The organism is Bartonella sp. CL25QHWL (assembly GCF_042195335.1).
Lineage (GTDB): Bacteria > Pseudomonadota > Alphaproteobacteria > Rhizobiales > Rhizobiaceae > Bartonella.
In genome coordinates, this window is record NZ_JBHIOE010000011.1 from 1 (window position 1) to 57,671 (window position 57,671).

The 57,671-nt window shown below is 37.6% G+C and carries 39 protein-coding genes, 1 rRNA gene and 1 pseudogene (1 of these 41 running past the window's edge); 28 read left to right on the top strand and 13 right to left on the bottom strand.

The window, feature by feature from the left end; genetic code table 11:
• On the top strand, positions 1 to 632 hold a 632-nt coding region (locus tag ACFILY_RS07025), incomplete at its 5' end, for an autotransporter domain-containing protein (protein ID WP_375637733.1).
• Positions 633 to 743: 111 nt separating this feature from the next.
• Here ACFILY_RS07025 and ACFILY_RS07030 read toward each other — a convergent pair.
• Positions 744 to 1,333 (bottom strand): annotated as a pseudogene (locus tag ACFILY_RS07030) (integrase arm-type DNA-binding domain-containing protein); the annotation flags it as partial.
• Between the two features lie 2,290 nt (positions 1,334 to 3,623).
• Between ACFILY_RS07030 and ACFILY_RS07035 the strand changes: the two are divergent.
• The 5 genes from ACFILY_RS07035 to rrf all read left to right on the top strand — a co-directional run bounded on the left by ACFILY_RS07035 (position 3,624) and on the right by rrf (position 15,819).
• Positions 3,624 to 6,095, top strand: a complete 2,472-nt coding sequence (locus tag ACFILY_RS07035) for an autotransporter outer membrane beta-barrel domain-containing protein (RefSeq protein WP_375637734.1) — start codon at positions 3,624 to 3,626, stop codon at positions 6,093 to 6,095.
• 518 nt (positions 6,096 to 6,613) lie between these two features.
• Complete coding sequence (locus tag ACFILY_RS07040; RefSeq protein ID WP_375637735.1) at positions 6,614 to 9,031, top strand: autotransporter outer membrane beta-barrel domain-containing protein; 2,418 nt, start codon at positions 6,614 to 6,616, stop codon at positions 9,029 to 9,031.
• Positions 9,032 to 9,178: 147 nt separating this feature from the next.
• Entirely contained in the window at positions 9,179 to 11,257 is a 2,079-nt protein-coding gene (locus ACFILY_RS07045) for an autotransporter outer membrane beta-barrel domain-containing protein (RefSeq protein ID WP_375637736.1), read from the top strand.
• A gap of 133 nt (positions 11,258 to 11,390) precedes the next feature.
• Complete coding sequence (locus ACFILY_RS07055) at positions 11,391 to 14,375, top strand: autotransporter outer membrane beta-barrel domain-containing protein (RefSeq protein WP_404977386.1); 2,985 nt, start codon at positions 11,391 to 11,393, stop codon at positions 14,373 to 14,375.
• A gap of 1,328 nt (positions 14,376 to 15,703) precedes the next feature.
• Positions 15,704 to 15,819, top strand: a 5S ribosomal RNA gene (gene rrf, locus ACFILY_RS07060).
• 406 nt (positions 15,820 to 16,225) lie between these two features.
• Here the strand turns inward: rrf and ACFILY_RS07065 are convergent.
• The 7 genes from ACFILY_RS07065 to parA form a co-directional block, all read right to left on the bottom strand.
• Positions 16,226 to 16,630, bottom strand: a complete 405-nt coding sequence (locus tag ACFILY_RS07065; RefSeq protein WP_273790974.1) for a flagellar protein FlgN — start codon at positions 16,628 to 16,630, stop codon at positions 16,226 to 16,228.
• Positions 16,631 to 19,457: 2,827 nt separating this feature from the next.
• Positions 19,458 to 19,604, bottom strand: coding sequence for a hypothetical protein (locus ACFILY_RS07070; RefSeq protein ID WP_273790973.1), 147 nt, complete (start codon positions 19,602 to 19,604; stop codon positions 19,458 to 19,460).
• An 883-nt stretch (positions 19,605 to 20,487) separates the two neighbouring features.
• Positions 20,488 to 20,706 carry an EexN family lipoprotein gene (locus ACFILY_RS07075; protein ID WP_273790972.1) on the bottom strand — a complete coding sequence of 73 codons (219 nt, stop codon included), beginning with the start codon at positions 20,704 to 20,706 and terminating at the stop codon, positions 20,488 to 20,490.
• 3 nt (positions 20,707 to 20,709) lie between these two features.
• Entirely contained in the window at positions 20,710 to 20,979 is a 270-nt protein-coding gene (locus tag ACFILY_RS07080; RefSeq protein ID WP_375637738.1) for an EexN family lipoprotein, read from the bottom strand.
• Positions 20,980 to 21,168: 189 nt separating this feature from the next.
• Complete coding sequence (locus ACFILY_RS07085) at positions 21,169 to 21,456, bottom strand: EexN family lipoprotein (protein WP_273790970.1); 288 nt, start codon at positions 21,454 to 21,456, stop codon at positions 21,169 to 21,171.
• A gap of 1,092 nt (positions 21,457 to 22,548) precedes the next feature.
• On the bottom strand, positions 22,549 to 22,779 hold the full coding sequence (locus tag ACFILY_RS07090) for a plasmid partition protein ParG (protein WP_273790969.1): 231 nt from the start codon (positions 22,777 to 22,779) through the stop codon (positions 22,549 to 22,551).
• Positions 22,776 to 23,405, bottom strand: a complete 630-nt coding sequence (parA, locus tag ACFILY_RS07095; RefSeq protein ID WP_273790968.1) for a ParA family partition ATPase — start codon at positions 23,403 to 23,405, stop codon at positions 22,776 to 22,778. The genes ACFILY_RS07090 and parA overlap by 4 nt, the downstream gene beginning before the upstream one ends.
• Before the next feature lie 994 nt (positions 23,406 to 24,399).
• On the opposite strand from parA, the gene ACFILY_RS07100 reads away from it, so the two are divergent.
• Positions 24,400 to 24,729, top strand: coding sequence for a TIGR01244 family sulfur transferase (locus tag ACFILY_RS07100; RefSeq protein ID WP_273790967.1), 330 nt, complete (start codon positions 24,400 to 24,402; stop codon positions 24,727 to 24,729).
• Positions 24,730 to 25,384: 655 nt separating this feature from the next.
• Here ACFILY_RS07100 and ACFILY_RS07105 read toward each other — a convergent pair.
• The 3 genes from ACFILY_RS07105 to ACFILY_RS07115 all read right to left on the bottom strand — a co-directional run bounded on the left by ACFILY_RS07105 (position 25,385) and on the right by ACFILY_RS07115 (position 28,690).
• The gene (locus ACFILY_RS07105) at positions 25,385 to 25,525 is read right to left on the bottom strand and encodes a hypothetical protein (protein ID WP_375637739.1); all 141 of its coding nucleotides are present in this window, start codon (positions 25,523 to 25,525) and stop codon (positions 25,385 to 25,387) included.
• A gap of 1,318 nt (positions 25,526 to 26,843) precedes the next feature.
• Positions 26,844 to 27,845: a bifunctional riboflavin kinase/FAD synthetase gene (locus ACFILY_RS07110; protein ID WP_273790966.1), complete on the bottom strand. Its 1,002-nt coding sequence runs from the start codon at positions 27,843 to 27,845 to the stop codon at positions 26,844 to 26,846.
• Positions 27,845 to 28,690, bottom strand: a complete 846-nt coding sequence (locus ACFILY_RS07115) for a TIGR01459 family HAD-type hydrolase (protein ID WP_273790965.1) — start codon at positions 28,688 to 28,690, stop codon at positions 27,845 to 27,847. Before ACFILY_RS07115 ends, ACFILY_RS07110 begins: the two co-directional genes overlap by 1 nt.
• A 1,178-nt stretch (positions 28,691 to 29,868) precedes the next feature.
• Here ACFILY_RS07115 and ACFILY_RS07120 point away from each other — a divergent pair.
• Complete coding sequence (locus tag ACFILY_RS07120; RefSeq protein ID WP_375637740.1) at positions 29,869 to 30,228, top strand: helix-turn-helix domain-containing protein; 360 nt, start codon at positions 29,869 to 29,871, stop codon at positions 30,226 to 30,228.
• Between the two features lie 1,016 nt (positions 30,229 to 31,244).
• On the opposite strand, the gene ACFILY_RS07125 is transcribed toward ACFILY_RS07120, so the two are convergent.
• Both ACFILY_RS07125 and ACFILY_RS07130 read right to left on the bottom strand, forming a co-directional pair.
• Positions 31,245 to 31,478: an EexN family lipoprotein gene (locus tag ACFILY_RS07125; RefSeq protein WP_375637759.1), complete on the bottom strand. Its 234-nt coding sequence runs from the start codon at positions 31,476 to 31,478 to the stop codon at positions 31,245 to 31,247.
• Positions 31,479 to 32,525: 1,047 nt separating this feature from the next.
• On the bottom strand, positions 32,526 to 33,251 hold the full coding sequence (locus tag ACFILY_RS07130) for a hypothetical protein (RefSeq protein WP_273790963.1): 726 nt from the start codon (positions 33,249 to 33,251) through the stop codon (positions 32,526 to 32,528).
• 398 nt (positions 33,252 to 33,649) lie between these two features.
• Here ACFILY_RS07130 and ACFILY_RS07135 point away from each other — a divergent pair, with 398 nt between their 5' ends.
• From ACFILY_RS07135 to ACFILY_RS07230, 20 genes are all read left to right on the top strand, one after another.
• Complete coding sequence (locus tag ACFILY_RS07135) at positions 33,650 to 33,964, top strand: TrbC/VirB2 family protein (RefSeq protein ID WP_375631336.1); 315 nt, start codon at positions 33,650 to 33,652, stop codon at positions 33,962 to 33,964.
• Positions 33,965 to 34,273 carry a type IV secretion system protein VirB3 gene (locus ACFILY_RS07140; protein WP_212112790.1) on the top strand — a complete coding sequence of 103 codons (309 nt, stop codon included), beginning with the start codon at positions 33,965 to 33,967 and terminating at the stop codon, positions 34,271 to 34,273.
• Between the two features lie 22 nt (positions 34,274 to 34,295).
• Complete coding sequence (locus ACFILY_RS07145) at positions 34,296 to 36,650, top strand: VirB4 family type IV secretion/conjugal transfer ATPase (protein WP_375637760.1); 2,355 nt, start codon at positions 34,296 to 34,298, stop codon at positions 36,648 to 36,650.
• On the top strand, positions 36,647 to 37,132 hold the full coding sequence (locus ACFILY_RS07150; protein ID WP_375637741.1) for a type IV secretion system protein VirB5: 486 nt from the start codon (positions 36,647 to 36,649) through the stop codon (positions 37,130 to 37,132). The genes ACFILY_RS07145 and ACFILY_RS07150 overlap by 4 nt, the downstream gene beginning before the upstream one ends.
• On the top strand, positions 37,119 to 38,096 hold the full coding sequence (locus ACFILY_RS07155) for a type IV secretion system protein (protein ID WP_273790982.1): 978 nt from the start codon (positions 37,119 to 37,121) through the stop codon (positions 38,094 to 38,096). The genes ACFILY_RS07150 and ACFILY_RS07155 overlap by 14 nt, the downstream gene beginning before the upstream one ends.
• Positions 38,097 to 38,306: 210 nt before the next feature.
• Positions 38,307 to 38,621 (top strand): type IV secretion system protein VirB7, encoded by a 315-nt coding sequence (locus ACFILY_RS07160; RefSeq protein WP_273790959.1) that lies wholly within the window; start codon positions 38,307 to 38,309, stop codon positions 38,619 to 38,621.
• Positions 38,575 to 39,279: a virB8 family protein gene (locus ACFILY_RS07165; RefSeq protein ID WP_273790958.1), complete on the top strand. Its 705-nt coding sequence runs from the start codon at positions 38,575 to 38,577 to the stop codon at positions 39,277 to 39,279. Before ACFILY_RS07160 ends, ACFILY_RS07165 begins: the two co-directional genes overlap by 47 nt.
• The gene (gene virB9, locus ACFILY_RS07170; RefSeq protein WP_375637742.1) at positions 39,276 to 40,142 is read left to right on the top strand and encodes a P-type conjugative transfer protein VirB9; all 867 of its coding nucleotides are present in this window, start codon (positions 39,276 to 39,278) and stop codon (positions 40,140 to 40,142) included. Before ACFILY_RS07165 ends, virB9 begins: the two co-directional genes overlap by 4 nt.
• On the top strand, positions 40,135 to 41,295 hold the full coding sequence (gene virB10 / locus ACFILY_RS07175) for a type IV secretion system protein VirB10 (protein WP_273790956.1): 1,161 nt from the start codon (positions 40,135 to 40,137) through the stop codon (positions 41,293 to 41,295). Before virB9 ends, virB10 begins: the two co-directional genes overlap by 8 nt.
• Positions 41,292 to 42,362, top strand: coding sequence for a P-type DNA transfer ATPase VirB11 (gene virB11 / locus ACFILY_RS07180; protein ID WP_273790955.1), 1,071 nt, complete (start codon positions 41,292 to 41,294; stop codon positions 42,360 to 42,362). Before virB10 ends, virB11 begins: the two co-directional genes overlap by 4 nt.
• 107 nt (positions 42,363 to 42,469) lie before the next feature.
• Positions 42,470 to 42,643: an antitoxin VbhA family protein gene (locus ACFILY_RS07185; RefSeq protein ID WP_275065231.1), complete on the top strand. Its 174-nt coding sequence runs from the start codon at positions 42,470 to 42,472 to the stop codon at positions 42,641 to 42,643.
• 10 nt (positions 42,644 to 42,653) lie between these two features.
• The gene (locus ACFILY_RS07190) at positions 42,654 to 44,285 is read left to right on the top strand and encodes a BID domain-containing T4SS effector (RefSeq protein WP_375637743.1); all 1,632 of its coding nucleotides are present in this window, start codon (positions 42,654 to 42,656) and stop codon (positions 44,283 to 44,285) included.
• A gap of 155 nt (positions 44,286 to 44,440) precedes the next feature.
• A complete protein-coding gene (traG, locus tag ACFILY_RS07195) occupies positions 44,441 to 46,357 on the top strand; it encodes a Ti-type conjugative transfer system protein TraG (RefSeq protein ID WP_375631331.1) in 1,917 nt (638 codons plus the stop codon).
• 1,065 nt (positions 46,358 to 47,422) lie between these two features.
• On the top strand, positions 47,423 to 47,644 hold the full coding sequence (locus tag ACFILY_RS07200) for a hypothetical protein (RefSeq protein ID WP_375631330.1): 222 nt from the start codon (positions 47,423 to 47,425) through the stop codon (positions 47,642 to 47,644).
• Positions 47,638 to 49,236, top strand: coding sequence for a BID domain-containing T4SS effector (locus ACFILY_RS07205; protein WP_375637744.1), 1,599 nt, complete (start codon positions 47,638 to 47,640; stop codon positions 49,234 to 49,236). Before ACFILY_RS07200 ends, ACFILY_RS07205 begins: the two co-directional genes overlap by 7 nt.
• A gap of 310 nt (positions 49,237 to 49,546) precedes the next feature.
• Positions 49,547 to 50,824: a BID domain-containing T4SS effector gene (locus ACFILY_RS07210; protein ID WP_375637745.1), complete on the top strand. Its 1,278-nt coding sequence runs from the start codon at positions 49,547 to 49,549 to the stop codon at positions 50,822 to 50,824.
• Positions 50,825 to 51,167: 343 nt separating this feature from the next.
• Positions 51,168 to 52,010 (top strand): BID domain-containing T4SS effector, encoded by an 843-nt coding sequence (locus tag ACFILY_RS07215; protein WP_375637746.1) that lies wholly within the window; start codon positions 51,168 to 51,170, stop codon positions 52,008 to 52,010.
• Positions 52,011 to 52,363: 353 nt separating this feature from the next.
• Positions 52,364 to 53,644 carry a BID domain-containing T4SS effector gene (locus ACFILY_RS07220; protein ID WP_375637747.1) on the top strand — a complete coding sequence of 427 codons (1,281 nt, stop codon included), beginning with the start codon at positions 52,364 to 52,366 and terminating at the stop codon, positions 53,642 to 53,644.
• 211 nt (positions 53,645 to 53,855) lie between these two features.
• Positions 53,856 to 55,736, top strand: coding sequence for a BID domain-containing T4SS effector (locus ACFILY_RS07225; RefSeq protein ID WP_375637748.1), 1,881 nt, complete (start codon positions 53,856 to 53,858; stop codon positions 55,734 to 55,736).
• Between the two features lie 332 nt (positions 55,737 to 56,068).
• On the top strand, positions 56,069 to 57,671 hold the beginning of the coding sequence (locus ACFILY_RS07230; RefSeq protein ID WP_375637749.1) for a BID domain-containing T4SS effector. The gene runs 1,616 nt beyond the window's last position; the window shows 1,603 of its 3,219 coding nt (coding positions 1-1,603); the start codon lies at positions 56,069 to 56,071; its stop codon lies beyond the right edge, outside the window.

The window sequence follows — 57,671 nt, forward strand, 5'->3', positions numbered from 1 at the left end:
CTCCAAAGGATATGGATGATGTAAGTAAGAGCACATTGGATAAATGGTCACTAACAGCTTATGGCAGCGTGCAGCATAACAATGGTTTCTATATGGATACACTGTTATCCTATGGAATTCTAAAAGGAGATATCGGCAATGCTATCATTGGCAAAACCGCAAAATTGCAAAATGCCAAAATGTTGAGTATCTCCACCACCGTTGGAAAAGAATTTGCAACCGGAATGGAAGGTTTAACCTTCAAGCCGCAAGCACAAATTGCCTATCAACATTTAATGTTTAATACCATTGAAGATGCTGATAATTTTACCGTTGATATGAACAATCCTTCTCAATGGTTGATCCGTGTTGGTGGACGTTTGACAAAAACCATTTCCACTGAAAACAACCGTCCTATGTCTTTCTATGGAAAAGTAAACTTGATCAAAACCTTTGGTGATAATGGTACCATCCAGATTGGCAGAGATTTTGACCTTGATCCTATGGGACCTGCAATTGAAGGCGGCGTTGGCATTAATGCGCAACTGTCTCACAATTTCTCCCTTCATGGTGATGTCAGCTATCAACAAAAGCTTCAAAAAACTGGTATAAGTGGTGCAAACTTTTCAGGCGGCATACGCTATCAGTTTTAAAACAAAACTGTCAAAACAGCGTATTTCTTTTCTATGCATTAACAAAAAAGGCAGCCACAATATGCTGCCTTTTCGCTTTATAAATACTAATAACACTACACTATCCCTCCTTAAGAGAGCCCTTGCTTTTTCTACTGCCTGTAAAATCAACATCCACGCGCAACGCCCATGTTTAAACCAAAGCTTTAGACGCATCAGTGCTGTATTAGCAGCTCCAGCTTTTGTATGACAGATGGGAGCGAGGATATTGCGTATTTCTGTTTGTGTAATCTCTGAAATAGGCAAACAGCCTAATTTGAGGAGAATATGGAGTTTTAAAGGTGAAAACCCGTTTCCATCTTTACCATCATTTTTAATTCAGCTTTACAACTTTCAAAAGCATCTAAGGCAATGTCTTTTAAGTAATGGAGATTACGCATTGCCTCACGTTTTCGTTTCTCACGTTCTTTAATGGGGGCACGCCCCTCACGTAAAACAGCACGCCACCCAGTTGCCAATTCACGAGCTTGTTTTAAAGAAACATCTCTCAAGGCACCCAAGTCCATTTAGCAACAGCGCCCCCCGTGAAAGATATAACGGTAAAGCCATTGAGTACCACCATCTTTACGTTTGTGAAGGAGCAATCCGGCACCATCATTATATTTTCCAGCTCGTGGGTGTTGCTAAAGCCCTTGGCTCTTGAGACGATTCATAAGAGCCATTTTTAGTCCTTTCTTATACATTTTTTACCCACACGCCAGCCCCGCTTGTGGTGTGCAAGAGAATGGTTTTTCTTGATTTAAGACAAACAGGTTTAAAATGATAAAATCTTACGTTATTCAGAACTCTAATTCAATGAAAGTACCGATAAATTATCTTTATAAATCATTACATTATACCATTTTTATCAAGATAAAAGATAAGGTATTTTTATCTAGAATATGTCACAAAGTATGCAGCCTTTTCGAACATGAAATCCATTTTTTCCTGAAGTGTTTTCTTTTCTACTTAAATACAATTTTCCTCCTCTTCACATGGGTTGCGCAGCTATTCATCATCGAATTTGCCCATAAAGCTAAAAAAGTGTATTTTTAGATAATATAAAGATAACAGCATTAAGAATAAATCTTAAAAAATAGAAGATTTCTTGCTTTTTCACTTATGGAAGTACAACAACTTTACCGTTCAATTATGCTCCTCTTTGAAGGTAGATATGGTGCTAATATGCGCCATAGAGCTGTCCAAGCAAAGATGATATTAGAAAAATGAAAAAAAGCACACTGGATAAATCATCAATCATAGCTTACAATATAACAGAGCATAATGGTGTTTTCATATGGCTACACTCTTCCCTTGTGATATCTGTACAGCAGATATCTCTAAAACTTCTATAAAAAATACTATTAAAGTTATGCTGTAAAAATGTTAATTGCCTCAACAATCATTTGTCAAAAATTTGCAAAGAATAATCAGAGAACTAACCTTTTGAACCACGAACATAATTTGTGTGCTAAGGATTTGATTTTTACCAACTTTTAACATATTGATGATCTTAAAATTAAATCAGACAGCCTCCCCAGTTAGTCCGGATAGGTAGGTATCTAACAAAAACTATTGTTAGGACCGTAGAAGATCGTACCCCATCCTTGTATGAGAAAGTGAACTTCCTTAAAAAACTTTGATATTGATGATACTAAACAGATTGGTATTCATTTTTACCTTAATCCGATAGATCCTGCCATTAAAGGTGCGTTTAGCACAATACACAGTTATCTCACAATTTAACCTTCTATATTGATGTAAACTATCAGAAAAAATTTTAAAAGACGTATAGCCGAGACAAGTTTTTCTGATAGAATACACTACCAATTTTAATATAAAATTATAAAAAAATAAGCATATTGATCCGTTTACTATTAACAAAAAAACGGAGTGTATTTTTTTGTTATTTACAATCTATTATAGCAATAAAATAAATTCTTTCTTTACGATGTGTTGTCGCTATCTATAAAGATTTATTTACACTTCCATTGCTAGTTCTTCTAAACAAACAGTTTTGAGAAAATTAATGCATGAAAAGAAAATCTAACAACAAGCGCTTTATCTTTCACATACAAAACGCTCAAAAAAGCTAATTTTTTCATTTATAAAATGAAATAACTCAATAAAGTTCTTTTTGTATCAATAAAAGATGTTTTAAATGAAATATTCAAAATATTGATTTATAATGATAATTTAGCGTTACTTTCATTGAGTTAGAGTTCTGAATATCGTAAATTTCTCTCATTTAAAATCTGTTCCATGTTGAACTAATCAAAATCATTCACTTACACATTACAAGCGGGACTGGCGTGTGAAGCAAAGTTATATAAGAAAAGCCTAAGAATTCCTCTCATGCACCGCCTCAAGTGCCAAAGGCTATCCACACAACATTGGGAGCTAGCAAAGTATGTAATGGGGTTGCTCTTTTATTAAGCCGTAAAGGTATCGGCTTGCTCCTTCGTAAGCATAAAGATGATGGGACTCTATAGCTTTAGCGTTATAGCATTCATGAAAACCATCGTGAAATGGGCTGTGCGACCTTAGAAAAATGGACTTTGCTACCCTTAAGGAAAAGCTTCTTTAAAGAAAGCCTGTGAATAGCCCCCTCATCACTTCTTCTAGCAGAGAAAATTTTCTGATCGTTTTGGTGAGTACATCAAATAATACATCTCAATGCGATAGAGCTTTTATAGCGATTATCTTTAATAGACAGTTTTTAAATATCATACTTCATAGTGCTTTTAGCATAAGCTTAACCAAGCTAGGTTTTATGAAATCCACTTTTCTCGACTTTTTATGATCATGAACAAATTTTTCTGAAGCAAAACTTCAAATCATAGAGAACACCATAAATATAATTCGTTTTGTTATTTACAATAAAAACGTAATGATATAAAAACTGATCGGGTACTTGCGCCATCAGGGGAATGAAGTAAGCATCAAAGCATACCAAATACTAAAGGCATATCTATGTGTAAGAAATATATTTATAAGAAAAATTTTTTGTTATGTACAATTGCTGGAACTTTCATTTTTTCTCATTTTGCTCCAACTTATGCAAATAGACAACCTCCTGAAATTATTAGTGAGTTTAAGCTGGAGAAAGGAGAAGAAAAAACTCTTAATAATGTTTTTATCCGCAATGGACCGAGCGCAGTGTATGCCAAAGAAAAAGCAATTGCCACAATTACAAACTCAACAATACATTCAGCTTCGTTTGCTTTTGCTGCATCACAAGGTGGACGTATTAATGCTAAAGAAGTGAAAGTCAATGCCTTGGATACTGGTCTATCAATTGAAAACGGTATCATTAACATTGAAGATTCATTCATAGAAACCAAAAGAAAATCCGGTATTGTTTTTCATAGCATAAATTATCTGAAAGATGGTGAAGAAGTTATCAATAAGGCAATTCTTAACAATACAAAACTTCTTGTGAGAAATGGTGTCGGTATTTTAGGACCGTCATCTTCAAAGTCTGTTGCCGAAGTTCAACTTAGAAATTCAGAAATTCGTTCTGATGTATTATTACAAAACAATGTAAAAAAGAAAACAGATTCAGATCCTCATCCTGTGACTTTCGTATTAACTGCCGATAATTCGATTATAGAAGGAAGAGCAAGAACCTTAGCAGTAAATACGACTGTTTTTAATTTAAACAACAATAGCAAATGGTATTTAAATGTAAGTCAATACGACATAAATCGTGATTTTAGTTCATTTAATTATGCACTCCATGACATTAAGCAACGAGCGCTGTCTACCGTTTCAGTACTGAACTTCAATAATAGCTCTATTGTGTTTAATGCGCCACATAGGCTGGCAAAGAGTCAATATCAAACCTTGAGTGTAGGACGAACAATTGAGTTCCCTAATCCACGCGAAAACAGGGAATCCGCTATAGAAACCGTTTATAATGCAGTAGGCAATGCAAGGATTTATTTCAATACAGAATGGAGTGATGGTTTAGAAAGAGAACAACAAAAAACGGACCGCCTTCTTATCCATGGAGATGTATCAGGCACCACAACAATTAGTTTCAATAGCCTTTCAAAAGGTGTGTCATCAAAAGAAGAAGCTTCTATTCCCGCGAATATGCGTGGACTGTCGCTCATTCAAGTATCTGGAAAAACAGATAAAAATGCCTTCAAACTAGCAAATGGCTATGTCACAATGGGCGGCTTGCCTTATAAATATGTCTTAAATGCCTATGGACCGACATCACGTCTTGGAAAAGCAGAGAGCACACAAAGCCATTTAGGAGAAGTAAGTCAACAATCACAAGAAAAGGACTCAAAAACCGACACGACCTTCGCTGCATTTGGCGGAATAGCTTTAAGGAGTGAGAATAATATAAAAGTTGAATCAACACCAAATTCTGAGCAAATAGGGAGCATACAAAACCATTTGAGAGAAAATCAGAATTTCTGGGATTTCCGCTTGCAAAGTGCAACGCTCGATGATGAAGGAAAGATCAGAGCTCTCGTTCCTCAAGTGGCAAGCTATTTGTCCATGCCTAACGCACTATTCTCAGCTGGACTGGCTGATGTAAATAATCAAAACACTTTACTGAACACGATACAAGAAACAGGCTTTGAGAAAAAAAATCATAAAAACAAAGGGATCTTCTTCTCGACTTATGGCAATAAAATGACATTATCCTCTCACCGTACGCCATTACAATATGGCTATGGTGCCGATATTCACTATGCTTCTTTACAAGCAGGCTTTACATTAGTAGCTCTAGAAGATCAAAACATGACCACCAATGTGGGGCTTTTCGGGACATATGGGAAATTAGCTTTCACCCCAAAAGACATGGAAGGTGCTGACAAGAGTACACTCAATAAATGGTCAATTGCTGCATATAGTGGACTGCACCATAATAATGGTACATATATCCATGCTCTCTTTTCCTATGGAATGCTCAAGGGAGATATCACCACAGCTCTCATAGGAAAGACTGCAGAATTGAAAAACGCTGATACATTCAGTGCATCGGCGACCATTGGACAAAAGTTCGAAACCAGTACGAAAGGATTGGTCTTTGAACCACAAGCACAAGTTGTTTATCAGCGTCTCATGCTTGGCACACTCTCAGATGTCGATGGGTTTGATGTAGATATGGGAAATCCTTATCAATGGTTAGTGCGTGTTGGTGGGCGCTTAACACAAACGACGATTTCTATTGAAAAAGGCAGTATGCTTTCTTTCTATGGTAAATTGAATATTGTTAAAGCTTTTTCTAACAATGGCACCATACAGATTGGTGAACCATTCCACCTTGATTCTATGGGAGCTGCCCTTGAAGGTGGACTTGGTATAAATGCACAATTATCACAAAATATCGCCCTTCATGCTGATGTTAACTATCAACATAAGCTTCAAAAAACTGGTATATCAGGAGCAAGCTTTTCAGGTGGAATACGCTACCAGTTTTAAGAAAAAGCAAAAAACAATTTATAGTCTATTCATTTTTAATAAAAAAGCAGTACGAATGTGCTGCTTTTTTCAATCTTTCGGAAAGAGGCATCAATGATGGTTCTTTCTATACAGCTTTCTTGAAAGGATTAATTTCATTCAAACCAAATGCAATAAAACTCTTTATCTCTTAATGACTGTTGAAGTCTTTAGAGAGCTGCCTTTTTGATTTATAAAAATCGAATGGATTCAATAAAAATTATTGTATATCGATAAAAAATACAAAATATTTTGATTTTTAGCACTTTAAAACAAAAATACTTATCAAGCTCGATTTTATGAAGTCCATTTTTCCCGACTTTTTATGACCATGAAAAACGCTTTTCTTTAAAAAACTTTAAATCATAGAGAACACCATAAATATAATTCGTTTTGTTATTTACAATAAAAACGTAATGATATAAAAAACTGATCGGGTACTTGCGCCATCAGGGGAATGAAGTAAGCATCAAAGCATACCAAATACTAAAGGCATATCTATGTGTAAGAAATATATTTATAAGAAAAATTTTTTGTTATGTACAATTGCTGGAACTTTCATTTTTTCTCATTTTGCTCCAACTTATGCAAATAAACAACCTCTTGAAATTCCTACGGTCCAAGTAGCTAATGGAGAAGAGAAGAGCCTTCATAATGTTTTTGTTCGTGGTAAGTATGATGCCGTGGTTGCTAAGAAAGGTCATATTGCCATTACAAACTCAGTAATGCACTCAGGCTTTACTTTGCTTTCTGCAACATCAGGTGGTCAAATTAATGCCAAAGGAATTGTGGGAGAGGCAAAAGAGCATGGTTTGTCACTCACAAACGGCACAATCCATATTGAAGATTCAACATTAAACGTCATAGGCCACGGCAAAGCCTATGGTATCAACTTTGGTTATATTGCAAGCTCTACAATAAAAGAAGGAGAAGAAGTTGTAAACAAAGCAATCCTTAATAATACAAAACTTCTTGTAAACGACGGTGTAGGTATTTTCGGACCTTATTATTCCAAAGCTGTTGCTAATGCAGTGTACCTTAAAAACTCAGAAATTCGTTCTGATATGTTATTAAAGAATGACGTTTTACCCTTCTTCAAGATTCAACCTACTACTTTTACATTAGACGCTGATAATTCGATTATGGAAGGAAGAGCCAAAACGTTTCCTCAAAATACAACGGTTTTCACCCTAAACAATAACAGCAAGTGGCATTTAAAAATTAGTCTATTTGAATTGGAAGATAGTTTTAGTCTATTTGATTACAAGCTCCTTGATCTTAAGCAACGAGCACAATCAATCGTTTCAGTCCTAAACCTTAATAATAGCTCTATCATATTTAATGCGCCGCATAAATTAGCAGACAATCATTATCAAACCTTGCATGTAGGAAGACATCCACAAAAAGCAGAGCAAAACAGAAGCTCCGATGCAACAACGGTTTACAATGCATTGGGCAACGCAAGGATTTACTTTAATACCGAATGGAGTAATGGTCTTACAAAAGAACAACAAAAAACTGACCGTGTTCTTGTTCATGGTGATGTCTCAGGCACCACAACGATCTATTTCAATAATCTTTCAAAGCATGCAGAACCATTCGATGATGAAGAAGATTCAATTCCTTTGAATGCGCGTGGTCTCTCACTTGTTCAAGTGTCTGGAAAAGCAGAAGAAACCGCCTTCACGCTGGCAAATGGCTACACCACAATGGATGGATTACCCTATAAATACATACTCAATGGCTATGGACCAACATCCAGCCGTGGGAAAGCTGATAGGGCACAAAGTCATTTAAGCGCAATACCACAAGAATCAAAAAAGCAAGATGCGCAAAATACCAATGCATCATCTCTTGGAAAAGAAAACAACGGACAAGCTCCCTTGGAAGAAAATGAGAATTTCTGGGATTTCCGCTTGCAAAGTGCTACTCTCGATGATGAAGGAAAGATCAAAGCTCTTGTTCCTCAAATGGCAAGCTATTTGGTTATGCATAATGCAATATTCTCCTCTGGCTTGGCTGATATAAATAATCAAAATATACTGTTAGATAATATGCACTCAACAGTTTTCGGATTAGAAGGTCATAAACAGAAAGGGATATTTTTATCGACTTATGGCAACAAGATGACGTTATCTTCCAGCCGTAGTCCATTGGAATATGGTTATGGTGCTAATGTTCACTATGCTGCTATACAAGCAGGCATGACATTAGCAACGTTAGAAAATCAAAATATGACCGCGAATCTTGGTCTTTTAGGCACATATGGAAAGCTCGCTTTTGCGCCAAAGGATATGGAAGGTTCTGACAAAAGCATACTGGATAAATGGTCCTTTACGGCCTATGGGAACCTCCACCATGACAGTGGTATCTATGTTAATGCACTTTTCTCTTACGGCATTTTAAACGGACATATTACAACAGCCCTTATCGGCAACACCACAGAATTAAACAATACGGATACATTAAATATATCAGCTACCGTTGGGCAAAAACTAGCAACTGGTGTTGAAGGAGTGTCATTTGAACCACAAGCACAACTTATTTATCAACATATTGCCTTTGGCACTCTTTCAGATATTGATGGCTTCCAAGTTAATATAAAGCCCCCTCATCAATGGTTGGTCCGTATTGGAGGGCGTTTAACAAAAACAATGCTTCCTATTGAAAAAGATCGTGTTCTTTCTTTTTATGGTAAATTGAATGTCATCAAAGCTTTTGGTGAGAAGCGCACTATCGATGTTATAGAATCTTTCCATCTCGATTCTATGGGCTCGTCCCTTGAAGGTGGGCTTGGCATTAACGCGCAGCTTTCTAAAAATATCGCACTTCATGCTGACGTTAATTACCAACATAAACTTCAAAAAGCTGGGTTCTCTGGAATTAATTTTTCCGGTGGAATGCGTTATCGCTTTTAGAAATCTTAGCTCTCTATTTTGACGCGTAAGCAGCGCTGAGATGAAAAACAGTGCTGCTTATATTTTGCTACATTACAAAAAAACGCAATTTGTCAAAAAGTGGTTCATTTTTAGCAAAACAAAGAAAATATCTTAAGGAACATCTCTATGCATAAGAATATTTTGTTATGTACAGCCGCTTGTGCTTTATTTTTTTCTTCTTTTAATTTCACATCTACCAGCACCGACTCTGGTCTAAGCCACCAGGAACGCCATGCTCTTGAAGGGATCATGAAATTACCTGAACAATATCGCCATGCCATTGATTCAATAAACACACCAACACAAGCAGAAAAAAATCTTGAGAAGATAGCCTCTGGCGCCATGATGGAAGATAATTCGCACTTCAACCAAGCACTTGAAAATCATAGGGATCGTGTAAGAGATACGATTAACAACTCTTTTGCAGGTGAAAGTCGTTACGGTTCTGATGCACATATGAACGTGGTGAACCACGAAGTGGATAATATACGTACCCAAGCCATGGCAAACAAACACCATCTGGATATGAAACATATGATGAAAGCCATAGCATACCTTGAACAATTACGTCAGAACCGATTAAAAACAAGAGAAAATTTATTACGTGGCTACGACAAAGTAGTTTCCGATGCCGTGCAAGCAGAAAAAATTCTTGATGCTGATAATCAACAGCGTTTTAATACCGCGCGCCAACAATGGGTGAGCCAAGACAATCATAATTGGTTTGAACTGCAAAATAAAGCAGTACAAATAGATAGTGCTTTACAAGAACACAACAAGGAACTTTCCAATACTTTACGCAAAGCGGTATTAGAAGCTTTGAACAATAATGAAATAACCAACGTGGAGAGAAAAGGAGATATAACCTCTCCTTCATCTGAAGAGAATAGACAACCTCTTATTGTCTCCAGTACAAGACAAAGACGCTCTAGTGATAAATTACCACCCGCTCATGTTGCTGCCCAACACAAGGATAATTCAAAGGACAATTCATTCACAAGAACAGATCATGGAATGAGACAGCCTAAAATAAATGAAAATTCGCAATCTGATATTGATCCCCAAACAAACACCACTTCCTCGGAATCGAAAACGACTCTTCCATCCGAAAAAGCGCATATGAATTTGCTCCCAAAAGTTGGAAATACCGCTACCGCGGCTACAGAGAGCACCTTTAAACTTACAGATGATGATAAAGCAACCGCAACTTCTACTTCTCTTGAAGGGACAGCAAAAAGAACAATTCTTACACCACAAGAAGAAAGCTCTTTAGTCATGCCTATCGCGATGTTTGCTGTTGGGTTTAGTGATGTCAACAATCAAAATATCTTGTTAGACAATATGCAAATAACAATGTTTGAACCCAAAGATCATCCAGAAAGAAGCGTTTTCTTATCCTCTTATGGCAATAAGAGCACGTTTTCTTCCAAGGTTCAAGCAGAACAAGATGGTGTCCAAGCAGATATTCGCTATGCTGCATTGCAAGCAGGAGCAACATTAATAGCGCTAAAAGATAAAAATATCAGCAGCAACTTTGGCCTTTTCGGAACATACGGAAAATTATCTTTTACTCCTAAAAACAAGGAGAGCTTTCAAAAAAATATGTTTGATAAATGGTCACTCACCGCATATGGAAATATTCAGCATGACAGTGGCATCTATGCAAGTGTATTTCTCTCTTATGGAATTTTCAAAGAAGATAACGCCACAGCTCTCATCAAACATACCTCAAAAGTGAAGAATAGTAAAACATTAGGAGCCGCGGCAACTATTGGTCAAAAACTGTCAACCAGTTTGGAAGGTGTAATCCTAGAACCGCAAGCACAACTTGTATATCAACGTCTCATGCTTGGTTCTTTATCAGATAGGAGTTCTTTCTCAGATGACGATAACTCTAAATCAGATGGCGATAACTCTAAAATAGACATAAGCAAACCTCATCAATGGTTGATCCGTATTGGTGGACGTTTGACACAAAACAAAGGCCATGCCCTTTCCTTCTACGGCAAACTGAACATGATCAACACTTTTAGTGAAAACTTTCCGTTTGCTGCTATGGAATCTTTAATCGAAGGTGGTTTTGGTATTCAGGCGCACTTATCGCAAAATATCGAGCTTCATAGTGATCTCAGCTATCAACATAAACTCAAAAAAGATGGCATCTCTGCAATAAATATTTCCGCTGGAATGCGCTATCACTTTTAAAAATACTTATATTCCTATCTTGAAATATAACGTGCTCTCATTATGTTTCGTTTTGTCTCTTACAAAATAAACATAATGAGGCCAAGGTTTTATCTTCTATTAAGAGAGGGGAAACATTTAGGAATACATCCATATGAAAAAAAGTTTTTTACTATACACAGTTTCTGGAGTTCTGTTTTGTTCTTCCACCAGCTTGTCTAATGCTCTTCATGATACGAATACACAACCTACGATAGCTCTCTCTTCTCTGCAACCCACTCATCAAATAGGTGCATCCAGACCTTCTAATCCCTATTCAAATGCATCATCTTTGTACCCACCTTCAACATCTAGGTCTACAAGAACAACCAGAAGCTCTTCTCCTACAGGGAGTGAATCTACAACGCCTACTTCCACGAGCACTTTACCTCCAAAAACGCAACTTGAAGGAAATACAGAAGATGTACAATCTACCCCTACAGCCACACAAGACACTATTACACAATCTCCAGCGATAGGAACAGCTTCAACGACAGGAATGGAAGCAAAATCTAGAAGACGTTCAGGGGCGCCATCCTCTTCTACAAACTCTTCCAGAAAAAAAACGCCCGAAAATTCTGCTGTATCCTCACAGTCAGAACCTACAAGCACGGAAGCTACAAGACTAACAACAGAGCTATCGCCAACGCCTAAAGAACCAGAACTCGCACAGCCAATATCTTTAAAAGTAGAAACTGGACAATCAGCATTACCGGTACCGCCAAAATTCATAAAACCAGCGCCCGTGCAATCTGCCTCAACACAAAAGGTATCTGCAAAATCAGAGCTTGAAAAACCAATATCACCAACAAAACAACCTGAAAAGCCTGCACAAACTGAGGATATAAGCTCTGGAGTTGAGGCTACAAACGGTAAGACCATAACGCTACATAACAAAAAAATTCAAGACAATGGTTTTGCTGTACATGCAGATGGAAATAATTCAAAAGTCAACATGATAGGGGGAACAGTTGATGCACGTTTTGTTGCACTAAGCGTATCAGATGGTGGAGAAATTGATGCTACAGGTATTACTGCAACAGCAGAAACAGCTGGTTTGCTAAACATGAGGGGCACAATCAAACTTAAGGATTCAAGCGTACATGTCACGGGAAATCATGAAGCAGACGGTATTATTTTCCGCAATAATCAATACTATACCCCTAGAAAACAATATACACGCAATGCTGAAAGAAATGCCAACGCCGTTCAAGAACAAGCTATTCCTAATAAAGATAAAGTAACTCTAGAGAATACAAAGCTTTTTGTTGAACATGGTAGCGGTATCAACCTTTATGGAACAGGCGTAGACGGAGAAGTCAACCTTAAAAATTCAGAAGTCCATGCCGATATTTTATTAAAAAATATCAAGAACGAAAGTGCCTCCACAAACACTATTACATTAGTTGCAGACCACTCTTCTTTAGAAGGTCGGGTAAGAACTTCTAAAGATAATAGAACAGTTTTTGATCTAAAAGAGGGGACGAAATGGCTTTTAAAGGCGAATAAAAATGCCACAAATAATGATAATATTTTAAATGACTATAGACAGTTTGATGTTGATGAAAAATCATACTCTAATCTTTCTGAATTGCACCTTACAGACAGTGTCATTATGTTTGACAAGCCAATGGAGGGACATTATCAAACTCTGTTTATAGGACCTAATCTTTCGCAAGAAGACGAAACGACCCACACAGCAGCGGTTTATAGTACAACAGGTATTGCAGAAATTTATGTAAACACTCAATGGAATAAACATTCTCCTATCACGGAGCAACAGACTGATCGCATTGTGATTAATGGTGATGTCTCAGGGAGTACTGTTGTTCACATCAATCTCCAAGAAACAGATAAAAAAATAACCGATAGCTCTGCTGTTTGGGAAGAACGCATGGCGTCACTTCCTTTAGAGACACATGGGATTTCAATCATTCAAGTTTCCGGACAAGCAAATGAAAATTCCTTCACGTTAGCAGGAAACTATATGACAATAGGGAAACAACCTTATAAGTATGTACTTACAGGCTATAAACCTGGAACATCTCATGAGAGCCAAAATCTTTTTGGTAAAAACAGTAATTTCTGGGATTTTCGCTTACAGAATGCCTACATTGATAAGGATAAAAAGGTTCGAGCCCTTTTACCACAGGTAGCAAACTATTTAACCATATCTAATACTTTGTTTTCTGCTGGATTTACTGATGTAAACAATCAAAACACGTTGTTAGACAATATGCGCACAACAGTATTTGGGGCAAAAGACAATAAAAAAAATGGTATCTTTTTCTCTTCCTACGGCGAGAAAGTCACCTTATCTTCCAACCGCGATCCATTACATTATGGCTATGGTGCTGATGTAAACTATACTGCTTTACAAATAGGTGTCATATTAGCCGCCTTGGAAGGCAAAGACATAAGCACACATTTTGGTCTCTTAGGAACATACGGAAAACTTGCCTTTACGCCCAAAGAGATGCAAGATTCTGAAAAGACAACTCTTGATAAATGGTCTCTTGCCGCTTACAGCAGCATCCAACATAGCAATGGTATATATGTAAACACACTTCTTTCTTACGGAACCTTAAAAGGAAATATTACCACGGCTCTTGTTGGGAATGCCGCAAAATTGGATGGCACCGAGATGCTTAATATATCTGCAACCATTGGTCAGAAATTAGCAACCAATACAAAAGGGCTGGTCTTTGAACCACAAGCTCAATTCATTTATCAAAATCTCATGTTTGATATTTTCTCAGATACCAATGGCTTAAAAGTAGACATGGGCAATCCACATCAATGGTTGATCCGTTTTGGTGGACGTTTAACAAAAACGATAATGGCTGTTGAGGAAAACAAGGCTGTTTCCTTCTATGGTAAAATGAATGTTATCAGAACTTTTGGCGATGGTAAAACAATAAAAATTGCTGATACCTTTCATGTTGATCCTACCGGCTCTTCAGTTGAGGGAGGCATGGGGGTGAACGCATATCTTTCTCAAAATATCGTACTAAACGCCGATATCAGCTATCGGCAAAAACTGCAAAAAGCCGGTGTATCTGGCACCAATTTGTCTGGCGGAATACGTTATCGTTTCTAAAGCAGAAGTTAATTTTAACTTAAATAAAAAAGCAGCACAAAGTGCTGCTTTTTTATTTAAATTTATATATATTTTTAAATTCTCAAAAATCATTATCACATCAAAGAAGATTTTGACTTATAATATTTCTTTTGCATATTGAATAAAAAACTGAATATCTTAGCATTCTCTCATCAAAATACCCCATAAAGTTTTATGTCTTATATCACCACACCTCAAGCGATGATGTTTTTACAGCACAACAGAATAAGCATTCATGCATATTTTTAAAAAAGTCAGCCCCTTCTTCGCTGTGGACGCTCTATTTATTTTAGATGATGTGCATTTAATATACCTGCTATAAAGACTTAGTATCTGGTATAAATTCTTAAAGGCATGTTTTTCCTCTAAAATCTCAATGCTACAGCAACTCCATCATAAGACAAGCATTTGATTTATAAAGACAATTAATTGTTTTGCATGTTAAATGAGAATCCAGAATATCGTAAGATTCTTTCATTTTAGACCTGTTCCATGTTGAATCAACCAAAACCATATCTCTTGCAAGTGACAAGGGGGAAGAGCCATAGGGATAAAAAACTATTAAGAAAGGATTAAAAATGCCTCTAATAAACCATCTCAAGTGCTAAGGGCTGTAGCAACATTGGAAGAAAGCAAAGAATATAACAATATCAAATTGCTCTTTTATTAAGCATAAAGATGGTCGTACCCTATAGATTTTATATTATTTCCATGGGGACTTTTTATTATACCATTCACAAGCGCCGTTGCATCAAAGATGTCGTTGCGCCGCCCCACAAACACCATCACGAAATAGACTTGAGAGCTTAGATATCTCTTTAAAACAAGGCCGTGAATTAGGAATAACAAATCCATTCTATTTTGAGCATTTTGTCGTGCATAAAGGACGTGCCCCCAGTAAAAAACACAATAAAAAAAGCGTGAAACAATACGTAATCTTCATTATTTAACAGATAGTGCTTTAGATACTTTTGAAAGACATAAAGCTAAATTAAAAGACGGCAGGACAGAGGGAAGCTGATTTCTCCCCCTTTATTCTTTCACAATGAGATTGCCGCCCCATTTCAAATATTACGCCAACAAAGATATACGCAATATATCCACTCAAATCTGGATGCTCTCTCCAATCTGACATACAAAAACTAAAAACAGCAGAAAGAAAATACTAAACCGCTTTAATTTTTATCTCAAACATATAGATTTAAACAACGAACCGCTTCATATCACCACACTTCAAAGGACAATACTCCATGAGGCTTATAGGCAATACTCATCACATACTCTTCATCATTCATGCTTTTTGCTGACTTGGTGGTTATGGCGGAGTGAATGCACCAAATCCCATCCCGAACTCGGCCGTGAAACGCTCCAACGCTTGATGGTACTTTGCCTTAAGGCACGGGAGAGTAAGTCGCTGCCAGATCTGCTAAATGCATGCAAAAGACTCTAATGTATGAACCTTACATTACCACAGCCCCAAGGAAGCTGTTTTTAAGGCATCACAGGCTGGTCTAAATATCCTCTTGATCGGCCTCTCCCTAAACTAAAAAATGAAGCCCCCTATTAACTTAGTCTGCAAACAATTCTCTGTAAATAATCCGCCTTCTCTGAGTTCTCTTTCAGCCAGTTTCCCAAAGCATGCGGTTCACATCACTACACCTTAAAAGACACTGTTTTAAGAACAGCATTTTACAGTACAACAGGATAATAATTTAAATACCCAAATGCACTTAAAACAAGTCTACTCACTAAACGCACTATTTATCCAAATCAACTGCCCTACCTAATCATTGTCATGACTTAGAACAGCCCGTATTAAGCAGATTTGATCATTCCTCTATTTCTTTTGCACGTCCAGATAGTTGTATAGCTCTAGAAAGATCATTAACTGCATTTAAATGTGTTTGAAGTAATTCACTATTACGCTGTAATTTTTCTTGTAAATCAGACAACAAACTTTCAACCTCATGCTCAATATCTTGATTCATGTAGCGCTTCACATCACTCATGGATTTATTAAGATCACGCAAACCACGTATTTTACGCAAATTTATTTCTTCGTAATCTGGAACACCACTGCTCTCTAGCATATTGCTTTCATAATCAACAACTTGAGCTAATCCTTTAACAGCAGCAACAAATTTTGTCATCGCCCAATCACGATCAATAAGATTATTATCAAGAACTTTTGCTTTTGCTGCAAAACTATCATCACCATATTGCACTACAGACATTTTTACTTCCCCTTCAACACTATTGTTCAATCTTACTTTCAAATGAGGGAGATTAAACAGGTTCTCTTCAATGCTGATACACTCAACCAAGCTCGTGGTGCAAACATTGCTCAAACAACAGCACGACAATCCTTCAAAGCGTATACCACTTCAACTTTCAACGCATTCTCTTCAAATATTTTTCTTGCTTTGCTCCAAAACCATCATTGCGGCTATACTAATTCATCAAAACGCTATAAACTCAAACCTTACGACAATATCGAAACTTCCATATTTGTTCTGTCTATTTCGCTTTACCGATTTTATCTTTGCCTATTTTATCACCAGTACGTCTTCAACAGAAAACAACAACGCTCTCACGAAAACTTCGGCCACAAAAACTATCTGCCGACAAAAACCCGCAGCCTATCTTGCAGCATATAAAAACGTAAGCCCATTAAAAATTTCAGCATTTTACCGATAGCAGCATTTTACCCTCCATAACCGTATGGCTCTCTCTGCACCTAAACCTGTATACCTTCTGGCGTCCCATAAGATGGCACCCTACAAGATCAGTTTGCACCCATTCAAAAAGACACCCCCTCTCCCATGCTCTTTCCGCACACATGCAGTATTTCGCATAAGACACAAAAAGAATGCTCTTTTGAACAGATCAGCCATACAGCAATATAAAAAAAGACATCTTAAAATAGCTAAACAGCCATCAATCTTCCTTTTTTAAGTTATCATTCGCTTTTCTTTGCAATGAACGACTATATAAGATTTTTTGAACCTTTTCAAGAGTTTCTTAGCCAATCAGTTCGATACGTCTTCAATCGCATATTCACGCGCTTGTTTTAAATAAACATCTCTTAAGTGCACCCAAGCCTATTTCGCGCCGCGGCCCATGAATGGTATAATGATAAATCTTCCATGACATGTATAAAATCCATTGAGCACTTTCCATCTTTACGCTTAATAAAAGAAGCAAGCCAGCACCATCACATATTGTTCTAACCCCTTATGTTCTGATACCCTTGGCACTTGAGATGGTTCATAAAAGCGTGGCCTTTCTTGTACAATTTCTCTGCGCATGGGAGCTCCCTGCTTGTAACTGCAAAAGACATTGTTTTGGTTAATTCACCACGAAACAAATTTGGAATGAAAAAAATTCCAGTATTCAGGGCTCTAATTCAAGTTGAATAACGATAGATTATCATTATAAATCAAAATATTATCCAATGCATAATGCTTAATGCTCCCCCACATTGATATTTTCAGAATTTCCACAGTATCTTCCTATAGATTATTTCGCTCCATAAAACAGTTTGCTCTTAATATCGCGGCTTTACATGCGCTACTAGTATAAAAACAGAGAAACAATCATTTTATAATCAAGGTACAATTTTTGTTACGAACTTTCTCTCGTTTTTAACCTTCTAAATGCGGCTCTTCTCTTTCATAATCATCACATTTCAAATCTATTCCATGTTGAATAAATTAACATCACTTGCTTGCACATCACAAACAACGCCCTAATGTGTTGATAAAATACGCTGAAAGAAAAATGCCTCTTATGAACCTTAGCAAATGCCAAGAACTATAATAAATATTGGAAGCAAGCGTACGATGATTGTGACTTGCTCTTTCATAAATATAAAGATGATAGCATTCTACAGATTTTTATATTATTCAAAGTTTATATTATTTCACGAGAGCTTTACTGTTATACTAGTTACATTTACCGTTATACCATTTACGAGTGTCATCGTAAAATGTCTGTCGTGTGCGTTGAGAGATGTTTCTTTAAAACAAGTACATAAATATGCAATACTAATATACAACATAATTATATTTCGTTTGGAACGTTCTTTACTTTTGTGTAAAACATGCTCCATTAGAACAGCATTAACCAATCTTGCTATGAGATAAACGATCAAAAAACATTTTTGTCTTCCTCCGCTCACCTTAAAGAACCAAGATCTTAACTCCATCTGCTCTGTACGCAGTCCGAATTTTTGTCAAACGATCTTCTCTTGACTTCCACTCTTGTGATTCACTTAAACGAAAGGCTCAACAAATAAACCTACGAATATTCATCGCACACTAAAAAATACTTAAACGTTCCAAGAAAACTTATATGCCTTATATTACCGTTATAAATGACAGTGCTTTATAGCATAACAGGAAAAAAAAGTTTCCAGCAACACAAAACTTACAAAAGCAATCAATAGTCCTTTTAAAGCTTTCTTTTTTAGGATTCACAATACTCCAACTCCTTAAGCTTTTATAAAAAAAGAACGATTTATAAGCTTGCCGAATATGTTGTATCAGCATATATTACAGATATGTAACATATTGTTATTCATAAAATCACCTCAAAAAGAACAGAAAGAGGTTTTTATGGCTGATCTCGTAAAAGCCGCTATGCTTTATTCAACCTTGATTATCACCATCAATGCTTTTGTTGTTATTTTAGTTCTCGTAATAGAAATATACTAAGCATACTCTCTTGGCTTATTGTAATTTGCGCAAATAAGCATCTTAATTTCACATAAGAGCAAAGAAAAATTTTAATTCTACAGATAAACCACACACAAAATTTCAAACATCGCTTGCAACTATTTGAGTGTAAACTCTGCTTTTTGTATGCATTTTTAACCATCAGTGTCCGTCTTTTCACGCTATCTTGAATCTCAACTTCATTCCCACCTTAAAAAACGAAATTTTCTACCAGATCCGATCTGTAAATACTTTGTCTCCATTATTGAGTAAGTTCCTCTTTCTTCCCCCCTTCAGGGCATATCACAATTCTAAAGGATAATATTTCATGAAGCTTATAATAAATCTATTGAAAACCATCTTTACCCTTATGAGAAAATAAACCAGCAGCATCACACACTTTTCCAGCCCCAAATGTTGCAACAATCTTTAGCACTTGAGATCGTTCATAAGAGGCATTTTTACTTCTTTCTTCAACAGTTTTTATCCACACGGCTCTCCATGCTTGTAACGTGCAAGCAGATGGTTTTAATTGATTCAACCTAGAACAGATTTGGAATAAGAGAATCTTACTATATTCGAGATCCTTATTCAGTATAAAATAATTAAATTATTTTTATAAATAAAAGTGTTATTCAAAAAAATATTCATCACACACTCGAGAACAAAAAACACCTCATACGTAAATTTTTATATGAGCTCCACCGCTCAACATGATAATATCACGACACAATCAAGATAAAAAAATAACAAGGGAAACCCTTGCAAACTCAGAAAAGAGAGGGGAAAAATAAAAAGGTGTGGAAGGCGCTCAATTCCTCACAAATCCGGCAAAACCGTCCTAGCAAAACTGCATCACATCTTAACTAATGTTATAATATTCTCAAATCAAAAGCAATTTTTTAAAATAGTTTGAGAAAAACATTTGAGTATGAAACGATAATAATTACATTCAGAATGTTTTTCTCTTTATTAAAACAGAGAAAAGTAATTCCCAAACAAATGTTTCCTCCCAATTTTTCCGAAATTAGCCGCAACGCTTAAAGACGATCTTAGTGTGATGAAACATTTATTTGTGATAAAGGCAAAAAAACACCCCAAAGATAAATTTAATCTCATATTTTAAATACATGTAACCAAAACATTAAAAAATTAGCAGTAACACGTAACAACTCATTGGGAGGAAATACTATCTACAATTGAAAGCACTTTTGGGCTGAACAAATGACAGTATAACATCCGTTTACACAAAGAGTACAGATCGTAAACGACTAATTCTTGAAGCCATAAAAAGACTCTCTAAAAGTTAGAGAGAGCCTAAAAAACGCAATAGAATCAATAACTAAACAATTCCTTATTTATTGAGCTGTATGTTTTTAATGAATGCCAAACATAAGTTCCATATATGCTTGTCTGGCATGTTGGCAATTTTTAGATTTCTCCATAGAAGATTGATCCAGCTTTTCACATTTTTTTGCCCACTCTTCGAGTAATGTTTTATCTTTCTTAAATTCCGCTACGCTGTAAGTTTTTTCGCAACCAGCAACGACAAGTCCAGTACAAACCAGCAATGCTATAATAATGGCTTTATTCATGATTTAATTCCCTTCCTTTTTCTCTTCAGTTTTTTTCTCGTCATCATGTACAAAGCTCGAACCAGGCCAATCTCGGGCATGAACTTCACGATACGCTTTATCTGCGTTTTTACAATTTTGAGAATCTAAATCCCCTGATATTATGCATTTCATTGCCCATTGCTCGAGTAATTTTGGATCTTTCTTAAACTCTGCTACGCTATAAGTTTTTTCACAACCAGCAACGACAAGTCCAGTACAAAGCAGCAATGCTGTAATAATGGCTTTATTCATCAATAAAATTCCCCTTTTTTTCAAATTTACAAAGTTTAGGACACAATTTAGCACCCGATTAAAATTGTACATTCAGTTCATTGTGCATTTTCAAAAATTTTAAAATCCACTTCTGTGCGCGATTTTTCCCAATCTATGATGATAAATCGCGTACAAAGAAAAATACCGCTATCAATATATTTTTATGATTTAATTATTGTCCTGCTGTTTTTCAGTTTCATTCCCCTTTTTGCTACTTTCACGAAGTTCCTTTGCAAGATTTCTATAATGCTCTTGAAAAAGTTCCATATCGGCTTGCATGACATTTTGACAATTCTTGGTTGCAAAAGCAGAGGGGCCCATTTTATCGCATTTCTTTCCCCATTCTTGCATCAATTTTTTATCTTTCTTAAATTCTGCTACGCTATAAGTTTTTTCACAACCAGAAACGACAAGTCCCACGCAAAGCAGTAGCGCTGTTATAATGATCTTGTTCATGATTTAACCCCTCTCTTTGTTTTATATTTTATTAACAATATCTTTGGATTCACATCCCCTCCTATATTGTAACCTTGCGTCTAATTTTCCTTTGCAAATACGTACACTTCCAACGCAAACATGTTAAATCATGAAAACTGCCTTTCATTTATCAGACTTGTATTTGTAACATTATCTGCACGGCAGCTCTTTGTATTTGAAGTGTTAAAACTTCAGCAAAAATTCTGATATCTTGACATTCTCAAAAAGCTTTTTAATCATTTCTTTTCCTTCAAGAACCTCTTGGTAACGAGAAGCAGCACGATATCTTACCCAAAATTCGTCATGCCTATATCCATTGCAAATTCCCTGCAAACGAAAAAATACACCTTTTAATCAACAGATTGCGCTCTTATCATTTCTAAACCACCGGAAAAGAAAGAAAGCTTTAAGTCCCCCCTGTACTTTTTAAAAGCCAATAGAAATGCTAAAAAAGCGATCTTATACATTCCAATTGAAGAAAAAAGCCTATTGCCTTGCGTACCATTACGACTGGCATTAACTATTTAAGACTATAAAATCATATAAATGTAAGAAATATTGTCTATAATATGCTCAATGACTTCTTTTGTTTATTAGGAAAACTTATAGCGCGTCAATATCAGTAAATTTTACTTATTTTTAGCCCCCCCTTTATAAACAATGAATATAATTTAATAAAACGGATTGCTGCATAACAGAAAAAAATAATCAACGCTACTCTTAATTACATTATTTACGCATGTATTAAGTACAATAAACAAAAAAATAACCTGATGTTTAAAATCATTATCAAGATAATTTTTATGGAAGAATAAACTTATCTACTCATCTAGCGGATAAGATCACAAGTAGTATGATGATTATCACATTTATAGGGAAAAATTTGAAACGGAGAATTTTTCGCAAACTCATAGCTCTTTCATGCGATGATACAGAACCTTATGAGAAACAACTTGAATGAAGCAACCATCGTGAAAAAGGAAGAGCACTTTTATTATTAACTTCGTATAAAAACAATCGATATCATCTCTAGAAAAAGCACTCAAACCAACGAAATTATCGTATCATTTTTTACACTTTTCCGTATTTTTGTGAAAGCAATTCGCGGACCTCATCAGCTATTTTAGTTCCACGACTTGCACAACTGACCTTAATCAATCGATGCAAACTTTCTGGTATATCAATCGTGAGGCGCTTCATACCTCCACTCATGCTCCCTTTGTGGCTTCCTACCCATGCATCCGCTGTTAAAGGAATTGATTTATTCGTTGGTTTTGTGCCAATTTTAATTTTTTTATTCATCGCGCTAACTCCTTGATTTCGGCTGCAACCGCTTCAATCTCTGCTGCTGCTGGTCCTTGCTTATCAACTTCATAAACCGCCTTCCCCTGTGCTGCTGCTTCTGCAAAAATCACGCGCTGCGCAACGCTAGAAGAAAGAACATGCACAGGGTATATGCCAAGAGCTTCGTTCACATCACGCCCTATCGCTGTATTGACTATTTTACGATTAATAACAAAAGCAGATTTGAGATTTTCTTTATAAACACGTGCTTCGTCAATCAGCTTTACAATTCCATCCGCTGCCCAAATATCATAGGGACTAGGCAAAACAGGTATAAGCACCAAATCCGAAGCCATAAGAGCACTACGAGCAAGATCAGTTACACGCGGAGGACCATCGATAATAATATGATCATAACCATGACCAATCTGTGTAATCTCTTTGTGAACCGTTGCACGCGGTAAACCAATAACCGAAAACAAAGGTGCATCTTCACGCGCAGCAGCCCAATCCAATGCGCTTCCCTGTGGATCAACATCAATAAGCAATACCCGTGCACCGGTACGGGCAAAACTGGCCGCAAGATTAACACTCAACGTCGTTTTTCCGACACCTCCCTTTTGATTCAAAAGTCCAATAATCATTTATTACGCCTTTCAGCATTATCGTTTTTACGATTATACAGAAAGTAATAAAAGAAACAAGCATCCAATACGTGCAAAATAACCATTTCTCCTATTTTTAGGATAAATAACAATAGCCCGCAATTTTTTATAATATTCTTTTAGCATGAGCAAAAACATTATGAAGATGATATTCTTGAAAAGAACAAAATAAATTTAAAAGAGGCATGCTCTTCTTCCCCCTCCCTAAAACGAAGATTCTTAAATCCATGTCGATCTGTAAACAATGCGCTGTAAATGATCCAGCTTCTTATTTTGCACCTGCCATTTGGGCTTCTCCCTTCATGCTATCCACTTAATACAACTCTACAAACAAGCTCCACTCTGAATATACAACAAACTATAAGGAGAATTCATTGTTTTACGCATTGAATGAGAGAGCTGAAATCAGGAAGATTCTCTCATTTCATGCCTCTTATATTAAATTAATCAAAATCATATCTCTTGTACGTTACAAGCGGGATTGGCGTGTGGGCAAGAACTGTACAAGAAAGGATTTAAAATGCTTCTTATGCAGAATCTCCAGTACCAAGAACTATTACAATATTGGGGGCTGGCAAATATAATAGGTGCCGACTTCCTTCTTCATAAGCGTAAAAAGGGTGGTGATCCATGAATTTTATACTCTTTGACGCTCGACAGAGTAAAATGGGCTTAAGAGAAATAAGGGTGCCTCTAGCAAGCGCGTAAACAAGCAACACAATGAAATATCTATGTTTAGTAAACACTATAGATTATCCACAAAGACCAAACATCCGTCTTTCATAAATCGCATAACGAACATGTTGCGGAGTGAGATATTTTGCATCTTATAGCTCATTTTTCCCAAATAGATTTTCTCGACAAAAAGAATATTTTTGTTAAGATGCCACTGAAAAACTTACCTTCATTATGTTCTTTCTATATACCAGACCAGAGGGTATCGTGAAGATCATGCAATTGGGAATAAACAAAAATGAATTTACAACAAATTGAACCTGATATTTTTATCAGCGCCCAACTTAGCATAGAAAATATCAAAACATTGGCACAAGCTGGTTTTAAAACAATTATCTGTAACCGCCCCGATCACGAAGAGCTCCATCAACCTGACTTTTCTAGCATTAAAACGGTCGCAAATGAATATGGCATAAAAGCCTATCACATTCCCATTTCTCCTCCAACTATAGAAAAGTCAGCTGTTGAAGCCATGCAAACAATTTTAAAAACAGCCTCTCTGCCTCTTCTTGCCTATTGCCATCACGGAGCACGCTCGCTGCATCTTTATCGTTTAGCGCGTCTTTAAACAGAGGGTTCGCACACTTCCTCCTCGCCTTAAAAGACGAAAATTCTTAAATACACATCGATTTGTAAAAAACAATCTGTCAATAATCTTTGTCTTGCGCCTTTCCCTTGGCTTGCCACTTCATAAAACTCTACAAGCAAGCTTTGCTCCTCAATATACAACAAGCATGCACACCCGACGCCATAAAAATGCGTGAAAATTCATATGATGATCAAAGAAAATTATTTTCACCTCACTTTTTATCACTGCTCCACCTTCTTTTTCTCTTCCTTTACCAATACGAGCTCATTCGTACGCCACAGACACCTAAAACGACAGTAAAACCACTAAGAAAACCCCATATTCCGAATAAAAGGCGTGCAGAGTATTTTATAAAAAAAGCCGTAAGCCATAATCTATGGTTAACTACAACATATTGATTTATAACAATTAATTATTTTGCACGTTGAATGATAAATCCTAATACCGTAAGATTCTCTCAAGCCTATTTATAGTGAAGCAATCAAAAGCGTGTTTCTTGCATGTCACAAGCAGGAAGTATTCGTGTGAAATAAAACGAGTTAAGAACAAACTCTCATAAACGCTCTCAAATAGCCAAGACTGTACAAAACTGAAGGCTTGTCAATATAACGGATGGTGTCGGATTGCTCTTTTATTAGGCATAAAGATGATAGCGCTCAACGAAGCTTGCACGATACCATTCATGAGAGCCATCATGAAAATGAATATGGGAAGCGTTGAGAGATATTTCTTCAAAAGAAGCGCATAAATTAGCAAAACAAGGATATTCCAGCATTTTATTTTACCTGTGGGGCGTGATATCCTATTCAAAGAACAACAAAAGCCTGAAGCTGTTATTTTCATGATTTAAGAGATATTGCTCTGGACCCTTTTGAAAGTAGCAAAGCCGAATTTAAAAAAGACTGTCATCTGGACTGATTTTCCCCTTTATAACTTCATATTTTTTCCCAATAAGGCTGCAGATTGATTTCAGAGAATACGCAAATGGATAATGCAATAGGGCTCTCCTCATCTAGCATACAAAAGCTGTAACAGTAGAGAGAGCATTAAAGCGCCTTAATCCTTATCTCAAACATACTGCTCGCGTTGAGGAACACTAAAGAAAAAGTTTTATAAGAAAAACAACACCATAAAGTCACGAATAGACCGAACATAGATTGGAAAGATGTTCTAACTTTTATCCAATATTTCTATCAAAAAACAACAAAACATTATTGGCTTTGTGTTTTCATATCCTTACAAGACTGTCTTTCCTTTTCATTATAGGCGTTACATTTGTGAAAGACAAAGGAAATATATGGATAGTTTTTAACTTGAAAATCTGAAAGATTGACGTGTTACGACAACAAAATTGTGCCTTTATCCATCAAAAGCATTAGAAATTTTGAAACAAATACACCTGCTTTCTCGCAATGATTTCTTTTATCTACAATCAATCGCAGTCTCCTTAATATGCATTCCCCATCACAATATACAAGAGAAACGAAACTTAAAGCATTTTCCAGCAGCTTCATTCTCGTTTACGTGATTGGTTAGCACGAAAACTGCTGCTGAGCACTAAATCTTCTTCACAAGACTCGACAAACAAAACTTTTGTAAAAATATTCATTACATAATACAAAATATCACATGCGTAAGGTTACACGAACCAACTCTCATCATAAACGATGATACGGCATAAATGACATAATAAGCCAAATTAGAAAAAAGAAACAATAAACTTTTAAAATAAAAAAAGTCATCAATTAAATTTTATCAAACTATAAGCTTAAAATCGCAAGAAGTTTTAAAAACAGCCTTTCTCCTTCTTCACGTCTATTATTGCTAAATAGGCTGGTTGCTTATTCTTTACTGCATCTTTTATGACGAGTTTTAACGTATCAGAAAGAAACAAGCAGTAAAGTTTTGAATGACAACAAAAACCATAAAGTTAACTTTGAAAAAAATGATGCCAAAATCAGATCTTCAGATATTCGATTCTCCCTCTCAACAACGGAAAAAACATATATTCCACGATGTTTTGGAATATATGTTTGTGATTATAATCACTTTAAGTGCTATTTTTACAGCTCTTCTCTCTTTTTCAGATCAGTTTAGGACATATTTTTAAAAGTAAGCAGCCTATCCAACGTTGATAATGGTTGTACTGTCTTTAAAATTTCTTTTGCTTTTTTTTCATCACGATGCATTTGCGCAATCAAAGGTTCAAGCCCATCAAATTTTTCTTGTCCTCGCAAAAACTGGAAAAAAGAAACGGTACAGCTTTCCCCATAAAGGTCGTCGTTAAAGTCAAACAAATAGGTTTCCAAAAGGGGCGCACCATCTTTAACAACCGTTGGACGACAACCAAAGCTTGCAACACCATCATACAAAACACCGTTCGCACGACGCAAACGTACCGCATAAACACCATGAGCCAAACGAACTTGGGGAGGCAACATTTGATTAGCGGTAGGAAATCCCAAAAGACGTCCAAGTTTTTCACCTTGAATAATATTGGAGCGTATCCGATAGTGATACCCTAATAAATGGGCTGCTTTGTCCACTTCCCCTTGTGAGAGAAGTTGCCGAATAAAACTAGAAGAAATGATCAAAGGTTGTGAATCTTGAGAACGAGAAACGCAAGAAACTTGCACAACCTCAAATCCATATTTCTCTCCCCTTTGGCAAAGAAGATGTACATTTCCGCTTTTCTGATGACCAAATTGAAAATTTTCGCCTGTCACCACAACTGAAACATCAAAAACTTCCTTTAAAAACGACTTGATAAATTCGTCCGCTGAAAGAGCGGCAAACTGTGCATCAAACGGCTGTTCAATCACGCAGTCAAAGCCAAGGGTTTTAAAAATTTCAGCTTTTTCAGCTGCCTCTGTCAAACGATAGACAGGAGCTGAATGTTGAAAAAAACTTCTTGGATGGGGTTCAAAGGTTAAAACAACTGCTGGTTTCTTTTTTATACGGGCGAAATCAAGCGCTTTTTGCAACACCACCTGATGTCCGCAATGAACACCATCAAAATTTCCAAGTGCCAACACTGCTCCCCGCCAAGCCGAGGGAAACATATGAATTCCCTGAAGACGCAAAAAATTAGTCATTACTGAAGTGCCCACATGATTGCTTGTGGTTTATAACCATGACGTTCAAGAAAAGAATGCAAAGCTTGCTTATCAACCACACCATTTTGCGTATAATCATAATGATGAATCCCCCCCATAATATAAAGGGCATCAAGACCAAAATGAGCCGCCCCCTTAATATCCGTTAAAAGACCATCACCAATAGCTAAAACTTGACTTTTTTCTACTGTTCCCCGTACTTTTTGAAGTTTTTCAAAGGCACATTCATAAATAGGCGCGTGAGGTTTTCCAGCAATGCGCACCTCCCCCCCTAATTGTTGATAAAGACGAGCCAATGCACCAGCGCACCAAAATTCTTTATTTCCATAATGGACAATCACATCTGGGTTCGCACAAATAAAAGGTAAATTCCGCGACCGCATGCGACGAAACATCTCCTCATAAGCAGAGGGTTCTTCGTCAAAATCTTCAAGAAAACCGCTACAGACGACAACAGAAGCCTCCCATTCTTCAACAAATTCACACTCTAACCCTTCAAACAGCACCAAATCATGCTGTGGACCAATGAAAAAAACTTTACGCGGAGCAGTCAGAATAAGATCGCGCGTTACATCCCCTGAAGTGATAATGGCATCATAATAGTCGCTATGAACATTCATACTTTGTAATTGAGCAGCAACATCTTCCCGTAGCCGAGGAGAATTGGTCAATAAAATGACAGTTTTTCCCATTTGTCGGATTTTATACAACGCCTTCAACGCTGGTTCAAATGCATGTACACCGTTATGCACAACACCCCACACATCACAAAAAACAGCATCATAATGCGCTATAATAGTCTCAATATGGGTAACTTCATTCATGGTGCACCTATCTCTATTTGTCATTTAAAGCTGTCTTTTACTTCAAAATTACTTACCGAAAGATAATACTTGTGTCATCTGCTTTCTCAAACCATATCCCAACTTTTTATCGTCTATAGAGATCATAAGAAATGATAAAATAACTAAGTTATCATTAAGTTGTGCAAAATTCTAAAATGCTTGATAGCAAAAGCTTATCATTCCCCAATGCTCATTTTTCTCATAAAAATTTTAATTCTAACAACAACGACGTTGGTAGAGTTTTTTATCTAAAATACTCAAATTCTTCACTGAGAAAATAAACGTATCCCCCTCTTAAAAACATGCATCATGAGAAAGCCCAATATATTTTCTCATTTCAAATCCGTTTATATTGAATCAATCAAAACTATTGACTTACACATTATAAACGGAGAGCGTACAGATAAAAACACGTGAAGAAAGAAAAAATAGCTCTTATGCTCCCTTTCAAAGGCAAAAACTGTCGTAATATTTTAACTGGCCGAGAGTATATGCCGTCCGAGCATCTTTTTTTCAATATAGCTTTTATCCCATTCATAGAGGCTTTTACGCTATATACTTTACGAAGCGCCATTGTAAAATAGACGCTAACATTGAGAAATATCTTCTAAAACAAACATGTGAATATACAACAATCAGATCTATAATGTTTTGAGTTTATTTTGCATGAGGGCTCTTTACTCATAAAAGCTTTCCCCTATCATCATGATATCTCAGACGCATCAAAACAAGCCATTTTGGTATTGGTTAAGAGCAACACCGTAAGCGGTGCCTTGAGCTTAAAAACCAAGGTTTACCTTCGTAAAATGCATATCTGATGTCATGCGTTTAGTAAGCAAACCTTAAAAGTTTGAAAGGCAAACAATCTCTCATTTGGAAAAATCTGTCCGTCTCAAGAAAAACTATTTTTATTGCCAATCTCCTAAAATTACTTTATGAGTCAGAAAGTGTCTTGGTCGCATACGCAACGACCAATAGGGATTAAAAGCCTGAAAACTCAAACATGAATTGACCCCGCTTTGCGGGTATCCCGGAATTCCGGGAGATTTTGCTATGTCCAAGTTCTTCTCAGCACTAAAAGCAAAATGCTGATTTGAGTTGAGTACTTTTAACTCCCGGAATACTCATGCGAGGGCGCTCGCAGCCGGTGGGGAAAAATGCAAGCTCCAAATCTTAATATTGATCTTTTTGTAGGCAAAAAGATTCGCTTTAGGCGAAAAATGCTAAAAATGTCTCAAAAAACATTAGGGCATTATTTAGGTGTCACTTTCCAACAAATCCAAAAGTATGAAAAAAGCTTAAATCGCGTGAGCGCAGGGCGTTTAAAGGAAATTTCCGATATTTTGAATGTTCCACTTGCCTTTTTTTACACTGATATCATCAAAAAAGACAACACCCCGTACCATTATGATGAAATCGCCTCGAGCAAAGAGGAATATTTGCTTTTAAAAAGTTTTAGAGTCCTCACATCTGTCAAGCAGAAAGCGATTTTAAACTTAATTTGTGATCAAAATTAAAACGCTTTAAAAGCATAGCTATAGGGTACTACACGCCCTATTCTTGGCTTTCTCCCCACACCTTCAAAGGATGCAACCCCCTTCTTAAACCGGTTGATGAATAATCCGCCTTCTCAAAAATAGCTCCTTCTCAGATTCCCATTTCATATGGTTCCTTTCACAAAATTATACAAGCAAGCCCTCCCTTGAATATTCATCACACTCTCTCATCAAAACACCCCATGTATAAAGTCTTATGTCTTATATCACCACACCCGCAAACGATAGCGTTTTACAGCACAACAGAATAAGCATTTATCCGTATTTAAAGGGGGCTACCTTTTCGCTATGGACGCTCTCTTTATTTTAGATGATGTGCATTTAATATATCTTCTATTAAAGACTTAGTATCTGTTATAAAGTCTTAAAGGCATATTTTTCCTTTAAAATCTCAATGCTACAGCAACTCCATCATAAGGCAACACATTGATTTATAATGAGTATTCATTATTTTACATGTTAAATGAGAATCCAGAATATCGTAAGATTCTTTCATTTCAAATCTGTTCCATGTTGAATCAACCAAAACTATATCTCTAGCAGGTTACAAGTGGGAAGAGGCGTATGGATAAAAACTATTAAGTAAGAATTAAAAATGCCTCTAATGAACCGTCTCAAGTACCAAGAGCTGTAAGCAACACCCACGAGCTGGCAAACTATGTGATGGTGCAAGGCTTACTCCGTTATGAAGCGTAAAGATGGGGGGCTCAATGGCTTTACCGTTATACCCTTTACGAACAGCGTCGCAAAATAGGCTTGGATACCTTGAGAGATATTTCTATAAGACAATGTATCTAGTTCTCTCATGATCATAATCCTCAATCTGATAAAGTTGAAACAAACAATAGGATTGCGAATATGATTTAGGGAGCTCATCTGAAAGATGAAAAATGATAAAAAATTCCGCTATAACAATTGAAGAAGCGAGCATTCTGTTGAGCCGTAACTTCTTTATTTTAGAATTTTTATATCACACTTTACTGTTGAGATGCATGACCACTGTCTGTAACATCAAGCTTTGGCGAGAAAAACATTTCAGTATCTGCTTGTAAGACATTTTGACAGTTTTTAGATTCCTTAACAGCTTGTCCTGAAAAAAAACACTTCATTCCCCATTCTTCTTTTAATTTTGCATCTTTTTTAAAATCTTCTACGCTATAGTTTTTTTCACACCCCACGACGAATAATAGAGCCGTGCATAATAAAATAATTTTTTTTCATTTTATCCCTCTTTAAATATCTTATCTGTTAATATCATCCCCCAAATGAGGGTTGAATTTTCACACTGTATGAGAATACAGCCTCACTATCACTGACTTGCTTTCAAAGTGAACACTCTGAGTAAAATAACGCAAAGAAGAGCTCACAATAGCTATCATATGAGTTTGTCATAAAATACAATGAGAAGGGAAAGGGCCAAAACTGAACACAAATGACGAAATCAGAAGACGCATTAATGCTTTTGTTCAACTGATTTCAAATAGTTACATTGCAATAGGCATCGCCCCTAGCCCTATAGAAAGCCTATGAGCATTATAATACTTAAGTCTCACGATCATTGAACCACAAAGCCATAACAAAAAAGTATGAGCTCTTTTTACCTATTTGTATGTTGATTATTGTTCCCCCATCGAATGCTTAAATAGAAACGTTTTATGGTACATAGAAAACAATCAACAAGGCAAATCATTTTTACGAAGATTTCTTCGTGTAGAGTCTACTTGAAATCCATCCATCTTTTAGAAATCTGAATTTAGAAGCAGATAATTATGAAAGCTTTTCAAGGAATGCAACAGATTGATCACTTTTAAAGAAGTAAAAAACGTGATCCAATCCTGAAGATAAAATTCTGATGAAGAAAACTTTTGCTAGGAATTCTTTTAAGGCATTGTAAAATATTCTATCAGTTATATCAAACGTTATCCCATTTTGGGGGCTGTTCATTTTTCACTTTTTCAACTTCGCTCTAGAAATCCGTTTCTTGAGCGTTTTTTATCGTCTCACTTTCTCCTTCAAACACAAATACTCAAAAATGCTTTGCCACCAACAATGAAGTTTTCCTGCTTGTATAAAACACATAAGTAAAAATAGAAGAGCGATTTTGAGAGCAAACCTCCCTGAAAAAGCAAGTATCATCCATTTACTTCATAAACGAAAATAATCTCACGGTTTATTCAAATTTGCTCTATGGTTTGGTACAATTTTATTGATAAAGCTTTCTCTATAAAGATTTAAGTAAATATGTTCGTTAAAACCAATCACGGACTTGCAAAGGGGTTGTAAGATCCATTATCTCTCCGCCATTTTAAAGGTTCAGTGAAATCACTTGACCAAAGACCAATCTTGTTGCCACGTGCTTTTTCTTCCGCATGATGATACTGGGCTGGAATAGGATTTTTTCCCTCTTTTGAGAGTACCAACATACCTTCTGTAAGACCTGCCTCAGCTAAATCAACCCCTTGAACAAAACATTGCGCATAATAAACACCATTGTGCATCAAAGCCTGTTTACAGGATAAATCCTGCCCAAGTGTTTTGGTGACAAGCCAAGCCATTGTAACCACACCACAGGGCCATTCTTGATCATTTAATCTTGCTTTTTGACGGGGTGCACATGTGTCTACACCATAAAGATGAATATCACGGATGATATGTGATCGCCAAGATTGTGCAGAAGGCGTCAGTAATTTAAATGTAACCCCACTTGTAACAGAGGCCTTACCATGAAAAACAACAGCATTATTTGCAACATCGTTTAATGAAACACTCTTCTGCAAATCGAGATCTGATTCATTTTTTTCTAATTGCTGTTTGGTGATAGATTTACCCAACTTTTTTTCTTCTCGATAGAGATCGACAATATCTTGTATATCTTGCGTCTCAAATGTTTTAAGAATGCTGAAATCCATTTTATCTTTATATTGGCTTAATCCCCACACTATGGAACCCATAATGTAAACAATAACAATCAATTTAAATAGCATTTCTTAACACGCTCGCTCAAAAAATTCATTGTTTTTCTATCCTTTCACATTATTTATCAGCAATCCCCTTGTTTTTAAAGAAAAAATTCAAATATCTGTGTTGCATATTAACTACACTTTGTAAAGAATAATATTCCTTCTTGCATTGTTTTAATATTGTTGTTTTTACAAACGAGTACAACTTAAAATTGCCATTTTCATGTAGCACAATCTCAATTTGAAAAGACTTCTGTCTCTTTAAGAAGAAGAGCTTGAGAGTGAACAGATCCACGATCAAGGCTTTTAAAACAAACAAATGAGGAGAATTAAACTGTCATCAAATGACAACACTCTCCAGTTTGTTAGAGGCAATGGAATGTCGACATATGAACAAATATTATTTGTTAAAGAGAGGTAAAATGACAGATAATAGATTCCAAAACATCATTTTTATCGTGACCATGCTGCTTTTTACAGCATTGCTTGTATCAGATCCTTCTTATGCAGCTGCTGATGGAGGTGGTTTCGGGAAGCTCGATGGTGTTTTAGGCAACATTGTTGCGATGATGACGGGTCCAACGGCAAAGCTCATTGCTATTATATGTGTTGCTGCTGTGGGGATTGGTTGGATGTACGGCTTTATTGATTTACGCAAAGCAGCTTACTGTGTTCTGGGAATTGCTATTGTTTTTGGTGCCCCCGCTCTCGTCGGTAAATTAGCGAGCACAGCATAAATGAACGAAGATACTCTTTTCCTTGCCTGTACGCGCCCAGCCATGTTTGCTGGTGTTACAATGGAAGCGATGGCGCTCAATGTCATGGCGACATCCATTCTTTTCATTTTGACCAGTGATTTTACCATGTTTGGTCTTGGGATTGGGATGCACTTTATTTTGCGAGAAGTGACAAAATATGATCACAACCAATTTCGCGTATTATTTGCATGGCTCAATACCCGAGGAAAACAAAAAAACCTCAACAGATGGGGAGGAGGTTCGACCTCCCCTTTACGCCTTATCCGCACTTATAAGGAACTAAGCTGAAGGAACGAAGCCGGTGAAACAGATGTCAATAATGAAACGGGAAACTTTGCCTGAAGAATATATTCCCTATATACGCTACATCAACCAACATGTCGTTGCTTTAAATTCACGTTGTTTAATGGTTGTGTTGGCTGTTGAGGGTATAAATTTTGACACTGCGGATATTGATCAATTAAATTCTTTACACAACCAATTAAACACCCTTTTAAAAAATATCGCAGACGAACGGCTTGCTTTATATTCTCACATCATCCGCCGCCGTGAAACGATATACCCAGAAGGTCATTTTCTTTCATCTTTTGCAACAACATTAGATGAAAAATATAAAAAGAAAATGGTTTCACAAGAACTGTATAGAAATGATTTGTTTATTTCACTGCTTTGGAATCCGGCAGCGGATAAAACAGAAAAGCTGGTTTCATTTTTTCAGCGCTTGAGCAAAGCGAAGAAAACACAATCTGAACCCGATGAGGAAGCTATTCGTAAACTCGAAGAGTTAAGTCAAGATCTTATGCAAGGTTTGGAAGAATATGAAGTCCGTCTGCTATCAATCTATGAACATGAAGGACTTTTATTTTCCGAACAAAGTGAATTTCTCCACCAGCTGGTAGGGGGAAGACGTGAGCGTATTCCTCTCACATTTGGAACTATTGCTTCAACAATTTACTCGGATCGTGTTATTTTTGGGAAAGAAATTATCGAAATTCGCCATGAAAGCAATGAACGCTTTGTGGGCATGTTTGGATGGAAAGAGTATCCTTCTAAAACACGCCCAGGTATGACTGATGGTCTGCTTACGGTGCCATTTGAATTCATTTTAACACAATCCTTTGTCTTTAAAAGTAAGGCAGCCGCCAGTGCGATTATGAGCCGCAAACAAAATCAAATGATCAATGCAGCTGATCGTGCTAGCTCACAAATCGATGCACTAGATGAAGCGCTAGATGATTTAGAATCAAACCGTTTTGTTTTGGGAGAACACCACATTTCTTTAGCTGTTTTTGCTGATCATCCCAAAATATTGTCTGAAAACTTATCAAAAGCACGTTCCCATTTAACCAATGGAGGAGCGGTGATTGCCAGAGAAGATTTAGGATTGGAAGCAGCATGGTGGGCACAGCTTCCTGGAAACTTTAGCTATCGGGCGCGTTCAGGCGCCATTACTAGCAGAAACTTTGCCGCTTTATCGCCTTTCCATTCTTTTCCCGTTGGCAAACTGAACGATAATGTTTGGGGAGCTGCTGTCGCATTGCTAAAAACACAGGCTGGTTCACCTTACTATTTTAATTTTCATTATGGCGATCTTGGAAACACGTTTGTTTGTGGTCCATCGGGATCCGGTAAAACAGTGATTGTTAATTTTCTTCTTGCACAATTACAAAAACACAATCCAACAATGGTTTTTTTTGATAAAGATCAAGGAGCAGAGATTTTTGTACGGGCTGGAGGAGGGAAATACAAACCTTTAAAAAACGGGCAGCCCACGGGTATTGCTCCCTTAAAGGGCATGGAATACACCGAAAAAAATAAAATCTTTCTTCGTAATTGGATCTTAAAGCTGGTAAGCGCTGAAGGGCAAATCGTAACAGAAGAAGAGCGACAAGATATCGCCAAAGCTATTGATTCCTTAGAAAACTTACCCCCAACCCAGCGCTCTCTTGGTGCACTTCAACTGTTTTTTGACAACACATCCAAAGAAGGGATTGCCATACGGCTGCAACGCTGGATTAGAGGCAATGATTTAGGATGGGTTTTTGATAATGATCAAGATGATCTCAATTTAAATGCGCAATTCATTGGATATGACATGACCGATTTCTTAGACAATGAAGAAATTCGGCGTCCCTTAATGATGTATCTCTTTCACCGCATTCTTGATTTGATTGATGGGCGGCGCATCATTATTGTCGTTGATGAATTCTGGAAAGCTTTGGAAGATGATTCATTCAAAGCTTTTGCTCAAGATCGGCTAAAAACAATCCGTAAACAAAATGGCATGATGCTCTTTGCAACACAAAGCCCTAAAGATGCTTTGAACTCAACAATCGCGCACACAATTATTGAGCAGTGCCCCACTCAAATATTTTTTCCAAATCAAAAAGCAAATTATAATGATTATGTCGAAGCTTTCAAACTTACTGAGCGTGAATTTGAACTGATACAGTCAGAATTAAGCAGAGAATCCCGTCGTTTTCTCGTCAAACAGGGGCAAAGTTCCGTTGTTGCAGAACTTAACTTACGTGGAATGAATGATGAGATCGCCGTTTTAAGCGGCACAACAAAAAACATTGAACTCATGAATGAAATTATCAACGAATATGGAGCTGACCCTGACAAATGGCTGCCCATATTTTATCAAAGGAGAAAAAATCAATGAAAAAATATGGCTTAGTTACACTGTTATCTTTTTCTTTTATTTCTCATGCAATATCACAAACGACACCCGATGCGGAGGAATATTATAAACAAGCACTCGAGAACACACAAAAATTAAATACTGCAAAATCAGAAACAGCTGAAAGCATTTATAAAAGTGCAACAGATACTGCAAAAAAAATTAAAGAAATAAGTAATCAACTTGAAAATATTAAATCAAAACCAGACACAAAACCCGAAGAATTGCAAACCCTTCGACAAGAGATTCAAGTAAAGCTTTCTCTTCTTCAAGCAGATCTTCAAGTAAGTTCTTTAAAACTTCAGTCTCTCGATATGATTCAAGCAAGAGATACGAAAACAAAAGATGAATTACGTGAAGAAAAGGAACAACAAAAGCATAAACATCTTGAGGCACAATTAAAAGAAAAAGAAAAACAATTAAAAGAAAAACTTGAAAGTACGAATACAAATGTCAGACTTTAGTTTTTCTCCCTTTGAAAGCGTTTCTGGGTATATTTTAAAACCCTTAGATAATGTGATGGACACAACGGTGAGTGGGCTATCTTCTGCTATTTCAGCGCCCTTAAATCTCGCTGCAATCATTTTTATCTTTCTTTATGGCTATAATGTTATGACAGGTCGCGTTGCGCTTTCCATGCATAGTCTTCTCAATAATGTTGTTAAAATCGTTGTTGTTACAACAATGGCAACGAATGCGGATACATTTAATACTTACGTCAAGGATATTTTCTTCAAAGATTTATCCAACGCTATTGGGAATGCGCTTAACAGCAATCCTGCAAGCTCCAATGTTTTTGATTATATTTTGTTAAAGGCAAGTTCGCGCTATCAAGAAGTCTTATACAATGCTTGGTTTTTTGAAAAGATCATTGTGGGTCTTCTTGGTTCTATCATGCTTCTCGCGGTTATTCTTTTTTGTATAGGTGGTTTTATTGTGCAAATGTTTGCACAAGTTGCACTCGTCATGATTATAGGTCTTGGTCCTCTATTCATTAGTTTGTATTTGTTCAATGCAACGCGAAAATACTCCGATGCATGGATTACAACTTTGATCAATTTTACCATTTTACAAGTTCTCGTGATCATGCTTGGAACCATTATATGTCAAGTTATCCTACAGGTTCTCAAAGTTTCATATGAATCAATCTATGTTCTTTTCCCCCCTGTCATCGTCATTTCGATCATAGGGGTTATTATCTTCCGTGCGCTTCCCGGTATTGCAACAGCGCTGGCCTCTGGCGGACCATACTTTAACACTGCTGTCTCTTCAGGAGGACAGGTTTTCACAATGCTTGCCAATAGTGCAAGAGCGAGTGGGAATGCAATAAAAAGTGCCACTTTACAAATCTCAGGAGCTGCCGGTAAAGGTGCGGCAGGTGCGGCGGCAAAAGCAGGAAGATCCGGAGGTGGACGTGGTCGATTTTAAGATAAAGCACCTCTTTAAAAGAATAAGCATTTTTGTTTTTGCCTTGCGTGCGCCCTTTGGCGCACGCACCATGATCTTTTTCCATGAAAGATCTAGCATCTTGGGTCTTACAACAAAACCAATCAAAATCTTGCATCATATAAATTTGTAAACATGTTCAGAATAAAGGCTCTCATGCATTGTATTCCAAGATATTTGTGAGTTCAAAAAATGAAACGAAAAATAACTTTTGTTATGGTCCTAACAATCGCTCTTACTGGTTGTGCCTCTTTGAGTGGCCCTAAAAAACCACCACGCTGTAATGGCAAACATACACGTGCTTTAAATAAAGATAAGTGGAATTGGGACAATAAAAACGTTGTCCACTCAGAAAAGAGCGTAAAGCCTGTTACCACTCCCATCATTCTCAATACTTTGGAAAGTGAAAAGGTAACAGCCAATTTGGCACTCAATTCAGCTTTATTAAAGCCGGTTATTCATGAAGCACGATCTGATAAAAAAGTGGAGGTTATGCGTGAAAAGTGATGCCCTTGAAGAATATATAAAAGAAGCGCGCTCATTTGACATTGATCGCATGCATAGCATGCGCGTGCGGATGAAAATTTCCATGGCTTTAACAGTGCTTTTGGGATTGATGACGATTGCGCTGGCTTTAGCTGTCGCAGCTTTGACGCCTTTGAAAACAGTAGAGCCTTTTGTTATCCGCGTTGATAACTCAACAGGCATTATTGATACTGTAAGCGCCCTAAAAGAATCCCCTAACGACTATGATGAAGCGATAACGCGTTATTTTGCCAGCCAATATGTTCGTGCTCGTGAAGGTTTTCAAGCATCCGAAGCAGAAAACAATTTTCGCTTAGTTTCTCTTTTATCTTCTCCAAAAGAACAAAACCGTTTTGCAAAATGGTACGCGGGCAATAATCCAGAAAGTCCGCAAAATATTTATCATAACATGATTGCTACGGTCACAATCAAATCAATCTCTTTTATAAGCAAAGATCTTATCCAAGTTCGTTACTATAAAACGATCAGAGACTTTAATGAAAAAGAAAATATTTCCCATTGGATTTCAATCTTAAATTTTTCCTACGTGAACGCACACATTTCAACGTCTGATCGTCTTATCAACCCTCTTGGTTTTCAAGTATCGGAATATAGATCTGATCCAGAGGTGATAAAATGATCAGACTTTTACAAACAATCTCTTTAATTTTTACGATCACTTTCAGCTTTCACACAGTTTTCTCACTTGCAGAAACAGCGCCTGTCAGTGCACGTAAAGATAACCGCATCAGATTTGTCAATTATGACCCCTACAACGTCGTACAAATCATTGGCTCCATTCGCTCTTCGGTTCAACTAGAATTTGCCGTTGATGAAGAAGTAACCTATGTAGGAATTGGAAATTCGGTTGCTTGGCAAGTTGCTCCGGCTGGACACTTTGTTTTTCTCAAACCACGTGAAGTCCAACCTGTGACCAATTTACAAATTGTCACAAGCCGCCAAGATGGAACACAACGCTCTTATCAATTCGAGCTACAAGTCCGTGAAGGTGATGTTTCAGCCGGCAATGAGACGTATTTCTTGGTAAAGTTTCGTTACCCAGAAGATGAAGCATTACGTAAGAAATTAGCCGAAGCAGAAAAAGAAAAACAACGTGAAGAAAACTTTGTCAATGATATTTTAAATATCCATGAAGATTTTGGACCACGCAATTGGGCTTATGAAGCCCAAGGCTCTTCCCTTATTGAACCCGCTTCTGTCTATGATAATGGGAAAACAACAACCTTTATCTTTTTAGGCAACATTGAAATCCCTGCCATTTACATTGTATCGCCTGATGGGCAAGAAGCGCTTATTCCCAAATCGATTAAAGGCAACAAAGTTATTGTTCATGCAACAGGTGCACAATTCACGTTACGACGTGGGAATGAAGTATTGTGCATCTTTAATAAAAGGTTCGTACCAGAAGGAATTAATCCTGAAACAGGTACGACATCACCATCTGTACAACGTAAAATGAACCTAGGAAGCAGCCATGAATAACACCGTGGATGAAAAAAGCATTAATGATCGCGATACAATAAAAAATGCTCAAGGGAAAAGTCAACAGAACAATGTGGGGAAAGCTATTGCTCTTATTATTCTTTTCAGTGTCTGTCTTTATTTAGCCTATTCAACACTTGTTACAGACAAAAAACAACCAATTGAATCTTCAAAAGAAGGAAACGTTATAAAACAAACAGAGCTTTTTCGCCCTGCAAAGCCTACCCCTCCCCCCTTTGAACAGCCTCAACGAAATAACGCTCTATTACCAAAAGTCGAACTACCAACACCAAACATCAATCAATTAAATTCTGATAACTCACTGCTGGAAGCAGCACAACGTGCTCCTGTATTAGCTTATGCAAGTACACAACAAGGCAAAATAGATTCACAAACAAATAATGGTGTTTTGCCTCACCAACTTGAAAGCAAACCTGATGAAATAACACAACGTTTTAATCATCTTCTTAAACCCACAGTGCTTGAAGGTATTCGTGCTTCAACCCTTGGCAATCGAAACTACATCATCGCGATGGGAACGTCTATCCCTTGTATTTTAGAAACAGCCATCAACAGTGATCAACAAGGTTTTGCCAGTTGTATTGTTTCCAGAGATATCTTATCAGACAATGGTCGTGTTGTCCTTCTTGATAAAGGCACCCAAATTGTTGGTGAATATCGCGCCGGATTGAAAAAAGGCCAAACACGTCTCTTTGTACTATGGAATAGAGCAAAAACCCCCAATGGTATCATTATATCCTTAGCTTCACCGGCAACGGATGCTTTAGGGCGTTCTGGTATGGATGGAGATATTGATAACCATTGGCTTGAGAGGATTGGGTCTGCGCTTCTTGTATCACTAATAAAAGATGTAACACACTATGCCAATAAACGTTTATCAAAAAAACAGGAAAAAGAAGAAACTGAAACAGTCTCTTCAGGACAAAACATCGCAAACATTCTCGTAGAAAATTACGCCAATATTCCTCCAACATTATCCAAAAACCAAGGGGAAATGGTGAATATCTTTGTTGCCCGCGATTTAGATTTTTCCAGCGTTTATAAATTGAAAGTCATCGAAAACAAAAAACAGATTATCAATCGAGCTGTTTCAAGAAACTTTTACAAAAATTCGGCGGTAACTTTAGAATGAACTCAAACTTACATACCATGAGCGATGAAACCGTTGCGATTGTTCTCACAAAACTTGAACCCATCAGTACTTTTTTGAAAGATGATAGTCTCTTTGAAATTGTTATCAATCGTCCCTATCAAGTAATGACTGAAGGGTTTGATGGATGGAAAACAATAGAAGCCCCGGCTCTCTCTTTTAATGAGCTTATGGGGATTGCGAAAGTTGTCGCATCCTATTCCAAGCAAAACATATCGGACAAAAACCCAATATTATCTGCAACGCTACCAGGCAATGAGCGTATTCAAATTGTCATTCCGCCCGCTGTCGAAAAAGACACGATTAGTATGACAATTCGTAAACCGTCATCGCAGAGTTTTTCTCTCGAAGAGCTCGCAAATAAGGGCCTCTTCTCGCTATGTGAACGGGTATCTTTCACGCCCTTGCATGACTATCATTCTCGTTTTAACGAACTCAAAATCATCGAGCATAACTTAGCTCATGCCTACTGTAATAAAGACTTTGTCTCCTTTTTAAATCAAGCTGTAGAATGCCAAAAAAATATTTTAATTGCGGGAAAAACCGGTTCGGGTAAAACAACATTATCAAAAGCATTAATCGCAAAAATCCCTCAAGAAGAGCGTATTATCACCATCGAAGACACACAAGAATTGGTGATACCACACCCTAACCATGTCTCAATGTTCTATTCAAAAGATGGACAAGGCTTAGCCTCCGTTGGCCCCAAAGAGTTGCTTGAATCATCTTTACGGATGCGTCCTGATCGTATTCTTTTGCAAGAACTTCGAGATGGTACAGCCTTTTATTATATCCGCAATGTCAATTCAGGTCATCCAGGCTCCATTACAACGGTTCATGCCTCAACAGCCCTTGCAGCCTTTGAGCAGATGACCCTTTTGGTCAAAGAAAGTGAAGGCGGTGGTGATTTAGAGCGTGATGATATTCGAGGACTGTTGATTTCAATGATTGATATCATCATCCAATGCAAACGGATTGAAGGAAAATTTAAAGTCACAGAAATTTATTACGATCCCTTCAAACAACGAAACATCTTTGGAGGGGACTAAAGGAAGATCACACCGGCTGCCAAAGGCTCTTTTAAAGAAACGATTGCAAATAAAAGGAAAAATGCGTGAAAACCAAAGAAACAGAAAACAGAGAAAATCTTTTATCGATGACAGAAGAAGAATTGAAAAAACGCCGTGAAGCCGTTGAAGCAGCCATCAGCACCCATGCAATAGAGGGAATAGCGCTTCATTCCAAAACGTTGAAAATTTTAGAAGAATACGCAAAGGGGAATATTTCACTCGAGGAATTTAATACTCTTATGGACAACACGACATTATAAGGAAGCTACAATGCCAAAAGCAAAATTAAAAAAAACAGATGTGACATCCACAGTGCCTTCCCCTGAATATTATATGTATCCTAAAAGCAAAACATTAAAAAATAAATATGGAATAACAAACCTTGACGCTTTTACGGCAAGATGTGCGCATGATTCAGCAAAAGCGATGGTTAATCTGCGTGAAGCCCCCTTACCAGAAAAGTTTGATAGCTCCTATCTATGCCTTATTCATCAATGTCTATTTGAAAATACCTTTGAATGGGCTGGACAAACCCGCAATGTTCCCTTTACATTTGAAGATGGTACTACTGCCGTCGCTCCAGTAATGAAAAAAATAACAAATTTTGCAGTCGGTAGCGAATTACAAGAAGGTTTACAAAAATTAGATCAAACGCTTGCCGAAAAAAATAATTTGCAGGATTTATCATGCAAAGAATTTGCTTATGAAGCAGCCAAAATATTTGCCTCTCTCAACTATACACACCCCTTTAGAGAAGGCAACGGACGTACACAACGGATCTTTTTTGAAAATCTTGCCAAAGCCGCAGGGCATCAGCTTGATTTTTCACTGGTTACAAAAGAACGCATGTTGGTTGCTAGTGTTGCAGCAATACAAAATGACAATCTAGAACCAATGCAACATCTGTTTGACGATATCTCTAATCCCAATAAAATACCTCTTTTAAAGGAATTCATGAGCAACACGAAAGAACTTGGGCGTAGTGTGAATGATCGCCCTGTTATGGTCACAAAGGAAGGTGAAACCTACACGGGCACCTATAGAGGTGCTGGTCTTAACAGCTTTGCCTGCAATGTAAAAGGAGCTTACATTATCGGCAATAAAGAACATCTCACACCAGAACAACTCAAAACATTAAAACCCGGTGATAAATTTACCTTTACCGTTCCCGAAACAAAAGAGCTTGAAAGCATTCTTATTCCAGAAGAGAAATTAGCCCCTTTGACAAAAAATGAAACGGCCCAAATGGTTGCAGAAGATGCCTGTGTCCACGTAAGCCTAAAACAGGTCCAGAAACTGTCAAAAATTGTTTATGGTAATACAAAAACATTAGACAAACAGATGGTAGAAATCATCAAAAATCCAAGCTTAGGCCAACAGCTCGCCAACAAGATTGAAAGGGCACCGAGCTCTGTTTCTCGTCTTGCAGGTTTCAGTTTATGTGGACTACAAAATCAGGCACGTGCAAACGCTAAAAATCATATTGGTATGCTCTGTACTGCCGTTGCAAATTTCGCGTATGCTGTAAAATATGCTGAAAAGGAAATCACGCAAGAACATGCAACAGAACAAAGTCGCCTTGCAAAAACAATAGAAATGCCAAGTCAAAGCTTGCAAGATCTCCTCGCCTTGCCAAAAGAATTACAGCAAGAAGCTTTAGCAAAAAATTCTTTATGTCAAAAAGAGCTCAGCAACTTTGTAAAAAAGATCAACACCCGTCTTTCACCAAATGAACATAAAGCAGTTCAAAATAATGATTATGAAACACTGGCTCAAAGCATTGGTGTATCAGAAAATAAAGCCAAACAAATTACACAAATTATTAAGCAAACCAAAGAAGTACATCAGCAAGCACAAATATGCACAATGCGCCATTCCAAAGCATTCGCTATGGCCTGCTAAGAATGGATAAAACCTTCCTCCTTGATGAGAAAGGCTCATAAACGAAAACTGTTTGGCGTTATCTGCACCTTTGCAAAAAGAGATGAGAGTTAATATCACGTACCTGAAAAAGAGCATTTCGCAACATATTCTGATAGAATTGAGAGTAAAATACAATGAAATATACCAAAACACAAATGGTACTTATTTTAACACCAATCGCTTTAGGTGCTTTAACGATATTCCTTGTCCCTCATTTTTTACTGTTAATAACAAATGGACTAAAGAGCGATCAAATTTATTGGACTCTTCGTTCTGAGCCTTTATTAGTCTTAGCACTAACGGCTGCTGTTTCATTGTTGTATAGTCTGTCGCAAAAACTGCACTTACGTAAAATAATCACTTTTGTCTCCGTTATTTTTTTTGGAACAACCGCTCTTTACTATATTGGTGGTGAAATAAAACGTTTAAGTCCCTATGTTGGCCAACAAGGAATAACGTGGAGCTATGCGCTTCAATTCATGGACCCCATGGTTGTCTTTGGCATCATAATTGGTGGTTTTCTTTCCATCATTCAATTCATAACAACCTCTCCACCTAAAAATAAGGTCAAGCGTGCAAAAAAAGGTGTTTTTGGTGAGGCCTCTTGGATGAATTTAAGAGAGGCAGCAAAAATCTTTCCTGCCAATGGGCAAATTGTTGTGGGTGAAAGATACCGTGTTGATCAAGATAATGTGTGCAAAATTCCCTTTGCGCCTGGCAATAAAACAACATGGGGAAAGGGTGGAACAGCCCCTTTGCTAACCTTTAATCTTGATTTTGGTTCAACTCATATGATCTTTTTTGCTGGTTCTGGTGGCTATAAAACCACAAGTACAGTAGTTCCTACGTGTTTAACCTATCCAGGGTCTATTGTTTGTCTTGATCCTTCAACAGAAGTTGCCCCAATGGTCAAATTTGCGCGTCAAAAGATGGGGAATAGAAATGTCATTGTTCTCGATCCCAATTCATTTTTAACAAAAAATTTTAATGTCATCGATTGGCTTTTAGACGACAGCGTACCACGCACACAACGCGAAGCGAATATTGTAAGCTTTTCCAAGTTGCTCCTTACAGATAAAAAATCAGACAATTCTTCAGCAGAATATTTCTCGACACAAGCCCATAATTTATTAACAGCTCTTCTTGCTCACGTTGTATTTTCTGATGAATATGAAGACAGCGAACGCAATTTAAAAACATTGCGTGGCATTCTCTCTCAATCAGAAACAGCTGTTGTTAATCAATTACGCATGATTCAAGAAACAACACCTTCTCCTTTTATTCGTGAAATGGTTGGTATTTTTACAGAAATGGCAGAACAAACCTTTTCAGGAGTCTATACAACCGCCTCAAAAGATACCCAATGGCTTTCTTTGTCCAATTACGCAGATCTTGTCTGCGGAGATGATTTTTTTTCCTCAGATATTGCAAATGGCAATACAGATGTTTTTCTCAATCTCCCCGCAAGCATTTTAAACAGTTATCCAGCTATTGGACGTGTAATTATTGGCGCCTTTCTCAATGCCATGGTTACAGCAGACGGTAACTATAAAAAGCGTGTTTTATTTGTCTTAGATGAAGTTGATCTTCTAGGCTATATGAATATTTTAGAAGAAGCACGCGATCGTGGACGTAAATACGGTACATCCTTAATGCTTTTTTATCAATCCTCTGGTCAGTTGGTCAATCACTTTGGAGAAGCCGGAGCACGCTCATGGTTTGAAAGCTGCTCTTTTGTCAGCTATGCTGCCATTAAAGACCTCCAAACAGCCAAAGACATTTCAGAACGCTGTGGCCAAATGACCGTTGAAGTCACCGGAACAAGCAAATCAAGAGGCTTATCCTTAGGAAAGAGTTCATACAACGTCAATTACCAACAAAGAGCCCTGATTTTACCCCATGAAGTTATTCAAGAAATGCGTCAAGATGAACAAATTATTCTTATGCAAGGACACCCCCCTTTGCGATGTGGTCGCGCCATTTATTTCAGAAGAAAAGAAATGTTAGCCGCAGCTGCAAAAAACCGCTTTGCCCCACAAAAGAAAAACTAACCTCCTATTATGAGATCTTGACTATGAAAAGAACAACCACAAAAACAACATAGATTTCTATTTTTTAAAAACCCGTTAACAAAAAGTTTTTGAACGCTTCCTCACACATATAAGGAAAACATGATAAAAAAATCCGTGTTTTTTCCTTTTTGTATTTTGTGTATCGTTTTACCAGCGCCCATCATCTTTATAAAAATACCACCCCCTCAAATCACCTATAACTAAACCAACATCTCCACTTGGGAAAGTCTGCAAATACATTCCTACAAAGCTTTTTGTGTATAATTTATCTCCTACAAACAACCAAAAACATTTCACAACGCTAATCCCCAATATCAAGACTTAAGAAAAACAAAAGATTGATCTTTGAGACAAGAACTCTCAAAACACCCACACTCAAGAACATCGATTTTTCCCAAAAAACATTTAAGATATACATCAAAATGAATAAATCATTCTTATACAAGCTTTTCCCCCTTTACGATATCATAAAGTGTTCTATTTTAATGATAAAGCGCTGAAAAAGGCTTTTCTCCCAACCAAAGAAAGAGTTTTCTCTCTTATGGATCTTAGAGCAGCGCAATACAATAAGAGCAACAATACAAAATAAAAAACATTTTGTTGCAAAAATACACAAACAAGATGTTCGTATGGCAAGATATTCATATGGAGCAGTAAGAAAAACATAATGGAGAAAAATTCTTGATAACTGCTTTTACCCATAGATTCACCAATCTGAGTACTGTGTATAAAAAGTACCAGCACCATCCGCTAACCAAGAGCGATCGCACCCGCCATATCCACGCCCCTCATCAAAGCGCTCTTGCAAACAACTTTGTTAAAGGAAAAAAACAACAATTTTAAGCAACATTTTTCTTTTTGACCTCTTCCTTACACCTCAAAGAACGAAGATTTTACCCAAAGTCAATTTGTAGAAAATTCATTTTCTAACTACTCATGGGATTCATATCAAGGCCCTCAATACCAGTATTTTACAGCACAAGGTAATAAACAAAGGAACCATCAGAAAAACTTTTCAAAAATAAATGAAAAAAGAAAATAGGCATGAAAACAATCATAACAGAACATTTTGCACCTCTTACACCAAAAACCTTTCAAAAGCATCACAAAACGATTGCTACAACTATCCATACACTGGAGGGAAAAGTGCTTTCTCTCATAACTACCAAAATCTCAAAAGAATACGCGAAGGGGAATTTTTCACATGCAGCGTTTAAGACGCTCATCAACCACCACCCTACCTACTTAGGAGAGATTATATGTTAGAGCAAAATTATCTATATAAAGGTACCCCAACACTCAAAAATAAATATGGCATAAAAGACCCCAAAAAACTGTATGAACGCTGTGCTCATGATACCGCCAGAGAAGCCGTCAATTTTCGCCACGAACCACTTCCACAAAAATTTGATGCTTCCTATCTAAAACTAATCCACTGGAGCCTCTTCCACAGAACTTTTGAATGGGCTGGAAAAACCCGCGATACATCCTTTACATTTGAAGACGGCACCACTGCCCATATGCCGGCGATGCGTCCCAAAGGTTATGAAGTTCCTTTTGCTATCGGACCGCAGATTCAAAAAGAACTAAAACAACTCGAAAAAACACTTAATGAGAAGAACAATTTAAAAGGTTTATCGCGCCAAGAATTTGCTGAAAATGCCGCAGAAGTTTTTATGGCGCTCGAGCACGCACATCCTTTCAGAAAAGGGAATGGGCGCGTCAATCGAATGTTTATGGAAAAACTTGGACAAGCCGCAGGACATACCATTGACTTTTCTTTCATCACAAAAGGACGCATGACAGCAGCTTGTATTGAAGCCATGCAATATGGCAATCCCCAACCGATGAAAGATCTTTTTGAAGATATCACACATCCGCAAAAATCCCTTGTTTTAAAAGAATTCATCTCCCAAATGAGAAACGCGGGACTGGATGAAATTAACAATCGTGTTGTTGTTGCAACAAAAGAAGATGTAACCTACGAAGGCGTCTTTAGAGGTTTTTCAGCAGAAGGTTTTGTCATGGAAGTAGAGGGTGCTTTCGTAGTCGGCCACAAAGATGATCTCCCCCCAGAACTCGTCAAAACATTACAAAACGGTACTCGCCTCTGCTTTCAAAAAACCAACGTTCAAAATGTAAAAGAAATATTGATCCCAAAAGAAACATTAGAATCTCTCACCCATGAAGAGTTATTCACAAAGATTTCAAATGACGCTTATGTTGAAGCATGCCGAAAAGAAATCAAAAATTTATCAAAGACTGTTTATGGTAAAATCCACGCCTTAAATACAAAAATAGATATCTTAACGGCTGATCCAAGCTTAGGAAATCAATTTGCTGATGAAATTTTACAAAACCCTCAATCAATTTCTAAACTTGCAGGGAGAAAAATACTTGACATGAAAAGCCCAAATCGCAGACTGGCGGAACAAACTGCTCCACAACTCAGCCAAGCCCTTAAAAATTATGCCACAATAACACAACAAACAAAAGAAGAAATTTTAGAGCAACATCAAAGAGAACAAAATCGCCTGAGTCACACTGTCGAAACACCTGGAAAAAATTTACAAAACCTTTTTGCCTTACCAAGAGAACAACAAAAGGAAGCTTTATTGCATTCTCTAACACTACGACAAGAACTCCATCACTTTTCGCGCCAACTACACAATCGTCTATCCTCAGAAGAGCGTAAAGCCATACAAGAAAAAGATCATACCAGACTAGCGTGCCTCCTTGGGACATCGGAAAGCAAAGCAAAAGAAATTGCGAATACTGTAAAGAACACCCAAGAAGCACAATGTCAAGCCCGCAGCTTGAAAGTTAGTCGCTCTTCATCGCTTGCTCTTACCGGCTAAAAACGCGTGAACTTTTGCCTTCCAACTAACTCTTAGCGCCAATCATTTTATCTCCATTACGCTCACCAATTGTTTTAAAATGGTACAAAAAATAGTCCTAAAAATGAATCCTTTAATTTGATGTAACTTATTGATAATATTTCATAAAAAAACTGTATAAAAGACATAAATGTCCACTATATATCAATATGAATAGCGCGAAATCTTTGGAGGTCATTTAATTTGATATCTTACCTTATCCTAAAGTTGTTATCAAAAAAGTGAGGAATGCGCCAAAGAGGTTTTCTAAAAATATTGAAAGGAAACAGCCATGAAAAAAAGTCACCCACAACCAGCCCCCCAGAACCCACAACCCCAGAGCCAAGACCCCCTCTATGCCAAGGTTAATAAACCACCCAAAGAACAGCGCAACCCACAACACTATACACTTCAACAACCACCAGAAACGGTCTTTGCTCCCAAAAAGCCACTTGACCAACAAAACCTAGGATCTCCTAATGTAGAAGACCTCTACGCAAAGGTTAATAAACCACCCAAAGAACAGCGAAACCAACAACAATACACACTTCAACAACCACCAGAAACGGTCTTTGCTCCCAAAAAGCCACTTGACCAACAAAACCTAGGATCTCCTAATGTAGAAGACCTCTACGCAAAGGTTAATAAACCACCCAAAGAACAGCGAAACCAACAACAATACACACTTCAACAACCAGCAGAAACGATCTATGCTCCCCAACAGCCACTAGGAAATCCCTATGACAGACTTGGTGGAAGACCAAGTGATGGGCGGCGCACCGACAGACTCGTAGACCCCTATAAAATAACGGACTTGGAAGCGCAAGGTTGGCAAACACCCTATGACACAATTGGTGGAGGAGCACAGGGTGGAGGACATCGCCAAGAACCGGAACATCTCTATGCAGAGCTTAACTTTGATGAACGTGGTGAGCCCTCTCCCCAAAGACCACTCGAATCTGTCTATACAACGGTTGGCATGGGGGCTGAAGGTAGGCAAGAGTCTGAACAACTAGAAAATCCTATCTACCAAGGCGTTGGAGGAGGAGCAACACCCCCTCCCAGAACCCAAAAAGATGTGGTTACAACAAAGCTTTTAAAAAACGTAGACTTTCAATATGGTGTAAGAGAAACGCAAGAGTGGTGCAGAGTTGTTTATGGTAACGAACATGCTTTGAATCAACAACTTGCTAAAATTCTTGACGATCCTCAAAATGCAGAGCAAATCTTATGGGGCCTTGCAGAAAATCCTGAAGGTCCTGGCAAGCTTGCGGGGAGCAAAATACTTGGTGTAAAGTCTCCAAGCCGCAGAGAAGCTGAAGATGGTTTTTCTCCCCTTTGCTCAGCTCTTGAGAGGCATATACATACGGCACAAAAGCTCCATAAACAGTTTACACGGGAGCATGAAAGAGAAAGAGGTCAAAGACAAGAAAGTCCAGAAAGAGAAGCAGAACACAGACACCACCACCACCATCATCATCGTCATGCAAGAGGACAAGAACAAAATAGTCCAGAGCACAGCCCACAAAGACAAAGACATGGAGAAAAAGGAATGGCTTTTGCCATGTAAGTGGACATAAACGTAAAAACAGATAGTTTTTGTTTTTCATTTAATCTTTTTTTCATAGAATCTCTTGGCGCAAATCATTTCATAGCGATTGCGCCAAGAGTTGTTTTAGAATGTTACAAAAAATAGTTCTAAAAGTGGATCCTGTAATTTATTGTAACTTATTGATAAAATTTCATAAAAAAACTGTATAAAAGACATAAATGTTCATTACATATCAATATTGAATAGCGCAAAATCTTTGGCGGTCATTCGGTTGGATATCTTCCTTTATATAAAAGTTATCAAAACTAAAAGTGGGGAATGCACCAAAGAGGTTTTCTAAAAATATTGAAAGGAAATATGTATGAAAAAACATCATCCACATCCTTCTGCAAATCCAGAAGCCCTCTATGCACAAGTTAAGAAACCAACCAGAGGAAACCAGCGCGGTCCAACCCCAGAAGAGGAAGTTACATACGCAACTGTTAGCAGTGTTTCTCCTTCAAGAGGGAGACATCCTGATCGGGGAAGAGAAAGTTCTGAAACCGATTACACAGAGGTTGCTCCCCCAAAACGCGAAGAGGAAGTTACATACGCATCAGTTAGCAGTGTTACCCCTTCAAGAGGGAGACATCCTGATCGGGGAAGAGAAAGTTCTGAAACCGACTATACAATGGTTGCTCCACAACAAAGAGGAAGACCTTCATCTTCCCTCACAGCTGATCAAATAAGTGTCATGCTTTTAAAAAGTCCACAAGTTCAAGCATATGCACAAGAGGTCGTGCATTGGGGTACAACTGTTTATAACAGTGACACGCTTTTCCAACAGCACTTGCAAGACATACTTAAAGATCCCACTAAAGGAAAAGAGCTTTCAAATCAACTTGCTGAAAATCCTGAATCTATGCACAGGCTTGCTGGACGCTCCACACTTGGCTTAAAAAATCAAGCACGCAAAGCAGCTGAAGACGGTTTTACACTGCTCGTTGATGCCATTGATGGTTATACGAAAGCTGTAGAAAATGCAATGGAACAGCTATTGCACACCCCTCTAGCGGAACAAAGACGCCGTCAAGAAAATTCTCAGCAAGTTGAGAGACACCATCATCGTCATCATCATCACACAAGAGGACAAGAACACAATAGTCCAGAGCACAGCCCTCAACGACAAAGACATGGAGAAAAAGGATTTTCTTATGCCATGTAAGGAGGCATAGACGTAAAAACAGATAGTTTTTGTTTTTCATGTAATTTTTTTTCAGTGAGTTTCTTGGCGCAAATCGTTTCATCGCGATTGCGCCAAGAATTGTTTTAGAATGTTACAAAAGATAGTCCTAAAAATGGCGCCTGTAATTCACGACAACTATTGATAACTTATTGATAATATTTCACAAAAAAACTGTATAAAAGACACAAATGTCCATTAAGCTGATTGCAAATAGCGCAGATCTTTGGAAACTCATTCAGCTCGATATTTCTTTTGTCTCAAAGCGATCCAAGCATAAAAGGCAAAAATGCACCAAAGAGGTTTTCTAAAACAATTTTTGAAAGGAAACATGCATGAAAAAAAACCACCCTCATCCTTTTCCATCCTCTTCAATACAAGAACTTATAAAGCTCTATGAACAAGCAGCGGCAGAGGTCTCAGGCGCAGCCCCCCTTCCTAAAGAAACGCCTTCAAAAAGCAAAAGACTGTCATCCATACCGGAAGAAGATGAGGAAAGACAATCTCTTTTAAACGAAGAAACTGTATATACATCAACAAATCCAACAGCTTCGTTAACAAGAGGCAGCTCGACCAAAAGACCGCAAAAAACTGAAACGACACACGCAACAATTCCTTCACAAGTTTCCCAAAGGACAACAAGAGTTCTCTCAGAGGAAGAAATCATTCAATTGCTTCCACACCATTCATTGGTTCGAACCTATCAAGAAGAAATCCAACGTTTATCCGCAAGTGCTTATGGCAACCCAAACATTTTGCAAGAAAAAATGCAAGAAATTCAAAGAAATCCAGCTGCAGGAGAAGAGCTCTCATGGCGCATGGCAGCCTATCCTGAAAGTATTGCTAAACTTCTAGGCACCAGCATGTTGGGCTTTAAAAATCGAGTGCGTAGACAAGCGGAAGAGAGTTATTCCACTCTCAGTATCACCATTGATTGTTATACAGAAGCTGTAAAACAGGCAAGAGAGAACCTCTTACAATCTCCAGAGCAAGAATTCAAAAACTATGAACGCTTTATGGGGAAGGAAGCCGTCGCTAAACTTCTACAAAAACCAGATCAACGTGAAAAAGCAACGCTTTCAGAAGTAGAAATTTCTACCCAAATTCACCAACATTCAAAAGTCAAAAGACACCATGCCCAAATCCAATATTGGTGCGGTGTTGTTTTTGGCAACAAAAACATTTTGCAATCACAAGTGGAAACACTTTTCCAAAACCCTGAAACAATAGAAGCACTCGCACAGCAACTTGTCGGAAATCCTCAATCTTTTCACAAGTACGCTGGTCGTAACTTTTGTGGCTTTAAAAATCAAGCACGCAGGCATGCTGAAGCTGGTCTTTCTCACCTCATTGACGCCACTGACAATTATGCAACGGCTGTAACACAAGTAAGAGAGAGCTTTTCAAAAACTCAGCAGACAAAACAAGAACACAATGAAGCATCTTCTGAGAGATCGCAAAACTTGCATCAACAACAAAGCGTCTCACAGTCTGCTCAACGCCCCGAGCCTTCAATAGTACCGCATGAAGAAGCAACAACCTCTACGCAACAAAGAGAAACAGATATTCGTCCTCGCAAAACTACCGCCCCAAAAGCGATGGCTTTTGCCAGCTAAACAGGACATAAGTTTTCACATTAAATCTAACATCTTGGCGCAACACAGAACAGGGGTGTTTGCGCCAAGAAAGCCCCATCTTGTGAAACCATTCAGTTTCATATCTGCTCTCGTAAAGACCGAGTAAAAAAGCATAAAACAGAATAAAAACCAACGTACGTTTTTAAATAGTATTTAAAAACAATATTGGAAGAGTTTGAAAGGAACATGCATGAAAAAAAGAAATCCCTCCCCTTTTATCACCGAAATGATGGAAAAATTTCAACAACCGGCTGAACAATCCCCCACCAGAACCCCTCCTTCCCAAGTTTCTCAAAATTTGCCAAAACCAACTGTAGAAAAACGCCCAGAAAATTTATCACACCACCCAAAGGTTGCGCCACCGCCCCCCCCCCGCATGAGAGCAAACACTCAAACCAGCACAATGCCCTCCAGCGCTAAAATCCCCAGCACCAAAACCCAAGAGATACCTCCTCTACAAACAAAAGTAGCTCCGCCCAAACCCCCACGCACAAAAGAAAATCTACAACCCAGCTCACAAATCCAAGAACGCTCCTCTCCGCACACAAAAACGCCTCCACAAAGACCACCACGTGCAAAAGATAGAGAACAAAACAAAACAACAGCTCAAGAGAGAGAACACCTCTATGCAACGCCTACTTCGCAAACACCCCCACGCATGAGGGAAAAAGCACAAACCGGAACAAAAATCCCCAGCTCACAAATCCAAGAAAACTCCTCTCCGCACACAAAAGCAGCTCCACAAAGACCACCACGTGCAAAAGATAGAGGACAAAACAAAACAACGGTTCAAGAGAGAGAACTCCTCTATGCAACGCCTACTTCGCAAACATCGCCACGCATGAGAGACAGAGTGCAAAACGGTACAAAAATCCAAAATCCTGAAACATACGACCCAAGTGTTAGACCCAAAACACCATCACATATGAAAGTCAGACAGCAAAGCAGTTCATCATCACAAGACAGTGGAACATATGCCGTCCCTCCTTCAAGAAAACCGCACCGTATGGGAAACAGAAAACAAAGCGATACTATCGTCCCAAAACCTGCCTCTCCACACACAGCAATTGAACAACCAAAACCGTCTCACGGACAAAAATCATCTATTAATACAATGGAAAGAGAGCTGTTACTCGTAGCATATCAAGAAGAAATACGATTTTTGTGCGAAAAGGTTTATGGCAACAGGCTTATTTTAGAAGAAAGAATAGAAGCAATCAAAGAAAACCCCAATATGGGAGAACAGCTCTTATGGGATATTACAGAACAGCCTAAGTCTATTTCTAAGCTTGCTGGTAGAAAAGTTCTCGGCATAAAAAATAACGCGCGCAAACAAGCTGAAGAAACTCTTCCTACCCTATGTGCTGCTATTAACGGTTATATGTATACTTCAAAATATACAAAAAGTGAAAATATTTCACAAGGTTTTCACACGGAACAACAACATCAGCGACAAGCACAAGAGAAAGATCCAATAAATCAACATTTACAAAATTCGCTCAATTCAGAAAAGAAAATAAAGCCTCTCTCAAATCAGGAAATTGCCCGCAGAGTTCAACAAGATCCATCGGTTCAATATGGTCAAAGAGAGATCCAATATTGGTGCCAAATTGTTTATGATGATCCATTTATTTTACAATATAGAATGGAAGATATGCACAAAATTCCAGAGATGGGAGAAGAGCTTGTATTTCAAATTGAAAAGGATTCTACATCTTTTGCTCCACTTGCTGGTAGAAAAACCCTTGGCATAAAAAACGGAGCACGCAAAGCCGCTGAAGAAAATATCCCTACCCTTTGTACCGCCATTAAGGACTATGCTGATACAATAAAACAGTTAAGAGAAACCATTGTGCAAAACCATCAGGAAGAACAACAAAAACGTTATCAACCACCTACCGATTTCGATAAAAAATTACAAAAGCAGCAAAGCTTATCGCAGCCCCCGAAGCTGCCTGAACGCTCAACAGTAAAGCGGCATCAAGAAGTTGCAGAAACTTGTAGACAAGAAGACCAGCCGCATATTCGACAGCGCAGAGCCGAAGCATCAAAAGCTATAGCTTTGTCGTAATAAATCTCCCAATTGTTGGCTTTTCATACAAAACTTTGGTGGAATTATCTTGCCAAGATTGCATCAAAGACGGTGTATAAAATACAGAAAACTTTGAATAAGACACCCCATTATTTTACAGAATTCATTGATAAAATTTCACGATAATACTTCATAAAAATTACACACTTTAACTTTGTTCCATGATTAACTTTGCTCCATGCGAATAAGGTCAATTTTTTCAATCATTCAAATAGGCATTCTTCTTTAAAGAAAACACCATAAAATAATAAAAGGCAAAAAATATAAAAAAGCTTTCAAAAAATAATGTTACCATTTGAAAGGAAATATGCATGAAAGAAAATACAGAACATTATGCCTCTTCCTCACAGGAAAAATTGCAAGAACAACACTCTGCAATTAGTGCAGCCATTTCAAAGCAAATCAATGAAGCATCGCAGAATTTCTTTTATCCCAATAGCAAGGTGCTTAAAAATAAATACCGCATCAAAGAGCAAGAAATATTAAAAGAACGATGTTGTGATGATGTAAAGAAAGAAATGATAAAACTGCGTCAAGAACCTCTACCTGAGCAGTTTAATTCCTCCTATCTAAAATATCTTCATCAACGCCTCTTTTCCCGTGCATTTGAATGGGCCGGACAAACACGCGAAGAGCCTTTTACATTTGAAGATGGTACTGTTGCTTCTATGCCCATTTTGAAAAGAAAAGAATTTACAAAACCTTTTGCGATTGGCAGAAAAATACAGAAGGGACTAGAAAAGTTAGATAAAACGCTTTCTGAAAAGAATAATTTACAAGGCTTAACGCGCGAAGAATTCGTTGAACAAGCCGCTGGAATAATGATAGATTTGCACCACTTGCATCCTTTCAGAGAGGGCAATAGGCGCACAAAGAGACTGTTTGTTGAAAAACTCGCTCAAGCAGCAGGACATGAGCTAGACTTTTCTCTTGTGAGCAAAAAACGTAAAGACTTTGTCCGCGCCGCTGCCATGGAACATGGCGATCCAGAGCCTATGAAGCATCTGCTTGAGGATATCTCAAATCCAGAAAAATTGCTCATTTTACAAGAATTTACCAACTCTATGAGAAAGCTTGGATTGGATGAAAAAAATTATTATCTCGCTGTCGTCGCAAAAGAAGGAGAAACCTATCATGGTACCTACAGAGGCAGTGGACCCAATGGCTTCATGCTTGATGCCAACGGGACTTTCATCTTAGGAAATAAAAAAGATCTCACCCCAGAGCAAATACAGACATTAAAAATCGGTGACGCCCTCTCCTTTACAGCGCCCAAAACTCAAAACCCAGAAAAAAACATTGCTTCCAGAAAAAAAAGAGCCGTTCTCACAAACGATGAAATAACTGAAAAGAGCAAAGACAACGCATCCATTCAAACAAAGAAAAAAGAAAAAGCCCATTTTTCACCATGGAGTGCCCCTCATGCTTTACATGACAGCATTGAAGTTATGCCCGAAAATTTGCAAGAACAAGAACAAATGACCAAACCAATTGCTCAATCTGCTTCCTCTATGAGGCAAATGCAAAAAGATTTCCAAAAAAACATTTTACAGACCAGCAATACAGCGACAAATAATCCAATATCTGTCCAAATGACAAAGGAAAAACGCTCTGATCATCAAGAAAGAATGAAACAGCCCCCAAAAAAAGCAATGGCATACTGGGACACTGGTACAAAAAAAACGGACACCGTCCCTCTCACCTTACAGGAGAAATTATCCTCATCGCCTCAAACCGAAGAAAATAAGACAATGTACCGTAATTTCTTTTGCCCTAATAGTATCACCTTAAAAAATAAATATGGAATAAACGACTATAAAAAATTAAAAGTGCAATGTGCCCATGATACAACAAAAGCAATCATTCATCTACGCCAAGAAGCGCCACCGCAAAAACTAACTTCCACATATCTCC

What these genes read in the sequence shown, in the direction of transcription:
- traG (WP_375631331.1), top strand. Translation starts at nt 44,441, where the DNA reads ATGAAATATACCAAAACACAAATGGTACTTATTTTAACACCAATCGCT.
- ACFILY_RS07115 (WP_273790965.1), bottom strand. Translation starts at nt 28,690, where the DNA reads ATGAATGAAGTTACCCATATTGAGACTATTATAGCGCATTATGATGCT.
- ACFILY_RS07135 (WP_375631336.1), top strand. Translation starts at nt 33,650, where the DNA reads ATGACAGATAATAGATTCCAAAACATCATTTTTATCGTGACCATGCTG.
- virB11 (WP_273790955.1), top strand. Translation starts at nt 41,292, where the DNA reads ATGAACTCAAACTTACATACCATGAGCGATGAAACCGTTGCGATTGTT.
- ACFILY_RS07130 (WP_273790963.1), bottom strand. Translation starts at nt 33,251, where the DNA reads ATGCTATTTAAATTGATTGTTATTGTTTACATTATGGGTTCCATAGTG.
- virB9 (WP_375637742.1), top strand. Translation starts at nt 39,276, where the DNA reads ATGATCAGACTTTTACAAACAATCTCTTTAATTTTTACGATCACTTTC.
- ACFILY_RS07075 (WP_273790972.1), bottom strand. Translation starts at nt 20,706, where the DNA reads ATGAATAAAGCCATTATTATAGCATTGCTGGTTTGTACTGGACTTGTC.
- ACFILY_RS07085 (WP_273790970.1), bottom strand. Translation starts at nt 21,456, where the DNA reads ATGAACAAGATCATTATAACAGCGCTACTGCTTTGCGTGGGACTTGTC.
- ACFILY_RS07145 (WP_375637760.1), top strand. Translation starts at nt 34,296, where the DNA reads ATGTCAATAATGAAACGGGAAACTTTGCCTGAAGAATATATTCCCTAT.
- ACFILY_RS07090 (WP_273790969.1), bottom strand. Translation starts at nt 22,779, where the DNA reads ATGAATAAAAAAATTAAAATTGGCACAAAACCAACGAATAAATCAATT.
- ACFILY_RS07185 (WP_275065231.1), top strand. Translation starts at nt 42,470, where the DNA reads ATGACAGAAGAAGAATTGAAAAAACGCCGTGAAGCCGTTGAAGCAGCC.
- ACFILY_RS07165 (WP_273790958.1), top strand. Translation starts at nt 38,575, where the DNA reads ATGAAGCACGATCTGATAAAAAAGTGGAGGTTATGCGTGAAAAGTGAT.
- ACFILY_RS07055 (WP_404977386.1), top strand. Translation starts at nt 11,391, where the DNA reads ATGAAAAAAAGTTTTTTACTATACACAGTTTCTGGAGTTCTGTTTTGT.
- ACFILY_RS07080 (WP_375637738.1), bottom strand. Translation starts at nt 20,979, where the DNA reads ATGAATAAAGCCATTATTACAGCATTGCTGCTTTGTACTGGACTTGTC.
- ACFILY_RS07215 (WP_375637746.1), top strand. Translation starts at nt 51,168, where the DNA reads ATGAAAAAACATCATCCACATCCTTCTGCAAATCCAGAAGCCCTCTAT.
- ACFILY_RS07210 (WP_375637745.1), top strand. Translation starts at nt 49,547, where the DNA reads ATGAAAAAAAGTCACCCACAACCAGCCCCCCAGAACCCACAACCCCAG.
- ACFILY_RS07155 (WP_273790982.1), top strand. Translation starts at nt 37,119, where the DNA reads ATGTCAGACTTTAGTTTTTCTCCCTTTGAAAGCGTTTCTGGGTATATT.
- ACFILY_RS07225 (WP_375637748.1), top strand. Translation starts at nt 53,856, where the DNA reads ATGAAAAAAAGAAATCCCTCCCCTTTTATCACCGAAATGATGGAAAAA.
- ACFILY_RS07045 (WP_375637736.1), top strand. Translation starts at nt 9,179, where the DNA reads ATGCATAAGAATATTTTGTTATGTACAGCCGCTTGTGCTTTATTTTTT.
- ACFILY_RS07065 (WP_273790974.1), bottom strand. Translation starts at nt 16,630, where the DNA reads ATGTCTGTAGTGCAATATGGTGATGATAGTTTTGCAGCAAAAGCAAAA.
- ACFILY_RS07100 (WP_273790967.1), top strand. Translation starts at nt 24,400, where the DNA reads ATGAATTTACAACAAATTGAACCTGATATTTTTATCAGCGCCCAACTT.
- ACFILY_RS07035 (WP_375637734.1), top strand. Translation starts at nt 3,624, where the DNA reads ATGTGTAAGAAATATATTTATAAGAAAAATTTTTTGTTATGTACAATT.
- ACFILY_RS07105 (WP_375637739.1), bottom strand. Translation starts at nt 25,525, where the DNA reads ATGCTGGAATATCCTTGTTTTGCTAATTTATGCGCTTCTTTTGAAGAA.
- ACFILY_RS07200 (WP_375631330.1), top strand. Translation starts at nt 47,423, where the DNA reads ATGAAAACAATCATAACAGAACATTTTGCACCTCTTACACCAAAAACC.
- ACFILY_RS07205 (WP_375637744.1), top strand. Translation starts at nt 47,638, where the DNA reads ATGTTAGAGCAAAATTATCTATATAAAGGTACCCCAACACTCAAAAAT.
- ACFILY_RS07190 (WP_375637743.1), top strand. Translation starts at nt 42,654, where the DNA reads ATGCCAAAAGCAAAATTAAAAAAAACAGATGTGACATCCACAGTGCCT.
- ACFILY_RS07150 (WP_375637741.1), top strand. Translation starts at nt 36,647, where the DNA reads ATGAAAAAATATGGCTTAGTTACACTGTTATCTTTTTCTTTTATTTCT.
- ACFILY_RS07120 (WP_375637740.1), top strand. Translation starts at nt 29,869, where the DNA reads ATGCAAGCTCCAAATCTTAATATTGATCTTTTTGTAGGCAAAAAGATT.
- ACFILY_RS07040 (WP_375637735.1), top strand. Translation starts at nt 6,614, where the DNA reads ATGTGTAAGAAATATATTTATAAGAAAAATTTTTTGTTATGTACAATT.
- parA (WP_273790968.1), bottom strand. Translation starts at nt 23,405, where the DNA reads ATGATTATTGGACTTTTGAATCAAAAGGGAGGTGTCGGAAAAACGACG.
- virB10 (WP_273790956.1), top strand. Translation starts at nt 40,135, where the DNA reads ATGAATAACACCGTGGATGAAAAAAGCATTAATGATCGCGATACAATA.
- ACFILY_RS07110 (WP_273790966.1), bottom strand. Translation starts at nt 27,845, where the DNA reads ATGACTAATTTTTTGCGTCTTCAGGGAATTCATATGTTTCCCTCGGCT.
- ACFILY_RS07160 (WP_273790959.1), top strand. Translation starts at nt 38,307, where the DNA reads ATGAAACGAAAAATAACTTTTGTTATGGTCCTAACAATCGCTCTTACT.
- ACFILY_RS07140 (WP_212112790.1), top strand. Translation starts at nt 33,965, where the DNA reads ATGAACGAAGATACTCTTTTCCTTGCCTGTACGCGCCCAGCCATGTTT.
- ACFILY_RS07220 (WP_375637747.1), top strand. Translation starts at nt 52,364, where the DNA reads ATGAAAAAAAACCACCCTCATCCTTTTCCATCCTCTTCAATACAAGAA.